We start from the raw sequence: 57,671 nt of genomic DNA on the forward strand, positions 1-57,671 counted from the left end.
CGTTCACCACACATGTTTGTTGTCCTTTTACCATTTCGTAAGAAATGTCAGATGTGATTAAATTTGGCTCTATGATTCGTAGTAATTTTTTGATATCATTAGACATGAGCATATCGCCTCCCGTTTGGTTTTTTGTCGTAAATTAATCATATAGGAGAACGGTATGCTTTTTAATACCTAAAATTAAAAAAATTAAAAAAAGGGCTGATGAATCATTTATTTGATTCATCAGTCCTTTAAATTATAGAGCCGATTAAAAAAAGCTGACCTATATAGGTCAGCTTTTTATGATAGTAACGATTTAACGATTTGATTGACTTGATTGCCATCCGCTTTACCTTTGACTTTGGGCATTAGAATTCCCATCAATTTTCCAAACTCTTTCATTGATGTGATATTCGCTTCCTTCATCGTTTTCTCAATCATCTCAGTTAATTCTTCCTCAGATAATTGTTCTGGTAAGTAACGTTCGACAATGGAAAGCTCATGATGACCTTTTTCTACTAAATCATCTCTTCCCGCTGCTTCAAATTCTTTTAAAGAATCGCGACGTTGTTTCGCTTCTTTAATGACAATTGCAAGTTCTTCCTCTTCCGTTAATTCACGTCCAGATTCAATCCCTGCATTTTGAATAGCAGCTTTCATTAAGCGTAACACGCCTAATGTCTCTTTATCTTTCTCACGCATCGCTTGTTTAATATCATTATTTAAAATGGCTAATAAAGTCATCTTAATCAGCTCCGTTTTGGAAAATTAGAATTTCTTACGTTTTCTAGCTGCTTCTGATTTCTTTTTACGCTTTACGCTTGGCTTTTCGTAATATTCACGTTTACGGTATTCTTGCAATGTACCAGTTTTTGAAACGGAACGTTTGAAGCGACGAAGAGCGTCATCAAGAGATTCATTTTTCTTAACTACTGTTTTTGACATGTAAATTCCCTCCCCCCGAGCTTAAAAAGTAACCGTTTTTCAATAACATCCAAAAGACACTAAAAAACTGTCCTTCTGATATTATAACGAATGACAATTTTTTCGTCAACTTTTTCTCTAAATTTTCTCTTTTTTCATACAATTCGCACATTTCCCAAATATCTCAAAACGATGCCCTTCAATTTCAACATCTTTTAATTGCTCTTCGAAAAAAGTCATGGGACACATCTCGAGCGCTTGTGTGGCACCGCAATAAGTACAGATGAAATGATGATGATGAACGTGACCGTGTCCGCAGTGAAAGCGATATTTTTTCTCACCATCAAACTCTGTTTCTTCTAAAATATTCAATTCACTAAAATCGCTTAAGTTACGATAAATGGTATCATAACTAATTCCTGCATACTTCGCAGACATAAAATCATAGACTTCTTTTGGTGCAATATACTTATCTTCTTTTTCTAAAAAAGATAAAATTTCTTCTCGTCTTTTCGTATATTTATAGCCAGATTCTTTTAAAATCTCTAACGCTTGATTAATTCTTTTTTCACTCATTTTTATCAGTCCTTTACTTTTCAAATATATGCTATAATAATCTATAAGGAAAATCAAGAAGGGACGTCCTATATGACAGATAAATGTTATTATATTTATATTATTTCAGACTCTGCCGGTGAAACGGCCTCTAAACTCGCTCAAGCTGCCATGTCACAATATGCTACTGTCAATGTCGCATTAGTAAGAAAAACCTTTGTATCTGAAAAGAAAGATTTAGTCGAGGCGTTAGAACGAGCAAAAGCTTGCAACGCGATTATCATTCACACGATGATTTCCCCTGAGTTTGTGCAATTTGCCAATCAGTATTGTCAAGAAAATGACTTGTTTTGTATGGATATTTTATCACCCGTCGTTAACGAACTCTCTAAACGTTCTGGTATCGACCCAACTCGCTTACCTGGAGCCATGCATTCACTGAATCAAGAATATTTCAATCGTATTGCTGCAATGGAATTTGCGGTAAAATATGATGACGGAAAAGACCCGAAAGGCTTTTTGGAAGCGGATATTGTTTTACTTGGAGTCTCACGTACGTCAAAAACACCGCTCAGTTTATTTTTAGCAAATAAAAACCTTAAAGTGGCGAACTTACCTTTAATTCCTCAAGCTCATATCCCAAAAGAGCTTTGGGAAGTCAACCCTAAAAAAATCGTTGGACTAACCAACAATCCGGAAATCTTAAATAAAATTAGACAGGAACGCATGAAAGCATACGGTTTAAATCCAAATACTGCCTACTCTGATATTAATAAGATTAATGAAGAACTTGCTTTCGCCAACAAACTTTATGAAAAACTAGGCTGTTTAGTGATTAATGTCGCAGATTTATCTATTGAAGAAACAGCTTCTATTATTTTACAAGAGCTAAACTTAGAAGAATATACTTATCATGGTTAAAAATCAAAACGGTGCTGACACTTCTTTCCGATAGACGTCAGCACCGCTTTTTTTATTTTTTTAAAAGAAATTCAATAAATCTATTTTTGTTAAAGCAGCTTTTTCACTTTCATTAAAAAAGTATTTAATTCTTCCTTGCTCCAACACTAACAATTTATTACCGTAAGTTAACGCGTCTTCCATTTTGTGCGTAATCATTAAGGCGGTTAAGTTTTTTTCTTTTACTTTTTCTGCTGTTAAATGCATCAGACGGTCCGCTGTTTTAGGGTCCAGCGCCGCTGTATGCTCATCTAGTAGCAATAAAGACGGATTGCCTAATGTCGCCATAATTAAGCTCAGTGACTGTCTCTGACCGCCTGACAAGGCTCCTGTTGGCTGTAAAAGATGCTTTTCTAGTCCATTACCCAATTCCTTCGTTAAGTCTTCAAAATAAGGAAGAGAGGCCTCTAATCGACGAGGTAATAATCGTCGTTTCTCGCCACGTTTCATTGCTAGTAATAGATTTTCAGCGACGGTCATTCTTGGGGCTGTTCCTAACTTCGGATCTTGAAACACTCGTGCAATCACACGTGCACGTCGTTCTTCTTTCATCATAGTGACATCGGTTCCGTTCACTTCTATATAACCAGATGAAGGAAGCATCGTCCCTGATATAAGATTAAATAACGTCGACTTACCCGCGCCATTCCCTCCGAGTACGGTCACAAAATCGCCTTGATTAAGTGATAAATCTAACTGTTTGATTAACTCTCGCTCTTCTTGATTGCCTGTGATTATTTTTTTTGATAATTGTTCAATACGCAGTACTTCCTTCATGATACTCGCTCCTTTTTAGGCATTTTCATTTGACCTTTTAATCTCGGTAAAATTAGACATCCTGCTAAAATGAGAGATGAAAATATTTTCAAGTAACTGGTGTCGACACCCAACTTTATGACAACTAAAATTAATAATTGATAGACGACACTTCCAACGACGATGGCAATTAATCGCTCGAGTAGTAGCAATTCACCAAAAAGAACCTCCCCTATAATAATCGAGGATAATCCTATAACAATAATACCTATCCCTTTGTTAATATCTGCATTGCCGTCATTTTGAGCAACTAAGGAACCGGACAATGCGATAATCCCGTTTGATACCGACAGCCCTAATAACTTCATGCGGTCAGTCGAAATCCCTAAAGAACGTGCCATGACCTCATTATCACCTGTTGCAATATAACTCTGCCCTAACGACGTATGTAAAAAATAGATTAAACCCACAACTAACAACACACACGTTAGGATTCCGATAATTAACGTATCGTAATGCGCTGGCAACCAAGAAAACGTCACATAAGCATTCAAACGCTTTTGATTTAATAACGTTAAATTCGACCGCTTCATCACATATAACATAACCGAGTTCAATCCTGTCATCACTAAAATTCCCGATAAAACAACAGGTATTTTCCCTTTCGTATAAAGTAGACCCGTCACTAACCCTGCCAGCATACCAGCTAACATCCCCGCGATGGTTGCCAATATAGGTGAAACTTGATGAGTTAAAAGCGTCACTGTGACCGCCCCGCCTAATGGAAAAGAACCTTCCGCCGTCATATCGGGGAAATTTAAAATTCGATATGTCATAAAAATACCTAAACCTAGAATCCCTAGCAAAAATCCTTGTCCTAATGTGACTGTTAACATCATTTCATCATCATCTCCACTTCTTTTGGTACAGTGATTCCTAAACTGTCCAGTTGTTCTTCATTCACAATTAAATCGCCTTCTGAAAAGACATAGATTGGCATATCACCTGGGTTTTTGTTTTTCAAGATGATATCAGCCGCCATGCGTCCCGTTTGTACGCCTAAATCTGTTTGATTAATACCAATTGTGGCCACGCCACCTTCTTCTACCATCGAAGCAACAGAAGGGATAATCGGAACGTGCGCTTGGGTCGCAATTTGAGCGACCGCGGACATGTTATTAGCAATAGTATTATCTGTAGGAATATACAATGTATCGATTTCTCGCACCATATTTGAAACGATGCTATTGATTTCATTACTAGAAGGAACGACATAGCGTTTCGTTGTCAAACCTCGCTCTTTAGCGGCTGCTTCCGCACGCTCTGCTTGGACGATGGCATTGTCTTCTGCCGACGAAATCAGTATCCCTACGCGTTGAGTCGCGGGTAATAATAACTTTAACAAATCAAACTGTGCTTCTATGGGAGACTGATCACTTACACCTGTAATATTGCCGCCAGGATGTTCATTACTTGAGACTAAGCCTGCATTTTCAGGGTCGGTAATCGCTCCAAGTACAATGGGAATCTCTTGCGTTGCATTCGCCAACGCTTGAGCAGCAGGTGTCGCAATACCTATTAAAACATCTGGTTTTTCACTAATTAATTGTTGTGACATCATATTTAACTTGCTTTGATCTCCTTGACCATTTTGGAAAACAACCTTTAAATTCTTCCCTTCCTCTAATCCCTGTTCTTTTAAACCAGTTAAAATCCCTTGATAGATTTCATCTAGCGAAGGATGACTAATATATTGCAAAACCCCGACTGTCATGCTGTTGCTACGATTTTCTTGTTGCTTCTCAACCGTCATCGTTATGATCGGATAAAGAATCATTAAACCAATTATCATTAAGCTTATTTTAAGTTTACGTGAATACATTATCTTACGTCCTCTCTTGGATTATGTTTTTTTGAATAAAAAAAGACAACTCCCCTATACAGGAAGTTGTCAAAAAGTGCGACAAAAAATCCTGCATAAACACTATGGTCTATGCAGGACTGCTCTTTTAAAACCCGCATAGATACAAATTAGAGAGCTCTCTAAAGTTGTATCTATGCTCCTATTTGGAAACATACATACAACTATCTACGCCAGTTTTGCCACGCCATATTCAATTCTGGTAACGCACGTGTCTTCGTTTGATAGTCTTTCATGTTGTCTCCTCCGTTCTTCTTATTTCATTAAGTGTATCACTATCTGATTATTTGTCAATATCCTTAAGGTCGATTGGTCAAACTTTCAAGATAATCTACAAAATACATCTCGATTTCTGTCTTATCCTTAAATTTAACTCGCTTTGTTTCTTTGTGATTCGTATATTGAATCAACGTAATATCCGCTTGTAACTGGTAATCTTTTTTTACTTCTTTTTTATCATAAAATATAGGATAAACATATAAAACCGTTGGAAAGAGCTTTAATTGATCTGGGTCAGTTAAAACAGATTCTAGCTCAGGAACAAACGGCGAGGCTGGATCATAAATGAGAACTGTCACCTCATTTTTCTCTTGAATGAGTGTGGCTAGACCATCTTGGGGGACTCGTTTTATCTCATCACCATTGTAGAAACTATTAGCGACAACCGAAGCAATTTGCTTTTCACGAATACGATGATTAATCTTCGGCAAGGTTAGTACACTTATTAGTAATAGTACAACTAGTGTCAACCCAGATAATATCATTAGTTTATGTGTTTTTGTTAAGCGACTTAATTGATGTTCGAGTTGCTCGATTCCAAACTTTTTTTGTTGTTTTTCTTCTTCCATAAATAGACTCCTTAACGTTTCTAATAATAGTATATCATTCTTAATCTAAAAAGAAATAGCTTTTATTGCCATTGGACATTTTAAGCTTTTCACGGTATATTAGACACAGTTTATAGCCCAAAAGGAGGGATTATATGTCATTTGACGGTTATTTTACACATGCTATGGTTATGGAACTTAACCAAGCTTTAAGTGGTGGTCGTTTATCTAAAATTCACCAACCTTATGATAATGAAGTCGTTTTAGTCATCCGACATCAAGGTAAAAATCATCGTCTACTATTATCTTCTCACCCCTCATACGGACGGATTCAGCTAACTGAGATACCTTACGAAAATCCGGCAACACCGCCTAACTTTTGTATGACATTACGTAAGCATTTAGAAAATGGGATTATTGAAAAAATAGAACAAATTCAAAATGACCGCATTGTCCAAATTAGCTTTACCAAACGTAATGAGTTAGGAGATTTAGAAGACTTACGACTCATAATAGAAATCATGGGTCGTCATAGTAATATTATTTTAATCAATCAAGAAAGTCAAAAAATTATCGATTGCATTAAGCATGTTGGCTCTTCTCAAAATAGCTATCGTTTGTTGTTGCCTGGAGCTCTTTATCGCCAACCGCCACAACAAGCGAAAAAAAATCCATGGGAAATTGACGATGTCTCTTTATTTCACCTGTTAAATGCTGAAGAACTTTCCGCTGTTTACTTGCAAGAAACGTTTCAAGGACTTAGCTTCTTAACAGCTCAAGAGCTCACCTATCGTTTGTCTTCAATGCCAAATGATAAGATGAAAGCATGGCATGACTTTTTTATCACGTCATTAGACGCTTACCAACCAGCTCACTATCTCATAGACAATAAAGAATACTTTACTGCCATTCGCTATTATTCTTTACAGAAAGAACCGACTATTTATGACACTTTAAGTGCTTTGTTAGACGTTTATTATCAGGATAAAGCAAACCGCGACCGCGTCAAACAACAATCACAAGCGTTAGAAAAAAGATTGACGAATGATATCAAACGATTACGTAAAAAGCTAAAAAGTCTAAATAAAGACATGCAAGCGACGCATAAAAAAGAAGAGATGCAGCGAAAAGGCGAGTTGTTGACCACTTATTTACACCTTGTTCAACCGGGAATGAGTGAACTTGAAGTCACTGACTACTACACAAACGAGCCACTCGTTATTTCACTCAATCCACAACGTACGCCGGCTGAAAATGCCCAGTCTTACTTTAAACGTTATAATAAGTATAAAACAGGGGCCGTCGAGATTGCTAAACAACTTGAAGCTACTCAACAAGAAATCGATTATATCGAAAGCGTTCTTTCTCAATTAGAACTCGCACAGCCGCAAGATGTCCCATTGATTAAAGAAGAGTTAATCGAAAGTGGCTATCTCAAACGAAAAAAAGAAAAAGGCAAGCCGAAAAAATTGCCACGTTTTATCGAATTAACTGCTACCGATGGCACGCCTATTTTAATCGGACGTAACAATCTACAAAATGATGAACTGACAACTAAGGTCGCTCATAAAAATCATATTTGGCTGCATGCTAAGGATATTCCCGGTTCGCATGTCATTATTAAAGACAGCAATCCAAGTGACCAGACGTTAAGTGAAGCTGCTTCTCTTGCCGCTTATCACTCTAAATACCGGCTTTCCAATAACGTTCCAGTCGACTATGTTCAAGTGAAACATGTCAAGAAACCCAAAGGCGCTAAACCCGGTTTTGTCATATATGAAAATCAAAAAACACTTTATGTCACACCGAAAAGTCATATTTAAATAAAAAAGCTCTTGCAGATGCAAGAGCTTTTAATAATATTTTTCAACTTTTTTATTCACAAAAATCGCATTGACTAATGACATAATTAAAGCAATGAGAAACGCTGCACCAAAACTTGAAAAAGCAAAATGCTGTTTTCCTATCAAGGCGGATGTCATAGTTAGCATCATCCCATTTATAACTAAGCTAAATAATCCAAATGTTAAAATCGTAATTGGTAGGCTGAAAAAATGTAGCACAGGCTTCACTAATGTATTCAAAATAGATAGAACGAAACTAGCCATTAGTGCCACAAAAACACTGTCAACATACATCATATTTGGAAACATATAAGCTAATGCTACTAGCGTTAATGTATTAATCAATAAACGCTGCCAATAAGTCATTAAAAATCACTCCACTCATCTTCGTCATCATCTACTTTTGTTGCTTGCTTACGCTCATTACCCGGTCTGCGATTCATCCCGTCACCGTAGTAATTACCATAATAATTTTTTCTTGTTTGATGTTGGGCAGGTTGAGATGGAACAATAATCGCCAATAAGATGTATAAAAAGAAGCCAGGAAATCCTGCAGTAAAGAAACTTAATGCGAGATACACAATACGGACAATCGTTGGATCAATTCCGAAAAACTCACCAATTCCCCCTAAAACACCACTCACAACAATATTTGAATTTGACTTTGTTAATTTTTTCTTCATACGACTCTCCTCCTATATTAACGTATATCCGCTACGCTTGTCTACTCTTTACTAGTCGGCATCCTTTAGTAAAACATTACCTGTCGTTGTTGATAATTTGATGTAGACCGTATCTTCCGGATGATATCTTCTAAATTGTAACATACGATTCGTTTTTTCAGTTTTTTCACGAATCACTTCAAACTCTGATAAACGATTTTTAATGGCACCTAGACTTGTTTTAGCTAAGCCTTCTATGCCTTGCGTTTGAGGTAAAGCCACTTTGATATCACCATTGACCACTTTTGCATCTAAGTTTTTCATTGAATCATCCACCGCCGTCACGCGAATATCGCCGTTAACATTTCCAACAGAAATATTTTGTAACGCGGCTTTTAGAATAAAATCCCCATTCACTGATGTGCCAATAAAATCTAACACAGAGGCATTTTTAACAGTAACATCGCCATTGACACCTTCTGCTTCTAACATCGTAGCCGTAAACCCATCAATCATTAAATCACCGTTTGTACTCTTTAGGTACGTGTCTTTAGCCTCTAAATCAAACACATTAATATCGCCATTTAAGATTTTAGCTGACACATGATCGTAACTACGTGCTGGTAAATAAAAGATTAACTCCGCTTTAATCCGCTTATTAGGAATTTGAAAAGAAATACGCTCTTCATCTACTTCAATTTCACTTCTTTCAAGAAATGCTTCAAATGGCGTATCTGCTTCCATTTTACCATATAGTTTAATCTGACTGACAACTTTTATATCCTCTGAATCCCATTGACGAAACTCAATAAGACCGTTAGCAACTTTTACATCAATAATACTTGCCGAACATGCTGGATAATAAAACTCATGCTCAAATGTACTCATCGCCATGCCGGGCACTTTAATATTAACATCTTTCCAGTCAACATGATCATTAACCGTATTCGTTACCGTCTTCATTGTTTCTTTCATTAATTTGCTAAATTGATTGCCTGCTTGGTTCATTTTCTTACCGAACTTTTCGCCTGCTTTTTCCATTTTATCACCTAAATCGGTCAGCGTTTGTTCCCAGTCGTCTGGTAATTGAAAACGCATGTCCTCTTCTTCGTGTAGTTCACGTTTAGATGTTTTGACTTCTTTTAGACGCGCCTCTAACTCTAGGACTTCTTCTTCCATAGCGACACGTTGTTTCTTCAACTCGCCTAGCTTCGTTTCATAATGAACGCGCTCTTCTCTTTTTTCAGGCGCTAACTCATCTAATTCTTCTAAAGTGTTGATAATCATTATTTGTTCTTCCAACATATTGATTTCACTTGTCACATCTTCTATCTCAGCATTTACCACATCAAGCTTTGAAGAGGTTTGATTTAACTCCGTTGCTAAATCGTCTAACAATTGCTCTAGCTTTGCTTGCTCTTCATTTTCTTCTTTGCTAACTTCATCGGACTCTTCTGTTTGCTTATTCAAATGATGTTGTTTGACATCTGACGCTTCCTGTTCAATAATACTTTCATCTTTTGCAATAGCCATATTTTCAAGTAATACTAATGCTTCATCTGTTGTAATTACACCTTTTTTGACTAATTCTAATACGCGATCTCGTTCTTTCATCTTGATAGCCTCCTTAGCTAAACTTTCCTTCGATCAGCTTGTATCTCTATTATGCCTTTTTTTATCACACCTGTCATAGGTCTTGAGATGGATTTCTCTATCAATGCCAAGTCGCAATTCTAATTAAAAAAGCGAACCGTAATATACGGCTCGCTTTTCATACTATTTTTCTAAATCGATTCACGATTAGAGTTTAATTCATATATTTTTCCAGTTTTTAAGTAAACAATCCATTCACAGATATTGGTTACATAGTCACCAATACGCTCTAGATAACCTGCTACTTGCAAATAGTCGGTGCCTCCAATAACTGTTTGAGGGTTCTCTTGCATTTCCTTAATTGACATGTCATAAATCTCATGGAAGTAGCGATTAACAACGTTATCTCGATTCGCAATTTCTTTCGCTTTTTCAGCATCTTCTTCTATATAAGCCTTCAAGACATCATCCATCATCTCTTTGACAGCGTCACTCATCTCAGATATTTTTTCCTCTACTTCTAAAATACGTGCATTTCCTTTTACCCTAATAGTAGATTTAGAAATCGAAACCGCATGGTCGCCAATACGTTCTAAATCAGAGATAGCTTTCATGACCGTGACGATAATCCGTAGGTCAGTGGTAACAGGTTGTTGTAAAGCAATCATTTCCAAGCTTTTCTTTTCTAGTTTTAATTCTAATTCATTAATATCGCTATCTTCTTCAATCACAGATACAGCCATTTCTTTATCATGCTTGATAAAAGCCTTCACTGACTTATAGACAGCGGCACTGACCATTTTCCCCATTTCATGAAATTGTAAATGGAGCTTGTGTAAATCCTCTTCAAATTGTGAACGTAACATCGCATTCAACCCTTTCTAGTCTTTATTAACCAAACTTTCCACTAATATAATCTTCTGTTTCTTGACGATCTGGCGTTAAGAATATTTTCTTCGTTTTGTTATATTCAATTAAATCGCCATTTAAGAAAAATGCTGTTTTATCTGATATTCTGGAAGCCTGTTGCATATTATGGGTGACCATAATCATCGTGTACTTATCTTTTAATTCAAATAACATATTCTCAATTTTACCACTTGATACTGGGTCTAGCGCACTGGTTGGCTCATCTAGTAATATCACTTCTGGTTTTACCGCTAGAACGCGCGCGATACAGACACGCTGTTGTTGTCCACCAGAAAGCGCCAAAGCACTTTTATCCAGTTTATCTTTTACATCATCCCAGACTGCCGCTGCTCGTAAACTTTCCTCGACAATTTGGTCTAGCTCTTGTTTCGGGGGTGTGTTTTCTAAACGTAAACCATAAACGACATTCTCATAGACGGAAAAAGGAAAAGGATTCGGTTGTTGAAAAACCATTCCGATTTTTTTTCTCAAGTTAACAGTATCCGTCTTGGGACTGTATATATTTTCTCCTTTAAACATGACGTTTCCAGTAATCGTGACATCTGGTATCAAGTCATTCATGCGGTTAAGCGTCCGTAAAAAAGTGGACTTGCCACAACCAGAAGGACCAATTAACGCCGTGATTTCACCTTGCGTAAAGGACATATTGATTCCTTTTAGTGCTTCTTTTTTACCATAATACAAATGCAAATCTTTCGACTCTAACATGTCTTTCCTCCTTAACCGAAGTGTCCTGATACATAATCTTCTGTCGCTTTAATCTTCGGACGGGTAAAGATTTTCTTCGTCCGATCATATTCAATAACATTTCCTAAATAGAAGAAAGCCGTATAATCACTAATACGTGCCGCCTGTTGCATGTTATGGGTCACAATAATAATCGTATAATCTTCTTTTAAGTTAATCAGTGTTTCTTCCACTTTACTTGTCGAAATGGGGTCTAATGCACTTGCCGGTTCATCTAGTAATAGAATATCTGGTTTCATTGCAATCGCACGTGCGATACATAGACGTTGTTGTTGCCCGCCTGATAAGGCATGCGCACTTTTATTTAAGTTATCTTTTACTTGATCCCACAAAGCTGCTTGTTTTAGACTTGTTTCAACAATTTCATCGAGATAGTGTTTATCTTTTTCACCATGTTGTTTTAAAGCAAATGTAATATTGTCATAGATAGACTTACTAAACGGATTTGGTCGCTGAAAAACCATCCCGATATGTTTTCTCATTTCATAAACGTCGACTTTCGATGAGTTAATATCTGTATGTTGATACATAATTTTACCCGTTACTTTAGTATTGGCAATTTCATCGTTCATTCGATTTAACGAACGTAGATATGTTGATTTTCCACAACCTGAAGGGCCGATAAGTGACGTAATTTTGTTTTTTTCAAATTCAAGGGAGACCCCTTTTATCGCTTCATTCTGACCATACCAGACATGAATATCATCTGTACTAATCGCGATTTCTTTATCTTGTAAGGACACCACATGACGCGATGTCAAATCATAATTTTCCATGAATTTACTCCTTTATGCCGATGTTATCCGTTTATGGATTCGTTTTCCAATGAAGCGTGCCAAAATATTAAATAGTAAGACGGCGATAATTAAGACTGCTGACGCACCGGCAGATACTTGTGGTCCGTCGGGCATATTCCCTTCACTGTTGACTTTCCAGATATGTACCGCTAACGTTTCTGCTTGGCGGAAGATATTGAGCGGACTTGAAATGCTTAATGGATTCCAATTAGTAAAATCTAAGGCTGGAGCACTTTGACCGGCTGTATAGATTAAAGCAGCTGCTTCCCCGAAAATACGTCCTGCACCTAAAATTACCCCTGTTAAAATGCCGGGTAAAGCTTCAGGAACAACAACACGTAATACCGTCTCCCAACGTGATAACCCTAATGCAAGACCAGCTTCACGTTGCGTAAAGTGAACGGCGTTTAGTGATTCTTCTACATTTCGTGTTAGCAAAGGTAAGTTGAAAAACGTTAAGGCTAATGCACCTGAAATAATCGAAAAGCCCATCTCTGCTTTCACAACAAATACTAGAAAGCCGAATAAACCAACGACAACTGACGGAAGTGAGCTTAAAATTTCAATGGACGTACGAATGACATCCGTAAACCAATTTTTACGGGCATATTCAGCCAAATAGATACCTGCCCCTAATGAAATAGGGATACTAATTAACATGGTAATAATCAACAGATAGAACGAGTTAAATAACTGAATCCCAATACCACCACCTGCTTGAAACGATTTAGCTGGCGTTGTTAAAAATTCCCATGAAATATGAGGAACTCCTCTAAATAAAATATATCCGATTAAACTGGCAAGAATCAGCACTATCAAACCGGAAACGGCATATAAAATACCTGTCCAAATTTTATCGACTTTTTTTGGATTCATTATTTGAAGGCTCCTTTCTTACCAATCAATCGAATGACAATATTAAAGAATAATGACATCAGTAATAATAACAAAGCTAGCGACCACAGTACGTTATTTTCCAACGTTCCCATAATCGTATTACCAATTCCCATTGTTAAAATACTTGTCAAAGTTGAAGCCGGACTTGTTAAATCTTGAGGCATGATTGCCGCATTACCAATAACCATTTGTACTGCTAGTGCTTCACCAAAAGCACGCGCCATTCCAAATACAACAGCTGTTAAGACCCCTGGAACAGCCGATCTTAAGACTACTTTATAAATCGTTTGCCATCTCGTTGCACCAAGTGCTAAAGAGGCTTCGCGATAATGTCTAGGAACAGCATTTAACGCATCAACTGTCATAGACGTAACGGTTGGTAAAATCATAACAAACAGAACAAAAGTCCCAGCTAAGATACCAAAACCACTACCGCCAAATGTATTACGTACAGCTGGCACGATAACAGTTAAGCCTACGAAACCATAGACAACTGAAGGTATCCCTACTAATAACTCGATAACAGGTTGCAAGATTTTCTTTCCTAATGTAGGAGAAATCTCGGTCATAAAGACAGCCGCTCCTATAGCAAACGGAGTCGCGACAATTGCGGATAGCAAGGTAACTAAAAATGACCCCATTATCATCGGCAGTGCGCCAACGAGTGGCTCCCCATTTTCCCCGACATTTCCAGGACTCCATGTTGTACCAAACAAAAAGTCAAACAGGTTGACGCCATCTTTAAAGAAAGTAGCTAGACCTTTACTGGCGACAAAATAAAAAATAGCGGCAACGACAACGACTATAAATAAAATACAAAGAAAACTAATGAATTTACCAATCTGCTCTAATTTGGCCTTTTTAGATTTTTTTTGTAACTGTTGCTGGATGTTCTCCAAAACAACTCCTCCTCATCTACATACATTTTAACGCGCATTAATCTCTGTGATGTTCCCCGCTGCATCACGTTCCACTTTCATCTCGGTCACTGGAATGTAGCCTAACTGTGGCACCATCTCTTTTTGAATATGATCCGACAACATATAATCTAGATATTCTTTTGTTAAGCCTTTTGGCTCGCCTAATGTGTACATGTGTTCATACGACCAAATTTTCCACTTGTTCGTCTTCACATGTTTGTCAAGCGGCTCTACACCGTCGACCTTTAACGCTTTGACCTCATCCGTCACATAAGAAAAAGCAACGTAGCTAATAGCGCCCGGTGTTGTCGCAACAATTTGTCGAACCATCCCAGTAGATTCTTGCTCTTGAGCAAGTTTTGATACTTCCCCATCTAAAACCCACTGTTCAAACGTATGTCGCGTACCACTTCCGCTTGCACGGTTGATTAAAACGATTGGCAAATCAGCCCCACCTAATTCTGACCAATTCGTAATTTTTCCTGTAAAGATATTTTTTAACTCCGTCATTGAAAGATTACTTAAGGATACTTCTTTATTAACAATCGGTGTAATGCCGACGACTGCTACTTTGTGATCGACCAGTTCGTCTGTTTTTAATCCTGATTTTTCTTCCGCAAACAAATCTGAATTCCCTATTTCAACCGCACCAGCTTGGACTTGACTCAGACCGGTACCACTTCCGCCACCTTGGACGTTGATAAATTTCCCTACATGTTCACTACTAAATTCTTCGCCTGCAGCAGCAGCTAAAGGTTGCATTGCTGAAGACCCAACGGCAGTGATTGATTCCCCATTATCGACTAAATCCCCACATCCAGTTAATAATGTTGACATGAGTATTACACTTGCCATACTTAAGATTTTTTTCACCGAAAAATCCTCCCTTATTTTCACAAGAATTACGTCTAAAAAAACCTAATTCTCTTTATTAAACATATAGGTTAGACTCAAAAAAATCAAGTCTTTTTCCTTGAATTTACAGTTTTTCAACTCTATTTACAGAAATCACTCTTTCATTCTTTTTTCACAAAAAAAACAGCCTATAAAAAACGGATTTTCTCCTCTTTTTATAGACTGCAAAACAAAGCATATTAAATTTTTAAGAAACGACGCATAGACATGATAGACCCGATTGAGCCAATTACCACTCCAATGACTCCCATTAAGATATTCATTCCTAAAACTAAGTCCTGAGCGGGTATCAGTGAAAACGATTGACTGAGTAAAATTTTACTTACAATCGAACTGACTTCTGGATAACCAAACGTCATCATAAGCATAGGAATAACAGCTCCTAAAAGGCCAATCCAAGCACCTTCTAAGAAGAATGGCCAACGAATAAATCCGTTCTTTGCTCCAACTAATTTCATAATCTGAATTTCGCGTTTTCTTGAAATGATAGTAATTCTGATTGTATTTGAGATTAGGAAAATAGCGACAAATATTAGCAAGGCTGTCGCAACAAGTCCCCATGTACGGATCCCTTTTGAGATTTTAAAAATCTTATCAGATGAAAGTCCGCCATAGTCGGCTTTATAAACGGCTGGTAACTTTTCAGCAATTTTTTGAACTTTTTTCGTGTCTTCTGGTTCTTTGGTACTGACAATAAACACGTCGTACAATGGATTGTCATCTTCATCAAATAATTTCCAAGAATCTCCATACTTTTCAATCAAGTTATTCAACTGCTCTTCTCGACCGGAAAATTTAACTTTTTCCACACTTGGAATTTTTTCTAATTCCGTTTTAAGTTGATCCATTTCCTCTTTTTCAGTGCCGTAATCAATGAATACTGAGATATCCACGGTTGATTCGATATCTTTAGCTATCTTTGCTACGTTTAAAATCACTGAAAGGAAAATACCAACTAAAATCAACGTCACCGTCACGGCACTCACAGAGGCTAACGTCATCCAACCATTACGTTTTAAACTTTTTAGGCTTTCACCTAGATGGCGGAAAAATGTTTTAATCATTATATCCATACTCTCCTTCCGCTTGGTCTCGAATAATTCGTCCATGCTCAATCGCAATCACGCGATGACGGATAGTATTCACAATCGTACTATTATGTGTGGCCATTACAACAGTTGTCCCTTGTGTATTGATTTTATCTAACAATTTCATAATTTCCCATGAGTTTTCTGGGTCTAAGTTTCCAGTTGGCTCATCTGCAATCAAAACTTTGGGCGTGTTAACGATAGCACGGGCAATTGCCACACGTTGCTGCTCTCCACCAGATAATTCGGCTGGGAAAACACGGACTTTGTGTTTTAAGCCAACAAGCTCTAATACTTCCATAACTCGACGTTTGATTTCACGTGGTCGTTTACCGATAACTTCCATCGCATACGCTACATTTTCATAAACTGTTTTTTGATATAAAAGTTTATAGTCTTGGAACACAATCCCTACTTCTCTTCTTAAAAGAGGGGTTTGTTTATTTTTAATTTTTAGCAAGTCATAGCCGCAAACATTTAAATAACCTTTTGTTGCTTTTTCTTCACGATACATCAATTTTATAAAGGTTGACTTCCCTGCACCACTTGGGCCAACAACGTAGACAAACTCGCCTTGGTCAATCGTGATACTAATATTACGAAGAGCCGTTGTGCCATTTGGATACTTCTTCGTAACGTTTTCCATTTCTATCATTAAGCATTCTCCTACCTTTTTTTGCAATACGCTACGCCTTATTATAACATTAGATGTGCGAAATATATCTTACATTACATTACAATTATATTTCAAAGATTATGATAATTGTTGACGTAGGTAGGCATCCATAAATTTATCTAAATCTCCATCCATAACAGATTGAACGTCACCGACTTCATAGTTTGTCCGGTGATCTTTAACCATAGAGTAAGGATGAAACACGTAAGAACGAATTTGTGAACTCCAACCAATCTCTTTTGTTTCACCACGAATTTCTGATGCTATCTCCGCCTTCTTATCCATTTCTAATTGATACAATTTCGCTTTTAACGTCGCCATCGCTTGTTCTCTATTTTGTAACTGAGAACGCTGAGCTTGACTAGCAACGACAATTCCGGTTGGTAAATGGGTAATCCGTACGGCAGATTCTGTTTTATTGACGTGCTGACCACCAGCACCACTCGCGCGATAGGTATCCACCTTTAAATCATCTGGTTTAATTTCTACCTCTACATCGTCCGTCAACTCTGGCATAACATTGATTGAACAAAAGGACGTATGGCGACGATTAGCTGTATCAAAAGGAGAAAGTCTGACGAGACGATGTACACCCGTCTCTGATTTTAAATAACCATACGCATTGTGTCCTTTAATTTGCAGCGTCACACTTTTTATGCCTGCTTCTTCTCCATCGTGATAATCTAAGTAGGTCACATCAAATCCTTTACTCGCACACCAACGCGTATACATTCTAAGTAACATCGAACCCCAGTCTTGAGATTCCGTTCCACCTGCCCCTGGATGTATTTCCATAATGGCATTGTTAGCGTCATAAGGTTCACTTAACAATTGTTCCAATTCGTACTGATTCATTTCCTCTTGATAAGTGGCTAAAGATTCTGTCAACTCTTTTTCAAGTTCCTCGTCAGGCTCTTCCACTACCATTTCATAAAGAACCATTAGCTCTTCCAAGTCTGTCGCAATCTTTTGAAATGATTGGAAACGAGCTTTAACATCGTTTAATTCTGATATAACCGTTTGTGCTTTTTGATTGTCATCCCAAAAATCCGCTTCGGTCATTTGATATTCTAAATTTGCAATGCGCTCTTCCATCTCTTCTAAGTCAAAGAGACCCCCTAAAGTCACTCACTTGTTGTTGATTTCTTTCTAATTGTTGTCTGATTTCACTTAATTCCATTTTTTCACTCCTAAAAATAAGCAAGGACTGGATTACTCCAGCCCTCGCTCGATTTGTTTTAGACTGGCTTACCATGACAGTTTTTATATTTCTTACCACTGCCACATGGACATAAGTCATTACGACCAACTTTTTCAACTCGAATAGGTTGTTGTTTTTCTGACCCTTTTACACCGTCAGCTGATTGCTCAGTCAGGTGAACGGCATCGCCTTGTGCGACTTGTTCACGTTGCACGTTTTGACGAATCTGAGCCTTCATGAATAGACGTGTTACGTCATAGTCAATCATAGCAACCATCGCATTAAACATTTCATATCCTTCTTGTTGATATTCAACAAGTGGGTTATTTTGTCCGTATGCTCGTAAACCAATAGATTCACGTAATTGATCCATCGCATCAATATGGTCAGTCCATTTTGTATCTACCACACGTAAGATTACAACTTTTTGAAATTCTAAGAGTTGCTCTGGTCCATTTAAATGTGTGATTTTCTCTTGATACAATTCTTTTGTTTTATCCATTAATAAGGTTTCGATTTCTTCACGTGTCTTACCTGTTAACTCTTCAACAGATAACGCATTTTCGGGTAATAAACAAGCATGAGCAAAATCGACTATACCTTCTAAATTCCAATCTTTTGTTTCTTCTAATTGTGTATGGTCTGCAACATTACGATGAATTGTGCGTTCCATCATACTCATTAACACTGGGGTTAAATCTTCTTCGGCACTAATGATTTGGTAACGTTGACCGTATATCACTTCACGTTGTTCACGCATAACGTCATCGTACTGTAAGATGTTTTTACGTGTATCATAGTTATTCCCTTCGACACGACGCTGTGCCCCTTCGACTTGTTTCGATAACATCTTACTTTGAATGACTGCATCTTCTTCTTCAACTTTCATCTTCTCTAACAACGCTTTAACACGATCAGAACCAAAACGACGCATTAAATCATCTTCTAATGATAAGTAGAATTGCGTGACACCTGGGTCTCCTTGACGACCTGAACGTCCACGTAACTGGTTGTCAATACGACGAGACTCATGACGCTCTGTACCAATTACAGCAAGTCCGCCTAATTCAACAACACCAAAGCCTAGTTTAATATCGGTACCACGACCAGCCATGTTAGTCGCAATCGTAACCGCTCCCTTTTGACCAGCGTTCAAAATAATTTCTGCCTCTTTAAAGTGATTTTTAGCGTTCAACACTTCATGTGGGATTTTTTCTTTATTTAATAGTTGTGACAAGTATTCCGATGTTTCAACAGCTACTGTCCCGACTAACACTGGTTGACCTTTACGGTGACGTTCTTTAATATCCGCCACTACTGCTTTAAATTTGCTTTCCATTGTTGGATATAATAAATCCGGTCGGTCATCACGTTGGATTGGACGGTTGGTAGGAATCTGAATAACTTCCATGTTGTAGATTTCACGAAACTCTTCTTCTTCTGTTTTCGCTGTCCCCGTCATCCCCGCTAACTTTTTATACATTCTAAAGTAGTTCTGGAATGTGATATTAGCCATTGTTTTTGTTTCATCTTCAATTTCTACGCCTTCTTTGGCTTCAATCGCTTGATGTAAGCCGTCAGAATAACGTCGCCCATCCATAATACGACCAGTAAATTGGTCAACAATCATGACTTTTCCTTCTTGAACAACATAGTCAATGTCGCGCAGCATGATATAGTTGGCACGCAACGCATTGTCTAAATGGTGTGTTAAAGCTGTGTTATCCACATCATACAAGTTTTCTAAACCAAATGTTTCTTCAGCTTTTGAAATACCTTGCTCGGTAAGGGCAATTGTTTTTGATTGGACATCAATTTTATAGTCCTCTTCTTCAGTTAGACGTTTAATAAACGAATCAGCGCGGTTATACAACGCTGTCGATTTTTCAGCCTGACCTGAAATAATCAACGGTGTTCTCGCTTCATCAATTAAAATCGAGTCAACTTCATCGACTACCGCAAAGTTTAACGGGCGTTGAACCATTTGTTCTTTATAAACAACCATGTTATCACGGAGATAGTCGAACCCTAGTTCATTATTCGTGCTGTATGTGATATCACAAGCATAAGCTGCTCGTTTTTCATCTGTTGAACGTGAGTTTAAGTTTAATCCTACGCTTAAGCCTAAGAAGTTATACAGCTCTCCCATCTCGCTAGCATCACGAGTTGCCAAATATTCGTTTACTGTGACAACGTGAACGCCTTCGCCACTAATCGCATTTAAATAAACGGGCATCGTCGCTGTCAATGTTTTACCTTCACCCGTTTTCATTTCTGAGATATTTCCGTCGTGTAAAACAACGCCCCCCATCATTTGGACGCGATATGGGTATAATCCTAAAACTCGACGTGCTGCTTCTCTAACCGTCGCAAATGCTTCTGGTAAAAGCTCGTCTAGTGTTTCCCCTTTTTGATATCTTTCTTTAAATTCATTAGTTTTATCTTTTAATTGATCATCAGTTAATTGTTCCATTGCGGTTGCGTATGATTCAATTTGATCCGCTATTTTTTCCAAACGTTTTAATTCACGCTTGTCGCTTTCGATGATTTTCTTTAGAAAATTCATGTTCACAGTCTTTCCTTTCTATTTAACTTAGCTAAAATAATTATTTTATCTAATTGGTATAATACATTCTCTGGCAGAATGCTCTATCTGTTTTATTCTAGCATTTTTAAACTTAAAATGGAATAGTTTTATATTTATCATAGCTGTATCATAACAAAAGAGAAGCAAAATGAATGAGCCCATCCATTTTGCTTCTCTTTTATGTATCATGCAGAATCTTAATCTGTTTCAATTAAACCATATTTACCATCTTTACGTGCGTACACAATGCTAATGCCATTTGTTTCCGCATCTTCAAAGATAAAGAAATTATGTCCTAACATGTTCATCTGTAAAACAGCTTCTTCACTGTCCATTGGTTTTAAAGAAAGTCGTTTAGTACGAACAATTTCCAATTCATTTTCTTTTTCAGCTGGTTCTTCTTTAGGCTCTAAGAATAGATTAGCAACCTCTTCTTTTGAAACCTCACGCTGTTTACGATTAATTCTTGTTTTAAATTTTCTAATTTGTCGTTCTAGTTTATCTACGACAAGGTCAATACTTGCATATAAATCATGAGATGTTTCTTCTGCTCTCAATACTAAATAGGGTAATGGAATAGTCACTTCCACCTTAGCATTTTTATCTGAGTATACTTTTAAGTTGACGTGAGCTGTTGCATCTCCTGCACGCTCGTCATCGAAAAATCGTTCTAACTTTGAAACTCTTTTTTCAACGTAATTTCGAATCGCCTCTGTAACCTCAATGTTCTCTCCACGGATATTAAATCTTAGCATAGCATATTACCCCTTTCGTCTACCAATTGAAGAAACCGTAAAACCACTTAGTGTTTCTTCTTACTTCTATTATATCAAAAATAGAAAAAAATACAATTTTTCACGTCTATTTATCGAAATTTATAATAAGACTATCTAAAAATAGTAAACCCTTCCAACTTTGTAATACCAACTTGTGAAAAAACATCCAAGGCATGGTACATCGTACTACCTGTTGTATAAATATCATCGACTATCATCAATTTATTTGTTTTTATACATACCTCTTTGTTCAACTGAAAGGGCTGTACCATTTCAATACGCTCCGTCCGTTTTCTTTGAGACTGACGAAGTGTGTCTTGACTTTTTGTCAAAGCGACGTGATAAGGTATCAAGGCTGACTCTAACATGGCGGTCACTTGATTAAATCCTCTTTCTTCTAAACGTTTAGTCGAGACGGGAATGGGCACAAATATATAATCGGAATGTTTTGTATAAAATGCGTGTAACATTTTAGAAAATGTCGTTCGAAAACGATAGTCACGTAAAAATTTATAACGATGCAACCACTCCTTAGCGATTTGATTATAATAAAATAACGCGTGATGTTGGTAAGTTATATTAGGATATTTTGCTGCCCACTGTTGACACTCTCCACATACATCTAATTCATGAGATGTGAGTTTTTTTAAACATGTTTGACAATGAGCAGTCTTTACATCGCTTATTGATTCAAATTGCAAGTAACAGTTTGGACAGATTGTTTCTTTGAATAGTGGCTGAAATGACAACAGTGACGTTAAAGAAAGAGCAGGCTGATAGTCACGCTGACATAATAAACACTTCATTTATTTAATTCTTCCCATCGGTTCATTTTTTTAATCTCTTGTCGAGCCTTTCTTATAGCTCTAGTTTGTTGGTCGTGAAAAAAATAGACATTTCCAGTTGGATAGTCAGCATGGCGTCCCACTCTCCCTGCTATCTGAACTAATGATGCTGTGTTAAAGACCGAATGATTAGCCCCAACCACCAAAACGTCTATATCACGAAAGGTCACACCTCTTTCTAAAATAGTAGTCGTAATCAACCAATCACAACGCGCTTCACGCATTGCCATGGTCTTATCATACCGTTCTGGGTCACGCGAATGTGCTACCATAATACGCACTTGCTTAAAGTATTTAATTAAAAGTTGGTATAACTTTTCAGCTAACAAAACACTTGGCATAAAAATTAACATACGTCGTTGATTACTCATAGCTTTTTGCAAAATAACATACAAATTGGTGGGCATTTTCCCATCATTAAGACGCTCTGACCACTTCCAAGACCAAACTAACTGAGGCTCTGGCAATGGATTACCATGATATCGTTTTGACAAAACTAGACGTTCTATTTTCCCTGTCTTCTCGGCTAGTAATAATTGACGGCTAGGTGTCGCTGTTAAAATAACATATACACCTCCCTTTGCTAAAGCCTGCTTAGCCCCATAAGCTAACATCTTATTTCCTTTAAATGGGAAAGCGTCAACTTCGTCTATAATTAATAAATCAAAATGATGATAAAATCGTAACAATTGATGCGTCGTACAAATAACAAATGATGTATAATAATCAGGCTTTTCAGCTTTTCCATATAATAACGTCAATTCTTTTTTAGGAAAAGCTTGCTGAAGTCGTGGATGTAACTCCAAACAGACATCTACTCTTGGACTAGCCAAACCAATTCGCCACCCTTTTTCCAAAGCATAGGCCAATGCTTCAAATAACATTTCCGTCTTACCAGCTCCTGTTACAGCATGGATTAACGTGTGCTTTTTTACTTCAACATTGTCACGTAATTTTTTTGATACAATTGCTTGACGGGAAGATAACTGGCCGTTCCATTGTAAGGCATTCTTTAACGGTTTAACCATTTGAGTAGGTAAGTAATAAAATTGCTCATGACTTGTCACACAACCGAGCGTTAAACAGGCTGAGCAGTAATAATAAGTAAATAACTCATTCTGTACTTCTACCTCTTTTTTATTAAAACAACTACCGCAGCGCAAACATTGTATCTTATCTTTTGATAATTCTCTCATACAAGGTAGACGTTGTACTTCTTCCGTGACGTCACATTTTCCCTTAGGTAATTCCGATGCTAGCAATCTTCTACCACGCAATATTTCCATATCATCACCTCTCTATTAATAGATACGCTTTTATGAAAGCGTCGTTTGGCTATTTTGATAAAATAAACTATAATAGAGTGAAAGAAAGGATGACTAACATGAAGGAGAATTTTTCATTTCAATCCCACAGCGAAAACACACGTATTCAAGGTTATAAATGGCTTCCTACTGATAAAAAACCCAAACTTGTCGTTCAATTAATTCACGGTATGGCTGAATATGCGGAAAGGTATGAACCGTTCGCTCAATTTCTAACAGAAAATCATATGGCTCTTTATGCACATGATCATCTCGGACACGGTCGTTCCGTCAATAGCATGGACGAATTGGTTTTTTTCCATGAAAAAAAAGCAAAAGATATTTTAATAGAAGACGCACATCTTGTGACAAAACATGTTAAACACGACTACCCTGAAATTCCTGTCGTCGTACTTGGTCACAGCATGGGATCATTTGTCTTACGCAATTACCTGAAAAAATATTCAACTGAAATTGACGGCGCTATTATAATGGGAACAGCTGGCTACAAAAGTGAGCTAGGGGTGGGGTTGAAATTAGCCCAATTACTCGCGCGTCTATTCCCTAAAAAACGCAATAAACAACTCGATGATTTGGCATTTGGGTCATTTAGCGACTATTTTTCCGACCATTACTCATCCTTCGATTGGCTTAGTAAAAACCAAGAAAATGTCAAAAAATATTTACAAGATGACTACACAGGGTTTACTTTTACCAACAATGGTTTTCATACCCTGTTTGATTTAATGAATGACGCGACTCAAACAGATTGGGCAAAAACGCTTCATCCAGATCTAAGTGTACTTGTTATTAGTGGCGAGCAGGACCCTGTCGGTGATTTTGGTAAAGGGCCACGTTCTGTTGCTAAAGAATTATCACATGCTGGTATAAAAGACGTTACCTTACATCTCTATGCGAACTTACGACACGAGATTCTCAACGAAAAAGAAAATCAAATGGTCATGGATGATATTTACGAATGGCTTTACGTCCGTTTTTTACACGATACTCACCATGAACATCATCACCACACATAAAAACACCTCGCCCATGAGTTAAAAGTCTCATGGACGAGGTGTTTTTATGATTATATCATAGCTGAAACTACTGATATTTTTAGTTTTTTCATGACGTTTAAAAGTTCTGAAGGGCGGTCAAAAAATTCTACGAGAGCTACATCTGCTTCGCGATGGACTAGACGTGTCATACGGTCTTGTTTATTTAAACAATTCCCCTCGCCTAAAACTTCATGTTGCATGCCGTCATGCAATAAAATACGTAATTTTCGTGAGGCTAGTAGTTTTACTTTATGAACGTGTTTTAAATCTAATTCACGTTTAACAGTCCCATCCTCTTTTAAATAATGAACGGACCGCGTACTGCGGACTTGCCCTTGCATAATTCCCTCTCGGGTCGCTTCTATTTCACCAGTGTGAGCATAAACAATTTGACTCGCTGTACGCTCTTCTCCATCTTCTGTTTTTATCATAACAGGAAAAAGTAAGTAAGGATCCATTTCAATCTTCACTTGTTTCACATCTTTTTCATCAATAATAGTCCCATCATTTAAGATAAATTGACCATTTTCATAAACATTATAATTATTCATTTTCACACCTCTTTCAATAATTAGTCATTTTACTCTCTTAACCGTCAACAGACAATCTAATCATAAAAAAACTTACCTTTTTTAATCATTTTTTAAATATTTTTTAATGTGAACTAAATAACAATATTGTCTACTATTTCATTATCTCATATCGAGTAAATATTGCAATCGTATTCATGACTTGCCAGCTTCCTGATAAACAAGCTATACTAAAAGAAAGGAGTGAGTCATCATCGATCAAACATATTTAACTGTCAAAGAAAATGGCACACACGAAATTGAAATAAAAAAATCCCGTTTTATTGCAACTGTGGCACGTATTTCTTCCGAAGATGAAGCAAAAGAAATCATACAAGCCGTTCGCAAAGAGCATTGGAAAGCGACTCACAACTGCGTCGCTTATACGCTAGGCAATCATCAAGAAATCCAACGAAGTCAAGACGACGGCGAACCAAGCGGAACCGCTGGTGTCCCAATGTTAGAAGTGTTAAAACAACGTGAACTAATTAACACACTTGTCGTTGTCACACGCTACTTTGGTGGCACGAAGCTCGGTGCTGGCGGATTGATTCGTGCTTATAGCAGTGCTGTGAGCGAAGCGATTGATGCTATCGGCATGGTGAAAGGTGTTTTACAACAAGCACTTTTTGTTACGGTGGATTATGCAAGCCACGGTAAGCTCGAGCACTTTCTCTCACTACATCCTGAATACTATTTAGCCGACACACAGTTTACAGACACTGTAACGCTTCAATTAATGATTGATGAACCAGATGTCGAACAAGCCATTGAGGATTTAAATAATTTATTAAATGGTACGGCTACTTTTAAAAAAGGGGAGACATCTTACGTCGAACTTCCCTATACCTTACCTAAATAAAAAAACTTCCCAAATAAATTGGGAAGTTTTTTATTGACTGAGCACAAACTCAAAGCGGTCGCCTACGTAAAACGAGCGAACTAACTCAAACGGTTGCTCATTATCAAAATAACTGATTTGTCTTAATTGCAACATGGCTTCACCACGTTTTATCGATAGGTGTTCCGCCATTTTTTCATTGGCTAATGTCGCAGAAATCGTTTGTTGCGAGTGCGCAATTGTATAGCCACCTTTTTGTTTCAAAGTTTGATATAGGGCTTGAGTAATTTCTTCTTTGTCAAACGGTGCGACTAATTTTTGTGGAATACTGGTAATTTCAAAACAAATAGGTACGCCGTCTGCAAAACGAACGCGCTCCATGCGTAAAATACGGTCGCCTTTTTCTAATTGTAATTTTTCACTTTCAATAGAGTTTGGCGTCGTCACAAAGTAAGCAATCGCACGGCTCGAAGGTGTCTTACCTTGCGCACGGATGATTTCCGAAAAACTCGTCGTCCCCACTAAAGTCTCACTGACTTTTTTGGGTGCCACATATGTCCCCGAACCAATCTTACGTTCTAAAATTCCTTCATCTGCTAACGTCTGCACTGCTTGACGTAACGTCATACGACTCACATTAAAATGCAATGCCAACTCACGTTCAGCTGGCAATTTATCGCCAACTTCCCATTTACCTTCTTCTATCTCTTGACGTAACTGATTATGAATTTGTAAATATATCGGTAACGTTGATTTTTTCATTTTCTCGCTCCTTTCTATTGGTCTACTAATCAAAATGCTTTAAATAAGCGATTATCTCTCTTTCATTATAACTGGTATATACCATATTGACAATCTTTTTTTATCGTAAGTCTACCACGTGATTGATTGAAAGTAGCACTAGTTTTACAGCTTTGACTGGTTCTTTCAGTGCATGTTCTAACGCTTTTTGATATAGATACATCTGACCACGATACTTTTTCACTACGCGTTCAATTACTTCAGCTGAAGCATTTTCTGGTAGGTAATCTGTTTTAAAATCATAAAGCACGACACCTGTCTCAGTTTTAAAATAACCGTCGATAATCCCATGAATTAATAATTGACTGTCATCCGTCTGTGGATAGTCAGCAAATATATCATACGCTGGCATCATCATTGAAAATGGTTGCTCTCGTTTAACCACTTGATGATTAATAAGTAATTCTCGTCCAAACTCAGATTCAAAAAATGAAATAATTTGAGATAGTGGCATTTTTTTAGCGACCTGTGTATCAATGGCTCCCGTTAGAACAAGTTCTGACGTCAAGGCTTCAAGCGATGAAAGGGTCGGTTGATTTGCTAATGAAAGACGCTGTAAAAGTAAATGCATGGCCGTTCCAATTTCCGCCGCACTCACTGTTTGTTCCCGTTCAAAGAAACGAGGACGTGCTAACTCTTTATTCGTATAACGATAGCGGTGAACTGGCTGTTCTGCTAAATCTAACGTGAGCAAATCTCTATCGTCAGGGTCTTCAAAAACACGCTTAATTTCTGAAACAGACTGATAACTGGCTGTTTTAGTCGCTGCATTATAATCATAGCTAGCTTCGAGCTTATCAAGTATCACTTGCCAATCTGGCTGATTCTCCTCGCTCATAGAATCGCTATCACTAATAGTTGCATGAGCAGGCGTGGCTTGACGTGTGTCAGAAAGAAGTGTTCTTAGCGCATCATAATCATAGAATGAAACTGTAAATCTTGCGGGATGTTCCATTATCCATGTTACTTTTGCTGGTTCATTATCCTCGTTAAAGCTATCGGCATCTGGATGTCGCATTAGCCCCATCCCAATCCAGTCCATTAAGCTATTCGCCGATAAACGTGCGGTATCAGGTAAGACCAAGCGAGAACTTGTGACTGTCTGTCCCCACTTCTTAAGGGCTTGGTCTTTAGAGTCATACGATCCAACTAAAATCAATTTCTCTTCTGCACGGGTTAATGCAACGTAGAGTTTTCTCATTTCTTCAGCAAGTAATTTCCGTTCACGAACGGCAGAAATCAATTGATAGGGTAAACTTTCATACCGTATTCGCGTGAAAGAGTCCGTCCATTTAATCCCCATGCCCCATGTTTCATCAAAAATATAGTGGGTTCGTAAGTCCATTTTGTTAAATCGTTTATTTAAGTCCATGACAAAGACGACTGGAAATTCTAGGCCTTTTGAGCCATGAATGGTCATGACTTTCACCGCATCAGTTGGTACTTCGGTTGTAGCTTCTGCTAAGTCTTTGTCTTTTTCTTGCATTTTCTCGATAAAACGAACAAATTGGAAAAGACCTCGATAACTCATTTTTTCATAAGCTTCAGCTCGTTCGTATAAGGCATGCAAGTTCGCTTGTCGTTGTTTAGCTGACGGTAACCCCCCAACATAATCAAGCAAGTGTGTTTCTTGATAGATTTGCCAGATTAAATCAGATAACATTCCCCGTCGTGCCTGCACACGCCATTCTACCAGCCTTTGCTGAAAAGTTTTTAATTTTTCTTGTAGCACATGTTCTTCTTCTGTTAAATCCTCAGCTCTGATATATGCTTGCAATGCGTCATAATAATAACCAAACGGACGTTTCAAGCGGATTGTGCTCAGTTCATTTTCTTTTAGTCCCACAATCGGTGACCGTAAAACTGAAACTAACGGAATATCTTGATAAGGGTTATCAATAATAGTCAGTAGACTCATCATAATGCGAACTTCTGTCGCTTGGAAATAGTTTTGAGCATCGTTAACATAAATTGGGATACCTTCCTCAGCAAAACGGTCGACTAGCAGTAAATTATTCTTCTTAGTAGGGGATAAAATGACAATATCAGAATATTCGATTGGACGAGAGCTTTTCTTTTTCTTGTCATAAATTAACATGCCTTCCTGCTTCATCTGTTTAATCTTACTTGCTATTAAAAGAATCTCGCCTTCAATCCCACTATCAATAGTAAAGTCGACTTCTTCCCCTTCCTCAACCTCAGTCTTTGTCTCCGATTTGTTTTCAAAAATCAATACTTCTGTTTGACAAGCAGGATTTTCAGGAAAGTCTTTAAAGCCATTTTGAAGCTCTGCTGCACTATCGTACTCTAGTTGTCCGACTTCTCGGTTCATTAACTGTTTGAAAATCAAATTGGTAAAATCAATAACCTCTGCTCGCGAGCGGAAGTTTTCTGCCAGTATGATTCGACGTCCACTTTTTTCATTAGCAAACGCTTCATACTTTTCGATGAAAAGTGTCGGGTCAGCAAGACGGAAACCATATATCGATTGCTTCACGTCGCCAACCATAAAGAGATTGCCATTTTCAACCTCTTCACTGGTAACCCGTGTCAATATCGCCTCTTGTAAGCGATTGACGTCTTGATACTCATCGACCATGACTTCTTTAAATTGTTGACGATAAAAACGTGATGCTTCTGCCACACCGTTTTCGTCTTCTTTTTGCAATATCGCTAACGTCATATGTTCTAAATCATTAAAGTCCACGAGTTTTTTCTCTGCCTTTTTTTGACGATAAGAATCAGCAAAAGCGTTTGTCAGTGAGGCAACTTTTCTAACATAGACTTGAGCTTCTTTCATGACATAGCTAATTTGTTCTGGTTCATGTGCGAAAACACCTTTTTTTAACTCTTCTAACCTTTCTTTGACAGTATCTCGCAACGCTTTAGCTTCCTGATTGACTTCCTTCACTGCCTCTTCTGCTTTTCTTGGACTCGACCATCGTGCAAAAGTAAACGATGCGAGTAATTGATAGACAGTATTTATATCGTTCCCTCTCAAACTATTCATCAATGATTCAACCAGTGCATATTCCTGACGAACCAAGTCAAGCGGCTTCGCTAACGTTTCTTCTCCTTCTAAAAGAATCATCGCGTCTTTTAACGCAATCAAACTTTCTTCAAACATTTGACTTAAAAGTGGATAAAATAACTCTCGGTACATCTTACTAGAAGTAAATGGCTGAGTCGTATCATAATGTGTCGCAAGAGAAGCTAGCCACTCATCTGGATTCGGATGCGAGCGAGAAAAATGATATAAAGCAATAATCAGCGTGGTCAAACCATCATCATTTCGGTCACTAGAGAAATTTTCAACCAATTCATAAAACCAATCGGCTTCTTCTTCATACAACGACTCTCTTAAGTCGTTCCAAGCATCTTCTTTTAGTAAAATCGTCTCTGTTTCATCTGTTAAAGGACGGAAAACAGGATCAATCTCAATTAAATAATAATATTTACGAATCACTCTCAAACAAAATGCGTGCAAAGTACTGATATTAGCCATCGGTAGTAAACTCAACTGTTCGACAAAGTGATGTTTCTGTGCAGCCAACTCTTCATCATTAATGGCCTCTTGAATCGCCACTTCAATCCGCTCTTTCATTTCACGTGCTGCTGCTTCTGTAAACGTCACAATTAACAACTCATCTACGTTCACACCACTTTTTATTTTTTCAATCACACGTTTCACTAAAACGGTTGTTTTACCTGAGCCTGCTGAGGCTGAAATCAGGAGATTACTGCCACTATCATAGATACTTTGCCACTGTTTATCAGTAAACCGACTGTTAGCCGGACGAATAGGTAATGTCTGCATTATGACGGTTCTCCTTTCTTCACTTGCTGTGCCATTCTCTCCAACGCTTCTTCTTTACTTAAAGAAGCTAAACGATGATAATGATTTTCTTTTAAGAGTGGATCGAACTGACACACGCTCTTAAATGGACAAAAACGACATGCTACACGTTCTTTTCCTTCATATGCAGGGTTTAATCTGACACTTCCTGAATAGATTTGGTTACCCGCATGTTCAAATTTTTTCCGTGTAAACTCACGCATGACACTAATCTCATCTTCACTCACAAATTGATTAGAGCGGTAATTTTCATTTTTTAGCTGACGATAATTAAAGACTGGCGAAGAGGTTTGCGGTGCTACTTCTCGGTCAAGTTCTGCTAAAACATCTTCATCATTTAGTATGATTCCTTGATATTTATACTGTTCTAGCATTAAGTCTAATGCTTTATCTTCCGACGTGTCATGTGCCAAAGTAGGGTTTTTCACGTGCATATAAAATGCTCCGGCTGGTTTTACATCTTTCACCCCAACAAGCTGTACCGCATTTAATAACGCCACATCTAAATACGTCATAAGCTGCAACGCTAGTCCATAGTAAATATCTTGAAAGTTTAAATCACGATAACTAGATTTATAATCGATAACCCCAATAAACGTCTGCTGACCATGCTTAATCGCGTCTAAACGGTCAATTTTACCATTTATCTTCAGTTGTTTTCGTTCATCTAAATCAATCACAATGCTGTCTAAACCACGCGACATGACAAGTTCACCAAATAATACTTCTGTTTGAATTGGCGTTAAACCTGAGCGTGTTTGTTGTTGTTTTAATGCCCAACTTGTTCGTCGAATCGTTTGGGCTAATTGATAGCGGATATACGCCATACGATGAGTCGTGGTAAAGACTAAGTATTTAGAGCGGTCAACCATTTCTTCCATCATCGCATCGACCAACTCATTTAACTGGCTTTCCGTCAATTCTAATAAGGATAACTTATGTTGGATAAGGTAAGTAAACAGTCCATCTAACGCGTCGTGGAAAAATTCTCCCGTCATTGCAGGTGTCAATTCAAATTTTTCACGCTCTCGCAATTTTAAGCCGTGCGTCAAGAAGTACTTGTATTCACACTCATAGTAGCGTTCAATTTTAGAAACAGAGGCATACAGTGTATCACCATATAAATCATCCACTATCTCAGGGACCAGGGTTTCCGGAATATTTTGTGCGGATAGGCTTGAAAATACTAGTTCAGCTGTTCCGCTCGTAACATCGTTTGTTTCCAAAAGATACGCTTTTAGTTTTTGCCATAACGGATGTAACGTCCTCTTTTCATCTACAGCTCGTCTTTCTAGGCGAATTAAATCGGAAATCAACACGCGTGGCGTTGAAATATTCTCTAACGACACTTTTTCTGGTGATAAATCAGCCTGATAACTGATAATCGGCGTTTTCAATCCTGTTGCTAATCGCCGCATATACGGTGACGTGCCTAACTCACGATCTGAATTTAAAAATCGCGGACTCGTCATATATAACCAATCTGTTGCTGAAAGAAAAGAAAGATACGCAATAAAAGGTTCCTCATTAATTGCTTTATATGTGTCGTGCATTAAATATTGGTCTTCATCTAAAAATGAGGCCATTTGTTGACGGTCATCGTCCGTCAACAATGTCGTATTTTCAACTTTGCGCGGCAAGTTCTGTTCATTCGCCCCTATAATAAAGGTTATTTTATTTTTAGTCGCATGAACTAAATCAAGAGAAGAAATCATGACTTGGTCGAGTGTCGTAGGAACTTTACTGTATTCAAATCCTTCTAAACCACTTAATAAAATTTCTTCAAACAATTCAAACGTAACAGGACGTTCCCCGAATACTAAAACAAACTCATCTAGGACATCAACAAAAGCCTGCCATGTTTGCTCGTGATTTTTAGCGGCATCTTGATTTCCTAATGCGATTTCTTCATCACGCCAATATACAAGCTGTCGTTCGACACCACAGGAGACTAACAGTTCAAACCAAAGTCTCGCTATTTCTTTACCCGTCTGAGCTTTTTTCATTGCTTCAATGTATGGCATGACATGTCTGCGCACATCTTGGCGAATTTCATTCGACCATTGTTCTACCCGTTGATCTTCTGTCATCTCCGTTTGTTCTTCATCAAAGTACGTCACATATTGCCAATTTTCTTCCCTTGTCCAATAAAAGCCTTCATAACCGTAAGCCAACATGACATTTTCAGTTAAATCGACTTTTTGACGGTAATCACGAATAGCTTCTTCATAGTCTGAGATAGCTGTTTCTTCATCAATCGTCGCAATGAATAATTCTGTTCTTAAAAATCGCATGATATCCTCATAGCGGTAATATCGCTTCCCCATTCCAAATAACGCATGGAATAGTTCAATCAGCGGATGATGTTCCATACTCAAGGTGTCATTAAAACTAAAAGGAATCTCGTGGTCATCAAAATAAGGCGTCAGCATCGGACGGTAGCTACTTAAATCTCGTGTTAATATCTCAATATCGCGATAACGATAGCCTTTCTGATGCACGAGATGATTAATCTCTTTTGCCACAAACGATAATTCATCTTGAGCCGTTTCCATTTCATATAGTTTTAAAGGCTGGCTGTCACGCTTTAAAGAGAAAGTCTGTTTTAAATTTTGAGTGGCTTGCCAGTATTCATCCACCTCTTCAAAGCGACTAACAACTTGCTCTTTCCCTAATAATTGATCATGCAATATTGGCACCTTTAAAGCACGCGCTGCTTGATACAATTCAAAGTAAAGTGTGCCACTATGATAAAATAAATCATTCTTAGTCGGAGGAGCCTCCACGTAGGCACGCGGTAAAACTAAGTGACAAGTCACTTGTGCCCCACATTCAATCAAGGCAAGGACTAACTCTTTTTCTTGTGCGGTTAGACGTGAAAAACCTGTCATGATAAATTGAACGTGCGATAAATCTAATGTTTTAACGTGTTCCGTTAGTAAGGATAAAATCAGCGGTTGAAAGAGCTGTTCTTGATTTAAAAATTCAAGATATTCTGTATATACTAATTGAATGTCTTTTAGTTTTTGCTGCGTATCAGACAGTGTATGAGTTGCCATTTGTTCAATCATTTTTTCTAAATCATCAGTACCTATTTTTCCTTTAATCAACTCATCTAAAATCTGAGCGAGTTGTTCGATAAACCCCGTCTGATTGACTTCTCCCCGGAAGACTGTCAGTCGGTCTTTTTGGTCAATTAAAATTTTGCGAATCACCATATGCGTGCCGGCTTCCGTTAAAGAAGTCGCTTGATAATAATCTGTATGTTGTAAAAAATACCAGGCTAAACGACTCATACTAAAGACTTGCAGACGAATTGAAGCAGTCGTCGCTTGTTCTTCCATCTCTGACAGCTGCTTTAAAACTGCCACCTCTGTTTCAAACTTAATGTGGTTAGGAACTAAATAAAAAACTTGATGTTCCTCTGCCTGTTGCAACCAATTTTGTGCTTGCTTTAATAGGAAAGGCGCACTATCACAAGAAGCCGGACCATAAACAAATTGTAAACTCATCACACTTCAACTCCTTTTAATGTGAAAAAACTGGAACATCGAGATGTTCCAGCTCTCTTATTTTATCATACCAAATTTACTTAGCGGCCAAAAACTAAACTTCAACTCGCCTGAAATATCTTTCATATCGATTAAGCCAATGTAGCGACCGTCTTTAGAAACTGGACGATTGTCCCCTAATACTAAAACTTTACCTTCTGGAATGACGGCTTCATTTATTCCATTTAAATCCGTTAGTTCAAAAGAGGTTACCCAACGATCATCTTTCGTCGGGGTGATTGGTTTGTCTAACAAGTAAGTATCCAACGTGGTAAAGACTTCTCCTTCAGCAAGCGACTGCTTATACTCATCCAAGTATGGTTCAGCTACTTCTTTTCCATTAATCAAAAGCTTATCATTGTCATAGGCAACCGTATCTCCAGGCATGCCGATAATTCGCTTAACATAGTTATCTCCAGGCTTATCTGGTGCCGGGAATGTGACAATATCAAACCGCTCGATTTTTGATAGTTTCACGGCCATAATTCGTTCCCTATCTTGTAAAGTTGGATCCATCGAATGTCCTGATACTGCCACAGGAAACATGATATATTTTTTCACGATTAGCATGATAGCTAATAATCCCAAAAACCATATAATTTCTTTTACCCATTCCTTCGCGCTCATAGTCACTCTCCTATCAGGTGATAGATGCATCACCGTTTACTCGTCTTCTATTTTATCATTAAATGGGTCATAAAAAAAGCAAGCTTAGCTTATCTTTCAAGATAAGGCTAAACTTGCTCGTTATCATAAGGTTTCGTTAAACGTTTCTTAGATGCTTAAGTAATTTGCTACGACATTTTCAGTAGTAAATCCATACTCTTCAATAACAGTGTTACCAGGCGCACTTGCACCAAAACGGTCAATCCCCATTACTTTTCCTTCAAAGCCAACGAAACGTTCCCAACCAAATGTTGCACCCATTTCGATTGCTACACGTTTTGTAACAGCTTTAGGTAAGACACTTTCGCGGTACTCTTCTGATTGTTCTTCAAAAAGATTCATACTTGGCATTGAAACGACGGAAACATCGTGACCTTGTGCTTGTAATTCTTTTTGAGCTGCCACAGCTAATGCTACTTCTGAACCTGTTGCGATTAAAATACCCTCTGGCGTTTCACCTTTTGCTGGAGATAAAACATATGCACCTTTTGCAACGCCTTCTTCAGCTAATGTATCAGTTCCTTCTAAAACAGGTAAGTTTTGACGTGTTAGAGCAAGCACTGTCGGACGATCATTAGAACGCATTGCTACTTGCCAAGCTGCACGAACTTCGTTTCCATCTGCTGGACGGACAACGTTTAAGTTTGGCATACCACGTAAACTAGAAAGCTGTTCGATAGGCTCGTGTGTTGGCCCATCTTCTCCAACAGCAATAGAATCGTGTGTTAATACATATGTGACAGGTGCTGATTGAATCGCTGCTAGTCTAACTGCTGGACGTAAGTAGTCGACAAAGACGAAGAAAGTTCCGCCATATACGCGAGTTCCACCATGTAAAGCAATCCCGTTCATCGCTGCTGCCATTGCAAACTCACGCACACCAAACCAAATGTTACGCCCTTCATATTGTCCCGGTTCAAAGTCTTTTTCATCTTTCATCATGGTGTTGTTAGATGAAGATAAATCGGCCGACCCTCCCCAAAGCGTAGGAACTGTTTTAGAAAGAGCTTGAATCATTTCGCTACTTGTCACACGACTCGCTTTCGCATCATCAGATACATTATAAACAGGCATTTCACTTGCCCAGTTTTCTGGTAATTTATTATCAAAAGCGTCTTGCAACTGTTTCGCTAATTCAGGATAAGCTTCAGCGTAAGCATCAAAGCGTGCTTGCCAATCTTTTTCCATTTCCTCACCGCGGTCAATCATCGCTTCTTTAAAACGAGATGTCACGTCAGCAGGCACTTCAAAAGCTTCATATTCCCAACCATAGGCTGCTTTAGCGGCTGCGATACCTTCTGCTCCTAATGGGGCACCATGTACCTTATTGGTACCAGCATTTGGTGCGCCAAATCCAATAACTGTTTTAATTTCAATCATGGTTGGTTTTTCAGTTTCAGCTTTCGCTGCTTCAATCGCATCTGAAATAGCTTGTAAGTCATTACCGTCTTCTACTAAGATATGGTGCCAACCTGTTGCTTCAACACGACCTTTAACATCTTCTGAGAAAGAACGATCTAAATCACCATCTAGTGAAATATCATTTGAATCGTACAGCACGATTAATTTATTTAATTTTAAATGACCTGCTAAACTCATCGCTTCTTGTGAGATACCTTCCATTAAATCGCCATCTCCACATAATGCATATGTATAGTGGTCGATAATATCATGATCAGGACGATTGTACGTTGCTGCTAAATGCGCTTCTGCCATAGCAAAACCAACACTCATCGCAATCCCTTGACCCAAAGGCCCTGTTGTCGCTTCAACACCATCTGTATGATGTACTTCTGGATGTCCAGGTGTACGACTTTCCCATTGACGGAACGCTTTCAAATCTTCTGTCGTCACATCATATCCTGCTAAATGCAACAAGCTATATTGCAATGCTGACCCATGTCCAGCTGATAAAATAAAACGGTCACGGTCTAACCACTCACGAGATGTTTTAGGGTTAACCTTTAAATGTTTCGTCCATAACGCATACGCCATTGGTGCTGCACCTAACGGTAATCCCGGATGTCCAGAATTTGCTTTCTGAATCATATCCATACTCAATGTTCGGAGTGTATTCACACCTAATTCATCAATTTTATCAAACACACGCTCATCCCCTTATTTTAGGTTTTTTTTACCTTTATTAATGAATTGTACTCTGATTAGTAAAAAAAAGCAACTGATATCGTTTTATTCTTTATGTCTATTATGCAGTTTTTTCTCTTTTTGAATAGCTTTTAACTTCTCAGGTGTCACGTCAGTCCCTTCTTGATCGACCACTTTCATCCCTTCAATATGATGACGCATGCCCCCTCTAAATTTTTCTAAGTATTCTTCTCTAAGTGCTTTTTGTTCTTTCTTTTCCGCTTCTGTTAACGGCTCTTTTTTTGATTTATTGGCTAACTCATTAATTCTAGCTAATTTTTCTTTTGATAACATTTTATATCTCCTCCATATCACTCTTATCTTAACGAATAATAGCCTAAAAAACAATGAAAAAAGAATACGAACAAACGTTTGATAACTCAACTATTATATGGTACACTTTATTTAATAAGGAATTAACCTAGGGGGAGCATTATGGGCAAAAAAGAAAATCGACAATTAGAGATTTTACGCTACATCTATGAAGAAGTAGAAAAAAGAGGCTATCCACCTACAGTCAGAGAAATAGGGGAAGCTGTTTCACTTTCGTCCACTTCTACTGTACACGGTCATCTATCACGTCTAGAAAAAAAAGGACTGATTCAACGCGACCCTGCAAAACCACGTGCGATTGAAATTACAAAAACGGCTCTTCATTTACTAGGAATCCAGTCAGATGTTATACCAATGCTTGGGACTGTTACAGCAGGTGAACCTATTTTAGCTATAGAAGAAGCACAAGACTTCTTCCCTATTCCACCTGACGTCAAACATTACGACTCTCCTTTATTCATGTTGACAATCAAAGGAGATAGTATGATACAGGCTGGGATATTAGATGGCGATTATGTCATTGTTAAACAGCAAGCCACCGCAAACAATGGAGAAATTGTCATCGCCATGACTGATGAAAACGAAGCAACCTGTAAGAGGTTTTACAAAGAACATCAGCATTTCCGTTTACAACCAGAAAATGATCAATACGAGCCTATTATTCTTTCAAATGTAACGATTTTAGGTGTCGTTGTTGGCTTATATCGGAGTCAATTTTAAATGCTCGCAAAGCGCGAGTATTTTTTTCTTTACAAAGAGAACAAATGTTTGTATAATAGAAATATAAATAAGGGAACAAACGTTCTGTATAGGAGTGGTCAATATGACGAGTGTAAGAAGATTAGGTTTATTGATGGTCATTTTGTTGATTGGAATGTATATAGGGTCACTAGGTTTAAAGGCTATCGTAGCCATCTCTGCGCCGCTTGTCATCTTGTGGCTTTTAATATGGGATGACAGATCCTACCAGACCTACCGAAAAAAAGAATCTTATCAAAATGATTTTGGAAATCATCGTTCTATATAAAAAAACAGCCAATTGGCTGTTTTTTTTTAAAACTCTTTTTCACTTTTACGGTCGCGAATCATAATATCTTGAATGGCTTCTTTTACATCTTTATCTTGATAAAGTACGGCGTAAATAGTTTCAGTAATCGGCATCTCAACGTTTAGCGTTTCAGATAATTCATACGCTGATTTGGTAGTGGCGACCCCCTCTACAATCATCCCCATACTTTCTAAAATATCATCTAGTTTTTTCCCTTTTCCAAGTAAATTACCCGTTCGCCAGTTACGAGAATGAACACTAGTACATGTTACAACTAAGTCTCCAAAACCACTAAGTCCGATAAAGGTTAAGGGATCAGCCCCCATCGCAACACCTAAGCGTGTAATTTCTGCTAATCCACGTGTCATTATCGCGGCTTTTGCGTTATCACCAAACCCTAACCCATGAATAGCACCTGAACCTAGAGCAATAATATTTTTCAATGCCGCTCCTGTTTCAACACCGATGACATCGGTATTCGTATAAATTCTAAAATATTGATTCATAAATAATTTTTGGACGTATTCTGCTGCTTTGATATCCTCACAAGCAGCTGTAATCGTTGTAATATCACGCACAGCTAATTCTTCCGCGTGACTTGGACCAGATAATACGACGATTGCTTGACGATGCTCTAACGCAATTTCTTCCGCTAAAATTTCTGAAATACGCAAGTGTGTACCTTGTTCAATCCCTTTACTCGCATGTATAATCATTGGTTGATGCTCAACAAGCTTATCAAATTGACGAGCGACATCGCGCATCGCGTAAGTAGGAACAACAAACAGTACCGCATCTGCATCGGCAATCGCTTCTTTCATATCCGTTGTAGCTTGTAAAGCTTCTGGAAACACGATGTCTGGTAAATAACGTTTGTTTGTATGAGCTGTTTGGATTTCGCTTACTTGCTCTGAATCTCTCCCCCACATTACAACTTGGTGGCCGTTTTCCACGAGTGTTTTCCCTAAAGCTAATCCCCACGATCCGGTTCCTAGAACCGCAATTTTTTGTACCATTTCATCCTTCACTCCTTAATTGATAATCGTTTGTACTAAATCCTTCATATCTTTTACGACAATATCTGGCTCATGTGGGGAAAGATCGGTTACTTTTTTCTCAGACCAAGAAACAAACATACTTGTAACCCCTGCTTGATTGGCTGATGCGATATCTTGCCAATTGTCCCCAATCATAACCGTACTCGTAAACTCACCCTTTAATCGTTCGAGTCCTATTAACACGGGTTCAGGATGCGGCTTGGCACGCTCATAATCATCGCCACCCAATACCACATCAAAATATTTTTCGATACCTAAGCGGTTAAGGCCACGATAAAGCGTCTTATTTTGCTTTGTTGATACCACTCCAATATTTTTACCCGCTTCTTTTAAACGGATTAACCCTTGTTCAACACCCGGAAACAAACGGATATAAGCGTCGTGTTGCGCTAAATTAAACTCACGGTACATCGCAACCATCTCTGTCGCTTTTTCTGGATATAACTGATGAAATACGTCATAGAGTGGTGGACCATTAAATGAGATAACATCCTTTTTAGAATAGCGTCCCGGAAAATAATGGTCTAACACATACAAGTAAGAATCACTAATCAAATCATTCGTATCTGCTAGTGTGCCATCAAAATCAAATAAAACTGTTTGAAAAGACATTAACGTACACCTCGCTTATTGTATAACGGCGGCATAACTTTTTTACGACGATAGACAAATAAAATTAATGCGGTCACAAATAAAACAGCTGAAAGTAATTGTGATACTCGAATCGCATTAAACAGATACAAACTGTCCGTTCGCATCCCTTCAATAAAGAATCGTCCAAACGAATACCATAAGACATACGTCAAGAAAACTTCCCCTTGTCTAAATAAATCTTTTTTGCTACGTAGATACAATATCACAGCAAAGCCAATCACATTCCAAATACTTTCATACAAGAATGTAGGATGATGAAACGCTCCATCAATATACATATTTTCAATAATAAAGTTCGGTAAATGCAGGCTTTCTAGAAACTGACGGCTTGTCTCTGGCCCGTAAGCTTCATGGTTCATAAAGTTGCCCCATCTACCAATCGCCTGTGCAATAATCACACTGGGAGCGGCCACATCTAAAAACTTCCAAAAAGAGTAATAACGATGTTGCGTAAATAAGTAAACAACAATGCCCCCCGCAATTAAGCCGCCATATATGGCAAGCCCGCCATTACGAATATTAAAAATTTGTAAGGGATGCTCGATATACGTTCGCCACTCAAATATAACGTAGTACAGACGGGCACCAATAATAGACATTGGCAGTGCCCATAACATGAAGTCAATGATATCATCTTCTTCAAAACCTACTCGAACGGCTTCACGACTCGCCATCCAAACACCTAATACAATACCCGATACGATAATTAACGCGTACCAATGAATGGGAATACCAAACAACTTAAAAGCGATGGGATCGACCTGTGCTAAAATCATATAACTCTCCTTCTATCCTTGTTTTGAATTTTCTTCGATAAGTGCAGACAAATTCGCCTCGAATGTTTTCGTAGCATCAAAGCCCATACGCTTCGCACGAAAATTCATGGCCGCTACTTCTACAATAATCGCCACGTTACGTCCTGTTTTGACTGGAATCGATATTTTCGGAATGTCGACATTGGCAATTTGAACAGATTCATCCGCACCACCTAATCGGTCAAACTTCTTATCTTGCGTCCAATGTTCTAAATTAACGACTAACTGGATTTCCACGTTGTTACGCACCGCACTGGCACCAAATAAATTCATAATATCAATAATACCGATACCTCGAATTTCAATAAGGTTTTCCAATATCCGTGCGGGTTCACCAATAACCGTTCGCTCATCTTGTTGATAAACGTCGACGCGATCGTCCGCGACTAAACGGTGCCCTTTTTTAATCAACTCAAGACCTGTTTCACTTTTCCCAATACCACTATCCCCTTGGATTAAAACACCTAGACCATATATTTCCATCAAAACACCATGGATAGACGTACGTTTCGCTAGCTTACTTTCTAAGAAGTTTGACATCACTCCTGAGATGCGAGAAGTGGTTAAATCCGATATCAATAGTGGAATACCATTTTCTTCTGCTGCTTGAATCATTTCACTTGGTGGTTTAATGCCGCGCGCAAAAACCACTGCTGGCGTTTCCTTATGACAAATCTTTCTCATCACTAATAAACGTTCATCGGCCGTCATTTTTTCCGAGAAAGTCGCTTCCTTACGACCAAATAATTGAATACGGTCATAAGGGTAGTAGTTAAAGTAACCCGTTAATTCTAATCCTGGTCTTGAAATATCACTTGTTAAAATTCTATTTTCGAGAAATGCTTCTCCCGCGATAATATCTAATTGAAGTTCATTCACAAGTTCCTGAACTGTTACAAATTCATTCATATGCTTTCTTCCTTCCATCCATAATCTTCTTTATTTTATCATTATAAGAGCGCTTTAGCTATGATAAGGACACAAAAAAAGAATCAGTTTACAACTGATTCTTTTTTAATAACCTTTTGAACGCCATTTAATGCGTTGTTGCGTCGTTAATTCATAGCTGTCTTCATCATATGAAGTTACAGATGACATTTCGCTCGCTTCTTGATTTAATAACTCGGGCTTGACAATTTCTTCATAACCTTTTTTTAAATTCACATACTGACGATAAATATTACGTTTGACTTGTTGAATGTCCATCTCTTCTCTTCCCTTCTTTTCACTTATTATAAAAAGAAAAGACTACTTTTATAAAAAAGTAGTCTTGACAAACTGGGCTAGCTGGATTCGAACCAACGAATGACGGAGTCAAAGTCCGTTGCCTTACCGCTTGGCTATAGCCCAATAATATGGAGGGGGGCAGATTCGAACTGCCGAACCCGAAGGAGCGGATTTACAGTCCGCCGCGTTTAGCCACTTCGCTACCCCTCCAAAAAAATCAAGTAATAAACTCGACTTTTATATCATACTGAATTTCTAAAAAAAATGCAAGACCTTTTTTGTTTTTTTATTGAAACAAATTCCAATGACGAATGACTACTTCATATCCTTCGTCAAAACTCTTAACTGGAAAACTTTCTTGGTCATTAATGACAGCTACAAACTTTTGATTTCCTTGCTCTTCAATCGTCCCTATCACTTTTTTACCAATCATTAATTCATGATGAATATGCGTCTCGCCAGCTGTTTGCACTTGCTTTTCATTAATCGTTACTTCGATATCTTTATTCTTAGCCATGTCATTACTCCTTTTGGGCATTTCTTTAGATACCATACCATAAATTTACTAGATTGTTAACTCCTAACCTTGCAATCCGATAAATTTAAGGGATAATAGAAGTAAAAAAGGAGTTTCCTATGGGAGCAATTTTATTTCAAGCTGTTGGTTTATTTATGATTATTTTACTAGGTTATTTTTTGAAAAGAAAAGGACTTTTCAAAAAGGAAGACGGTACGATTTTATCAAGAATTATTATGACGATTACTCTACCAGCTGCGATTATGGTTGGCTTACAAAACGTGCACGTGACAACTGAGTTTATCTTTTTAATGGTTACGGCTATGATGATGAACACTGTTCTTCTGATAATCGCGAGTTATCTATGGCGTGACCACTCTACATTAGAACGCTCGTTTTTTATGTTTTCGATTACGGGGTATAACGTTGGTAACTTTACACTGCCATTTATTCAAGGTTTTTTACCGCAAGCGGTACCTTACCTGTTTATGTTTGACGTCGGAAATTCTATCATGCTTGGTGGTATCACGATGTTGCTCGTCCAAAAATTTGGTTTGCGAAAAGACGCTGCATTTCGCATAGAAAATTTAACTCGCACACTACTTTCTTCTGTACCCTTTGTAACCTATCTCATGATGCTAAGTTTAAGAGTGATGAATAAACAACTCCCATTTGCTATCATGCCAACTATTGAACTCGTTGCCAAAGCGAATGGGTTTTTATCTCTCTTTATGATTGGGCTTTATCTCGAACTCTCACTCCCTGATAAAGCACACGCATTAATTATTAAAATACTCGGATGGCGCTATTTATTTTCAGCCATGTTAGCCGCGCTCTTCTTTTTCGTTATCCCTATCCAAAATCAACTCGTGCGTGTCGTCTTAACCGTTTTAAGTTTCGCGCCTATTCCTACATTTTCTGTTGTCAACAGTGTTAAAATAGGCATTGATGAAGAGTCAACTGGCTTTATTTCATCAGCTAGTATCTTAATCAGCTTAATCTGTATGACCTTCATTATGTTGCTCATTGCCACTTAAAAAAAAGCTTTATCTCTAAAAGAGATAAAGCTTTTTAAGTTTCTATTAATTGATTGATTTCAAACCGACTATGACGGAACACACTCATGACTTCTTCTTTAGAAATATCAGATAATTGAAAAACAATTTCCGGTTTACCCGTTTCACGATAAACGACAACTTGAACAATATTAACGTGATGTTTTGCTAACAGATTGGTGATTTCTGCTAAAACTCCTTGATGATCTTCATTCACACGAATGACCATTCGCACTCCCTTTTGTAAAAATCCTGTCATATCTAAATAACTATCAAAAACATCACTCGTCGTCAAAATTCCAACAAGTCGATGGTCATCACAAACAGGTAAGACGCCAATATGCTCTTGCCGCATTTTTAGAATAGCTTCTTCAATTAAACTCTCACCAGAGATTGTTGTAACATGTTTAATCATGACATCTTTTACTCGTGTTTTTGTCAGTAAATAATTCACTTCATAGACACTTAAACTGGTCGCTTTCGACGGTAAAGCTGCTTGAATAGTCCCTTCTGTTAAAAGTCCAACTAATTGATCATTGGACACAACTGGCAAACGATGAATAGCATGACGCTTCATCAATTCGATACTTTCACTTACTGTCGTTTCTGGTGAAACAGTCACCAAGTCATCTGACATAAAATATTTAACCAGCATTTGACGACCCTCCTAAATACGCTTTTTTCACTTCTTCACTCTCTAACAACTCTTGACCATTTCCTTTTAAAACAATATTTCCTGTTTCTAGAACATAGGCTCGGTCAGCAATCGAAAGCGCCATTTTGGCATTTTGTTCTACTAATAAAACAGTCGTGCCGAGTTGATTAATCTCCTGAATGATATTAAATATCTCTTTAATAAACAGTGGCGCTAAGCCCATAGAAGGCTCATCTAATAATAATAATTTCGGTTGCGACATTAACGCTCGCCCCATCGCTAACATTTGCTGCTCGCCACCAGATAAAGTAGCGGCATCTTGATGTTGACGTTCTTTTAAAATGGGAAAACGCTCGAAAATTTCCCCGATTAGTTCTTTATTTTTTTGTTGGTTTTTTTGTAAAAAGGCACCTAATTGTAGATTTTCTTTCACAGTTAACCCTGCGAAAACATGACGACCTTCAGGTACTTGTGATAAACCTTTTTTAACAATTTTTTGTGCGGGAAGTGACGTTATCACTTCCTGTTCAAAAATAATGTCGCCACCACTTGTTTCTTTTAATCCAGAAATGGCACGCAGTAAGCTAGTTTTTCCAGCACCGTTAGCTCCGACTAAAGATACAATCTCCCCTTGATTAATCGTCAGATTAATTCCATGCAAACTTTCAATAACGCCATAATTAACTCTTAAATCTTTCACTTCTAACATCCTATTCCCCTCCCAGATACGCTTCAATCACACGCGGATTCGTTTGAATTTCTTGTGGCGTGCCAGAGGCAATTAGCTGACCGTACTCTAATACATATAGACGCTCACAAATGCGCATCACAAGGGACATATCATGTTCGATTAAAACAACACTTAGTTGAAACTCGGTTTTTATCTGATAAATTAATTCTGTCAAGGCTTCGGTTTCTTTTGGATTCATCCCCGCAGCCGGTTCATCTAAAAATAAGATACGAGGTTTTGTCGCTAAAGCCCTAACTATCTCTAGTCGACGTTGGTCCCCATATGAGAGCTGACTCGCTTTATAGTTAGCTTTCTCTTCTAAATGAAATAGCGAGAGCAATTCCAATGCATCTGCTTCATGTTGACGTAACTTACGATAATAACTTGGCAAACGTAATAAACTTTCAAAAAAACCAGCTCGACTTTTAGCATAAAAGCCTGCCATGACATTTTCTAATACCGTCATCTGCGAAAAAAGACGAATATTTTGAAACGTCCGTCCGATTCCTTTATCAGATACCTTAGCCGGCGATAAACCAGAAATAACACTTGGTTGATTATCTACTTGAAACGTAATCGTGCCTTCAGACGGCGGATAAACGCCTGTAATCAAATTAAACAAGGTTGTTTTCCCAGCGCCATTGGGGCCAATTATCCCTAGAAGTTCACCTTCTTCTACATTTAAGGAAACATTTGAGACTGCCGTCAAACCGCCAAAGTGTTTCGTTAATTGATTGACCTTTAACAGTGTCATAGTGATGCCTCCTTCTTATTCATGTTTCTTTTTAGCAAACGTTTTAAGGAAAATTCTTTTTCTCCCATCAAGCCACTTGGTTTATATAGCATCATCAAGATTAACGCAAGAGAATAGATAATCATGCGGTAGTCACTGACACCTGATACATTTCTCAAAAAGTGATTTAAAATACCTAGCAGTACGCCTGCAACAATGCTACCCGTTAAACTACCAATTCCACCAAATACCACAATGATGAGAATATCTATCGACTTCATAAAGCCAAAATCATTCGGAACGATTGTTTGCACATAACTCGCATGTAAAGAACCCGCGACGCTGGCGATGGTCGCACCAATGACAAAGGCTAACACTTTAATCGAAGTTGGTTGAATCCCAATCGATTCTGCAGCAATTTCATCTTCTCGTACGGCTAACATCATCCGACCTAAATCACTGTGAATAAAGTGACTGATAATTAAAATACTAAGCACCATCAAAATATAAATGACTTCCCAATTCGCATAGTTCACCACGCCAAAAATCCCAGCTGCTCCTCCTGTTGCAAAAAAATGTTCACTTGGATCATCTTGACCGTTCACAATCACAATGCGAATAATTTCAGCAATCCCAAGCGTTGCGATGGCTAGATAATCTCCTTTTAAGCGTAATGTTGGAAGTCCTACTAACAAAGCTAACAGTGCCGTAATCATCGCACCTAACACGATACTTAAAAGAAAACCAAGATAAGTAGGATAATGCATCGTAAAAATAGCTGTTGTATAAGCACCTACCGCCATAAACCCTGCATGACCTAGTGAGAATTGACCTGAAAATCCAATAATCAAGTTCAAGCTCACAGCTAAAATGATATTGATACCAATCATTGAAAGAGAATCAATCACCATATCACTCATAAGCATTGATTGACGTAAGGCAAAAATAATCCCATATCCCAATACAATCAATACAAACCAAATGATACTTAATCGCTTAGTTGATTTCATATTGCTACACCTTCTCTTTCACATTTTTACCTAATAACCCTGCCGGTTTCATCAGCAAGACTAAAATTAAAACAAAATACACAATCGCATCTTTATACGCTGACAAACCGTCGATAGATGATGCACTGACAAAAGTTTCTAATAAACCTATGGCAAATCCACCAATAGCAGCACCTGGTATAATGCCAATTCCACCGAAAACGGCTGCGACGAACGCTTTTAATCCGGGTGTTACCCCCATCATCGGGTCGATACTATTATAATAAAGCCCTATCAACACACCCGCAGCAGCAGCCAATGAAGACCCTAAAATAAAAGTAAAGGATATCGTCTGGTTGACATTAATCCCCATTAACTGAGCTGCATCGGGGTCCACACTAACCGCCCGCATAGCTTTGCCCATTCGCGTATATTTTACAATTACTTGTAACGCAACCATCAATAGACAAGCTGTTAACAAAATAAAAACTTGAATATTAGAAATCGAAATACCACCAAACTGATAAGTTTTTTGTGCAATCACTTGGGGAAAAGCACGCGTATCGGGTCCGCCAAATACTTTTAACTTCATCACATTTTGAATGAAAAAAGAAACGCCTAGTGCTGTAATTAAAGAAGCAATGCGCGGCGCTTTTCGTAATGGACGATAAGCTAAAAACTCTATTAAAACACCTAAAATGGCACTACCAACCATGGCGACAATCAGTGCTAAAAAGAAGGGAAACTGCCAATATTGAATCAAATAATAGCCAATAAACGCGCCCACCATATAAATCTCACCATGAGCAAAATTAATTAATTTTATAATCCCGTATACCATGGTATAGCCTAGCGCAATCAAAGCATAGATACTTCCAAGCGATAGACCATTCACAATTTGTTGCAATACGTTTTCCATCTTCCTATCCCTTCCAATCTATTAAACCAGGAGCGAAAGCCCCTGGCTTATCCTTCTAAAAGCTTTATTTAGGTTCGACAACTTCTGCACTGGCTTCTTGTCCTTTTTCTAAACCAATTACAACTGCTGCTTTTTCTGGGTTATGATTTTCATCAATCGACATAACCCCTGTTACCCCTACAAAATCTTTTGTTTCACTTAAAGCTTTTTCAACTGCAGCGTGATCTGTACTATCCGCACGTTCAATCGCATCTTTCAACAAATATAGAGAATCATAGCCAAGTGCATTGAAAGAACTTGGGGTTAAATCATAACGTTTCTTAAAGTTTGCTACGAAATCACTGACTTTATCTGTTGCGGGTGCTGTTTCCGAGAAATGTGATGTATAGAAAACATTCGTCACATTATCTTTTCCGGCAATATCCACTAATTTAGGATCTGAGAAACCGTCAGCTCCTAAAATTGGCTGTTCAATTCCCATTTCGCGCGCTTGCTTGATAATGGCACCGGCTTCTTCGTAATAGCCAGGAAGATAGATAAAATCAAACTCTTTATTTTTAACTTTTGTTAACATTGCTTTAAAATCTTTCTCTTTTGCGACAAAGTTTTCTTCACCCACGACCTCTCCTTCAAAGGTTTCTTTAAATGATTTTGTTAACCCTTTTGCATAGTCGCTTGAATTATCACCGATAATCAACGCTCGATTTGCTTTTAAATTATGACTAGCATATTGAGCCAAGATAACCCCTTGAAAAGAATCTTGGAAACACGTTCTAAAGATATTTTCATAGACGCCATTTTTATCCTTAGTAATACTATCATCAGTTCCAGACGGAGTAATGGCAGGAATTCCAGCTTTTTTCATATTGGGAATAGTTGCTTTAAAAGCACCAGATGTCGCTGGCCCAATCACCGCCACTAAATCTTTTTCATTGGCTAAACTTGCCGCTACAGAAGCTGCCTCTGCTGTTTCTGATTTATTATCTTTAATAACAAACTCAACTTTTTTCCCTAAAATACCTCCTGCTTCGTTGATTTCATCTTTCGCCATTTCCAACGCATCTTTTTGTTGCTGCGCATAGGCCGAAACCGCTCCTGATAACTCGTAGTTTAAACCGACTTTTACCGTGTCACTATTAGTCGATTGTTTCTCATTTTTTGCCTGACTCCCAGAATTTGCTGAGGTACATCCCGTCAGTAGTGCGACGCTTGCAAACGCCAATCCAAGTTTCATCCATTTTTTCATTAAAAACCCCTCCGTATTTCTCATCTTTTTCTCATTTAATAGATAAATTATAATATAGCGAACTATTTTATCATTGTCAAGAATTTTCAGACAATTCTGACAAATAAAAAAATAGCAAAGTGATTTAACTTTGCTATGACTGATAAATTAAAATATATTGGTCCGTCGCTTGCTGCCCATTTTCAAATATGGGTTCTTCATAATGCGTTAGAAAATAATTCTCCACGATATCTGACAAAACAAAGCCTTGACGCTCGTAAAGTGCTAAAGCAGGATAGGAGGTATTAGCCGTTTTGACATAAATCATACAATCAGGTGTTTCTTGCTTCACTTTATTTTTAATAGAGGTAAGTAAATGAGAAGCCACCCCTCTTCTACGATATAACTTATTAACTGCAAGATTTTTTACTTCCACAATATCCTTACCTATTAATTCGATGACAATGACACCTAAAATCTCATTTTTTTCTGTTGCAACATATACCTCCCCTGAATCGAGGTACCCCTTCACTTTTTCTATATCTGGGTCAGCTTCCAATAGTAACTCCCATATCGCGTCAGTCTGACGAGCCGCTCTAACCTTCATCACGTTTATCACGCTCGTAGGGACCAGGATATGTTTCATCAGGGTTTCGACGCAATGTAAACTTTAACGGCACATAATCAATGCCTCCCTTTACAAACGGATGACACCGCAAGATGCGAGCGGTTCCCATTATAAGGCCTTTCAAGGCACCATGATACGTTAAAGAATCCGCCATATATTGTGAACATGTCGGATGATAACGACACGTGCGACCACGTGCGACCGAAATATGCTTCTGATAAAAACGGACTAGTTTTAACAAGATGTTCTTCATCTATATTCTCACCTTCTACTTTAAAAACGCTAAGCCATGAATGACTTAGCGTTAACCTAACTATTTAAAGAATTGGAAAATATGCTCCCATGTACCAGATTTTAGTACATCTAGAGGCTTTCCATCTCCAATAATCCCATAGCCTATCACTAATCCAACCAAAAATAAGAGCAAGATAAGCAAAATAAACACGGCTACTTTTATTAATTGTCTTAAAATATGTTTCGTACTATCCGTCATATCTTGCACCTTCTTCCTAGAGTTGAAGTGATGAAAGCTGACTAACTGTGTCTTCTACGACATTTCCTTCATGATCATAGCGTTCAATCTTCGCGCCTAGCTTTTGCAATTTTTTATGGAATTGATAGTAACCACGGTCTAAATATTTTAATTGATTGACTTGTGTCCGACCAGTTGCCACTAACCCAGCCAAAACAAGTGCTGCTGCTGCACGTAAATCAGTCGCTGCCACTTCAGCTCCAGATAATTCTTCAACACAATCAATATACGCAATGTTACTATCCAGACGGAATTTCGCTCCCATACGCTCCATTTCAAGTAAATGCTGGAATCGATTTTCAAAAACCGTTTCAGTCACCACGCTCGTTCCCTCCGCAATGACTTGCAAAGCACTCATCTGAGCTTGCATATCGGTTGGGAAACCAGGGTGTGGTAACGTCTTAATGTCCGTTGATTTCAATTTAGCCGGTCCAATTACACGAATACCTTCTGCTTCCTCAGTGATTTGAACACCCATCTCACGTAATTTAGAAATCAATGGACGATTGTGCTCAACAATCGCTTCTTCAATCAAAATATTTCCCTGAGTCATCGCAGCTGCTACCATAAACGTTCCCGCTTCAATACGATCTTGAACAATGCGGTGTGTTACACCATGAAGATGTTCAACCCCTTCAATCTTAATCGTTTCCGTTCCAGCACCGATAACCTGTGCTCCCATTTTATTTAAAATGTTCGCCAAGTCAACAATCTCTGGTTCACGCGCCACGTTTTCAATCGTTGTCGTGCCTTTCGCTTTAACCGCAGCCATCATAATATTTTGCGTTGCTCCAACACTTGGGAAATCAAGATAAATTCTAGCACCTTTTAAACCATTTGGTGCTGTTGCTTCAATATACCCATCTTCCTGTGTAATCTCAGCACCTAGTGCTTCAAAACCTTTAAGATGTAGGTCAATTGGACGCTTGCCAATAGCACAACCACCCGGCATCGCTACTCTAGCGTGTCCTGAACGAGCTAATAATGGCCCCATGACGACAATCGACGCACGCATTTGGCTTACATACTCATAAGGCGCTTCCGTTTCCAACGTCTCCGTTGCGTCGATTTCTACCGTATTCGTTTCTAAATCAAATGTTACCTGTGTATTTAAATGTTTAATCACTTCATTCATCATAAACACGTCCGATAAAATCGGCACATTGTGTAAAATCGTTTTACCTTCTTCAGCTAACATCGCCGCACCTAAGATAGGTAAGACCGCATTTTTAGCTCCTTCAATAATAACAGAGCCATTTAACTGGCGACCTCCTTGAACAATGATATGTTCCATTGTGTTCCCTCCAAAAATTATTCGTCAAACTCGATTAAGTATAACACATTTCTCTGATTATAAAAGAATAATGTTTCACTCTTTTTAGAAAAAGAGAAGTAAAAAATTAGCCATTAACTTCATCGTCTCTAAAAAAAACGAACTTGCAGTATAGCCAATCGCAATCGCTACTAACGTCAAGATTAATCTGATTTTCGTCACATTTGTCTGTTTAAACCACTGTTCATAGCGAATAGCTTGTAGTGACCAAAATGCTAAATAAACAAAACTAAAATGACTAATAACGCGAATTAACGCTTCAAAACCATATACTTGCATAACTAGCCTCTTTTCTCATTGCTTCTTACATTTTATCACATCATCATAACAAAAAAAAGAAAGAGCCATGGCTCTTTCTTTATCTTTTAGAAACATTAATTCGGTTCAAGGCACGACTTAATGCCACTTCTGCGCGTCGCTGACTGTCAACATTATGCGTTTCTTTAGCACGTTGTAAATGTCCTTCTGCCCGTGACTTAGCACGTTCAGCTCGTTCGATATCAATCTCACTTGGCAATTCAGCACTGTTGGCTAATATGCTAACTTGATTGTCACGAACTTCCATTACACCGCCATTTACCGCTATGACATCTTCATTTTTATCATCACGTTTCACACGAAATTTATCAATTTCTAGAGGAACAATGATAGGTAAATGATTTGGTAATATTCCAATATCACCATCAGCAGATCTACCCACGACAAAATCTGCATCAGATTCGTAAACCATGCCTTGCGGGGTCACTATTTGCACATGTAATTTTGTCATAGAATCCCTCTATTCTAATAACCTAATTGGTTCGCTTTTTCAACGACCTCTTCGATGCTTCCGACACTACGGAAAGCTTCTTCAGGTAAATCGTCATATTTTCCTGCTAAGATTTCTTTAAATCCACGAACAGTTTCTTTAACTGGAACATATGAACCGGGTTGTCCGGTAAATTGTTCTGCAACGTGGAAGTTTTGTGATAAGAAGAACTGAACACGACGTGCACGTCCTACTAACACTTTCTCTTCCTCGGACAACTCATCCATCCCCAAGATGGCAATGATATCTTGCAACTCACGATAGCGTTGTAAAATAAATTGCACTTCAGTCGCTACTTTATAGTGCTCTTCGCCTACGATTTCTGGCTCCAATGCACTTGAAGTCGACGCTAATGGGTCAACCGCAGGGTAAATACCCATCTCAGTTAAACGACGTTCTAAGTTAGTTGTTGCATCTAAGTGAGCAAACGCTGTCGCTGGTGCCGGGTCGGTATAGTCATCCGCAGGCACATAAACAGCTTGGATTGATGTAATGGATCCTTTTTGTGTAGACGTAATACGCTCTTGTAATTGTCCCATCTCGGTCGCTAGCGTTGGCTGATATCCTACAGCTGACGGCATACGCCCTAAAAGAGCTGATACTTCAGATCCCGCTTGTGTAAAACGGAAAATATTATCAATAAAGAGTAGCACGTCTTGACCTTCTACATCACGGAAATATTCAGCGATAGTTAAGCCTGTTAAAGCCACACGCATACGTGCGCCTGGTGGCTCATTCATCTGACCAAATACCATGGCTGTTTTCTCGATAACACCTGACTCTTTCATTTCATAGTATAAGTCGTTACCTTCACGTGTACGTTCACCAACACCGGTAAACACAGAAATACCACCATGTTCTTGGGCAATATTATTGATTAATTCTTGAATTAAAACTGTTTTACCTACACCAGCTCCTCCGAACAAACCAACTTTACCGCCTCGTAAATAAGGGGCTAACAGGTCAATAACTTTAATCCCTGTTTCCAATATTTGGTTAGTGGTTGCTAATTGGTCAAAGGTTGGTGCTTTTTTATGAATACTACTTTTTTCAACATCTTCTTCAAATGGGGCATCTTTATCAATTGTTTCACCTAGCACGTTGAATACACGTCCTAGTGTTTCTTTCCCCACTGGTACCGAAATCGGGGCACCTGTATCAAGCACTTCCATGCCGCGTTGTAAACCGTCTGTTGATTCCATTGCGATGGAACGAATGACGCCATCTCCTAATTCTAAAGCTACCTCTAAAATAACTTTTTGTTTAGAATCTGTTTTATAAACAACTAAGGCATTATTAATATCAGGTAATGCTTGATCTACTGGAAACTCCACATCGACAACGGGACCGATAACTTGTACTATTTTACCAGAATTCACTCTATTTTCCTCCCGTCATTACTCTAATGCTGCCGCTCCACCTACGATTTCTGTTATTTCCTGTGTTATGGCTGCTTGACGTGCATGGTTATATTTGAGTGTTAACTCATCTATAATATTAGACGCATTATCAGTGGCACTTTTCATAGCTGTCATACGTGCAGCATGTTCCGCTGTTTTCGCATCTAAAATGGCACCGTAAATTAAACTCGCAGCATATTGTGGCAATAACTGATCCAAGATAGCTTCTTCAGAAGGTTCCAAGATATACTCTTGTTCATAAGATTTCGCTTCTGCGGCATCAAGGTCTGTAATAGGCAGCATTTTTTCTGCACGATATTGTGATGAAAGAGAGTTGATATGATGGTTATAGCACACGTATAATTCATCATAAACATTCTCTTGGTACATCTCAATTGCCGTATGTATAATCGAACGAATTTCATCATATACTGGTTGATCACTCAACCCAACTTGTTCATACGCAATTGGCGCACCACGTTTTTTAAAAAACTCTGTTCCTGTTCGACCAATTGTCATTAAGACGTACTCATCATGACTTTTATGGTCATTTTGTAACATCTGAATCGTCTGTTTAATAATCGAACTGTTATAACCACCTGCTAGTCCTTTATCAGAAGTAATGACAATATAGCCTGTGCGTTTTACAGGACGAGTTTGAAGCATCACATGATAAGCTTCTTCATCTGTAATTTCTTCGTCAAAAGAATCTGCTTCCATATCAGGATCAATGGACTTTAACTGAGAAGCTGCAAGATGTGTGACCACTTCACGTACTTTTTTAGCATAAAGTTGGTAATTTTTCGATGCAGATTCAGAGCGATTTAATTTTGCTCCTGACACCATTTGCATGGCGCTCGTAATATGACTTGTCTTTTTCGTTGACGTCATTTTTCGCTTTATTTCAATCAATGATTCAGCCATACAAGATCACCATCCTTTACGATTCTTGTTGTGTGGTCGTTTGATTGTCTTGAGTTACTGAGAATAACTCTTTAAATTCATTTAAGACACTCTCAATCTCTTCTTGCTCAGGTAGTTCTTTCGTACGTTGAATACTTAAGAAAAGGTCGGGATGTGTATTCTCGATAAACTCAAATAATTCTCGTTCAAATCTTAAAACATCTGGAACAGGGATATCGTCAATAAATCCATGCGTTAACGCATATAAAATAACGACCTGTTGCGCCATAGATAATGGCTGATGTATCGGTTGTTTTAGAATTTCTACTGTACGACGTCCACGACTTAATTTTGCTTGTGTTGCTGCATCAAGGTCAGAACCAAATTGCGTAAAGGCTTCTAACTCACGATAGCTCGCTAAATCAAGACGTAACGTCCCTGCTACTTTCTTCATAGCTTTCGTTTGGGCTGAACCACCAACACGTGATACAGACAAACCAGCATCAACCGCTGGGCGAACCCCTGAGTAGAACAAGTCACTTTGGAGATAAATCTGTCCGTCAGTAATGGAAATAACGTTTGTTGGAATATAAGCAGAAATATCTCCTGCCTGTGTTTCAACGAAAGGTAAGGCCGTCATCGACCCTCCACCCAACTCATCACTTAATTTTGCAGCACGTTCAAGTAAACGTGAATGTAAGTAGAAAACATCTCCTGGATAAGCTTCACGACCTGGCGGGCGTCTTAATAGTAATGAAATTTCACGATAAGCAGCCGCTTGTTTTGACAAATCATCATAAACAATCAACACATGCTTTCCGTTATACATAAACTCTTCACCCATCGCTGCTCCTGCGTATGGTGCTAAGTAAAGTAAAGGAGCAGGTTGTGACGCACTAGCAGTCACAACAATCGTATAATCCATTGCACCATGTTTTCTCAATGTTTCAACATGAGAACGAACGGTTGATTCTTTTTGACCAATCGCAACATAAATACAAATCATGTCTTCATTTTTTTGATTAATAATCGTATCAATTGCGATAGTCGTTTTACCTGTTTTACGGTCTCCAATAACTAATTCACGTTGTCCCCGACCAATCGGCACTAAGGCGTCAATCGCTTTTAAACCAGTTTGTAGTGGCTCAGATACAGATTGACGTGCCATAACACCTGGTGCAGCCGCTTCAATAGGACGTGTTTTTTTCGTCAAAATGTCCCCTTCTCCATCGACTGGTACACCTAACGGATTCACGACACGACCAATTAGTTCTTCACCGACAGGAACTTCCATAATGCGCCCTGTGCGTTTTACTTGATCGCCTTCTCGAATGGTTTCAAACTCACCTAAAACAATAATACCGACATCTTGTTCTTCTAAGTTTTGAGCCATTCCGTATGAGCCATTAGCAAACTCTAGTAATTCTCCGGACATGGCGTTTTCTAGCCCATACGCTCTAGCGATTCCGTCCCCAACATACGTGACAACACCGACTTCTTCTACTTGTAAGGCGTCTGAATAGTTCGCAATTTGTTGTTTAATTAGGGCACTTATTTCTTTAGCTTTCGTGCTCAATTGCTTTCACCTCTTCTTTAGCGTACTAAGCCAATAATTCTTTATGCATTTCTTTTAATTGTTTTTTGACACTGTTATCAATCATTTTATGATCTACTTGAACAATTAATCCTCCTAGAATACTAGGATCAAGTTTCTCACGAATAATAACTTTTTCAGCGTCAGTAATTGCTTTTACTTCTGCTTTTAATCGGGTAATTTCATCTTCTGATAGCGACACAACAGAGGTGACGTCAGCGACTAAAATCCCTTTGTCTTCATAATAAAAGAATTCAAATTCATCGATGATTTCTGGAATCTCATTCATACGACCGTACTCGTAGATTACGCGTAAAAATTTAGAAATGGTTTCACCAAATTCTCGGTCTAACTCATGCAAAATATCTGCTTTTTCAAAAGCAGCTAGACGATCATCAGTTAGGATTTGACCAATTTCTGGGACTTCTTTATAAATATCACGCAACACGAGTAACTCATCATGAATCGCTTCAATTTGATTTTCTTTTTTAGCAATTTCATATAGTATTTTCCCGTATTTACGGTCCACTACGATATTTTCAGTCTTCATCTCGAGCTCCCAACCCTTCAATATAAGAATCTATTAGCTCTCTATGCGTAGCATCGTCCAACTCTTTTTTCAAAATCTTCTCAGCAATAGAAATAGATAAATCCGCTACTTCTTTACGGGCTGATTCGATGAGTTTAGTACGTTCTAGTTCTAACTCTTTTTTACCTTGTTCACGATAACGTTTCATGTCTTCGTGTGCTTCTTTAATGATCGCATCGGCATTTAATTCTGCTGTTTCTTTCGCATTTTTGACAATCGCTGCTGCTTCAGCACGTGATTTCGCTAGTGTTTCTTCATGCTCTTTTACTAACTCAGCTGCACGTTTTCTAGATGCTTCAGCGTTATCTATATCATTGGCGATTTTAGTTTCACGTTCATGCAACATATCTGTGATAGGACCCCAGGCGAACTTCTTAATTAACAACATTAAGATGATAAAAGATAGTGTGACAAAGGCCATGGTCGTAATCGTTGTATTAGCTGCACTCGCAATTACTAAATAATCCGTCATTATCGCTTACACTTCCCTTCTCTGACATCAATATAGAAAGAAAGCAGTGACATTTCGTCCTGCCTTCTGTTATTACCCTAAGAATACTAATAGTAAGGCAACAACGACGCCCAAAATAGGAACAGCCTCGATTAAACCTGCCCCAATAAACATGGTACTACGTAATTCACCTGACATTTCTGGTTGACGCGCCATACATTCTAAAGTTTTAGAAATAACCTTTCCGTTACCGTATGCAGCAGCAATAGCTGATCCAA

General features: G+C 38.2%; 61 protein-coding genes and 2 tRNA genes (1 of these 63 running past the window's edge). 7 read left to right on the forward strand and 56 right to left on the reverse strand.

Translation table 11 applies throughout. From position 1 onward, the window contains the following. Positions 1 to 285: 285 nt before the first annotated feature. From CBF33_RS08165 to CBF33_RS08175, 3 genes are all read right to left on the reverse strand, one after another. Positions 286 to 729 carry a GatB/YqeY domain-containing protein gene (locus CBF33_RS08165; protein ID WP_126763264.1) on the reverse strand — a complete coding sequence of 148 codons (444 nt, stop codon included), beginning with the start codon at positions 727 to 729 and terminating at the stop codon, positions 286 to 288. Positions 730 to 753: 24 nt separating this feature from the next. After that, positions 754 to 930 carry a 30S ribosomal protein S21 gene (gene rpsU / locus CBF33_RS08170; RefSeq protein WP_023605663.1) on the reverse strand — a complete coding sequence of 59 codons (177 nt, stop codon included), beginning with the start codon at positions 928 to 930 and terminating at the stop codon, positions 754 to 756. Positions 931 to 1,047: 117 nt separating this feature from the next. Beyond that, positions 1,048 to 1,485: a Fur family transcriptional regulator gene (locus CBF33_RS08175; RefSeq protein ID WP_126763266.1), complete on the reverse strand. Its 438-nt coding sequence runs from the start codon at positions 1,483 to 1,485 to the stop codon at positions 1,048 to 1,050. 72 nt (positions 1,486 to 1,557) lie between these two features. Between CBF33_RS08175 and CBF33_RS08180 the strand changes: the two genes are divergently transcribed. Further along, on the forward strand, positions 1,558 to 2,385 hold the full coding sequence (locus CBF33_RS08180; protein ID WP_126763268.1) for a pyruvate, water dikinase regulatory protein: 828 nt from the start codon (positions 1,558 to 1,560) through the stop codon (positions 2,383 to 2,385). Positions 2,386 to 2,445: 60 nt separating this feature from the next. Here the strand turns inward: CBF33_RS08180 and CBF33_RS08185 are convergent, their stop codons facing one another. From CBF33_RS08185 to CBF33_RS08200, 4 genes are all read right to left on the reverse strand, one after another. Beyond that, a complete protein-coding gene (locus tag CBF33_RS08185; RefSeq protein WP_126763270.1) occupies positions 2,446 to 3,201 on the reverse strand; it encodes an ABC transporter ATP-binding protein in 756 nt (251 codons plus the stop codon). Next, positions 3,198 to 4,076, reverse strand: coding sequence for an ABC transporter permease (locus tag CBF33_RS08190; protein WP_126763396.1), 879 nt, complete (start codon positions 4,074 to 4,076; stop codon positions 3,198 to 3,200). Before CBF33_RS08190 ends, CBF33_RS08185 begins: the two co-directional genes overlap by 4 nt. Further along, positions 4,076 to 5,062: a tryptophan ABC transporter substrate-binding protein gene (gene trpX, locus CBF33_RS08195; protein ID WP_126763272.1), complete on the reverse strand. Its 987-nt coding sequence runs from the start codon at positions 5,060 to 5,062 to the stop codon at positions 4,076 to 4,078. Before trpX ends, CBF33_RS08190 begins: the two co-directional genes overlap by 1 nt. 338 nt (positions 5,063 to 5,400) lie before the next feature. Continuing rightward, positions 5,401 to 5,949, reverse strand: coding sequence for a hypothetical protein (locus CBF33_RS08200; protein WP_126763274.1), 549 nt, complete (start codon positions 5,947 to 5,949; stop codon positions 5,401 to 5,403). 134 nt (positions 5,950 to 6,083) lie between these two features. Between CBF33_RS08200 and CBF33_RS08205 the strand changes: the two genes are divergently transcribed. After that, positions 6,084 to 7,751 carry an NFACT RNA binding domain-containing protein gene (locus CBF33_RS08205; protein WP_126763276.1) on the forward strand — a complete coding sequence of 556 codons (1,668 nt, stop codon included), beginning with the start codon at positions 6,084 to 6,086 and terminating at the stop codon, positions 7,749 to 7,751. A gap of 30 nt (positions 7,752 to 7,781) precedes the next feature. Here the strand turns inward: CBF33_RS08205 and CBF33_RS08210 are convergent, their stop codons facing one another. The 16 genes from CBF33_RS08210 to CBF33_RS08285 form a co-directional block, all read right to left on the reverse strand. Then, a complete protein-coding gene (locus CBF33_RS08210) occupies positions 7,782 to 8,138 on the reverse strand; it encodes a phage holin family protein (protein ID WP_023605671.1) in 357 nt (118 codons plus the stop codon). Beyond that, complete coding sequence (locus CBF33_RS08215; RefSeq protein ID WP_023605672.1) at positions 8,138 to 8,455, reverse strand: PspC domain-containing protein; 318 nt, start codon at positions 8,453 to 8,455, stop codon at positions 8,138 to 8,140. The genes CBF33_RS08210 and CBF33_RS08215 overlap by 1 nt, the downstream gene beginning before the upstream one ends. A 51-nt stretch (positions 8,456 to 8,506) precedes the next feature. Next, on the reverse strand, positions 8,507 to 10,048 hold the full coding sequence (liaX, locus tag CBF33_RS08220) for a daptomycin-sensing surface protein LiaX (protein ID WP_126763279.1): 1,542 nt from the start codon (positions 10,046 to 10,048) through the stop codon (positions 8,507 to 8,509). Positions 10,049 to 10,218: 170 nt separating this feature from the next. Continuing rightward, positions 10,219 to 10,893, reverse strand: a complete 675-nt coding sequence (gene phoU, locus CBF33_RS08225; protein WP_126763281.1) for a phosphate signaling complex protein PhoU — start codon at positions 10,891 to 10,893, stop codon at positions 10,219 to 10,221. Positions 10,894 to 10,918: 25 nt separating this feature from the next. Further along, positions 10,919 to 11,665: a phosphate ABC transporter ATP-binding protein PstB gene (pstB, locus tag CBF33_RS08230; RefSeq protein WP_126763283.1), complete on the reverse strand. Its 747-nt coding sequence runs from the start codon at positions 11,663 to 11,665 to the stop codon at positions 10,919 to 10,921. An 11-nt stretch (positions 11,666 to 11,676) separates the two neighbouring features. Beyond that, on the reverse strand, positions 11,677 to 12,480 hold the full coding sequence (pstB, locus tag CBF33_RS08235; protein WP_023605676.1) for a phosphate ABC transporter ATP-binding protein PstB: 804 nt from the start codon (positions 12,478 to 12,480) through the stop codon (positions 11,677 to 11,679). Positions 12,481 to 12,492: 12 nt separating this feature from the next. After that, on the reverse strand, positions 12,493 to 13,377 hold the full coding sequence (gene pstA / locus CBF33_RS08240) for a phosphate ABC transporter permease PstA (RefSeq protein ID WP_126763285.1): 885 nt from the start codon (positions 13,375 to 13,377) through the stop codon (positions 12,493 to 12,495). Beyond that, on the reverse strand, positions 13,377 to 14,297 hold the full coding sequence (gene pstC / locus CBF33_RS08245) for a phosphate ABC transporter permease subunit PstC (RefSeq protein ID WP_126763287.1): 921 nt from the start codon (positions 14,295 to 14,297) through the stop codon (positions 13,377 to 13,379). The genes pstA and pstC overlap by 1 nt, the downstream gene beginning before the upstream one ends. A gap of 27 nt (positions 14,298 to 14,324) precedes the next feature. Next, positions 14,325 to 15,191 carry a phosphate ABC transporter substrate-binding protein PstS family protein gene (locus CBF33_RS08250; RefSeq protein WP_371871928.1) on the reverse strand — a complete coding sequence of 289 codons (867 nt, stop codon included), beginning with the start codon at positions 15,189 to 15,191 and terminating at the stop codon, positions 14,325 to 14,327. A 221-nt stretch (positions 15,192 to 15,412) separates the two neighbouring features. Next, positions 15,413 to 16,297: a permease-like cell division protein FtsX gene (ftsX, locus tag CBF33_RS08255; RefSeq protein WP_280530236.1), complete on the reverse strand. Its 885-nt coding sequence runs from the start codon at positions 16,295 to 16,297 to the stop codon at positions 15,413 to 15,415. Then, a complete protein-coding gene (ftsE, locus tag CBF33_RS08260) occupies positions 16,290 to 16,976 on the reverse strand; it encodes a cell division ATP-binding protein FtsE (protein WP_126763291.1) in 687 nt (228 codons plus the stop codon). The genes ftsX and ftsE overlap by 8 nt, the downstream gene beginning before the upstream one ends. 99 nt (positions 16,977 to 17,075) lie before the next feature. Beyond that, a protein-coding gene (prfB, locus tag CBF33_RS08265; RefSeq protein ID WP_126763293.1) for a peptide chain release factor 2 occupies positions 17,076 to 18,177 on the reverse strand; the annotation gives its coding sequence in 2 pieces (ribosomal slippage) (positions 17,076 to 18,104 and positions 18,106 to 18,177; 1,101 coding nt in all). 58 nt (positions 18,178 to 18,235) lie between these two features. Continuing rightward, a complete protein-coding gene (gene secA / locus CBF33_RS08270) occupies positions 18,236 to 20,764 on the reverse strand; it encodes a preprotein translocase subunit SecA (RefSeq protein WP_126763295.1) in 2,529 nt (842 codons plus the stop codon). Positions 20,765 to 20,982: 218 nt separating this feature from the next. Then, positions 20,983 to 21,540 carry a ribosome hibernation-promoting factor, HPF/YfiA family gene (hpf, locus tag CBF33_RS08275; RefSeq protein WP_126763298.1) on the reverse strand — a complete coding sequence of 186 codons (558 nt, stop codon included), beginning with the start codon at positions 21,538 to 21,540 and terminating at the stop codon, positions 20,983 to 20,985. Positions 21,541 to 21,671: 131 nt separating this feature from the next. Continuing rightward, positions 21,672 to 22,367, reverse strand: a complete 696-nt coding sequence (locus CBF33_RS08280; protein WP_126763300.1) for a ComF family protein — start codon at positions 22,365 to 22,367, stop codon at positions 21,672 to 21,674. Further along, positions 22,364 to 23,692: an ATP-dependent helicase ComFA gene (locus CBF33_RS08285; RefSeq protein WP_126763302.1), complete on the reverse strand. Its 1,329-nt coding sequence runs from the start codon at positions 23,690 to 23,692 to the stop codon at positions 22,364 to 22,366. Before CBF33_RS08285 ends, CBF33_RS08280 begins: the two co-directional genes overlap by 4 nt. Positions 23,693 to 23,790: 98 nt before the next feature. Between CBF33_RS08285 and CBF33_RS08290 the strand changes: the two genes are divergently transcribed. Beyond that, complete coding sequence (locus CBF33_RS08290) at positions 23,791 to 24,747, forward strand: alpha/beta fold hydrolase (RefSeq protein WP_170167776.1); 957 nt, start codon at positions 23,791 to 23,793, stop codon at positions 24,745 to 24,747. Between the two features lie 50 nt (positions 24,748 to 24,797). Here CBF33_RS08290 and CBF33_RS08295 read toward each other — a convergent pair whose 3' ends face one another. Then, the gene (locus tag CBF33_RS08295) at positions 24,798 to 25,319 is read right to left on the reverse strand and encodes a hypothetical protein (protein WP_126763313.1); all 522 of its coding nucleotides are present in this window, start codon (positions 25,317 to 25,319) and stop codon (positions 24,798 to 24,800) included. 232 nt (positions 25,320 to 25,551) lie between these two features. Between CBF33_RS08295 and CBF33_RS08300 the strand changes: the two genes are divergently transcribed. Then, positions 25,552 to 26,199 carry a YigZ family protein gene (locus CBF33_RS08300; protein WP_126763315.1) on the forward strand — a complete coding sequence of 216 codons (648 nt, stop codon included), beginning with the start codon at positions 25,552 to 25,554 and terminating at the stop codon, positions 26,197 to 26,199. Positions 26,200 to 26,229: 30 nt separating this feature from the next. On the opposite strand, the gene CBF33_RS08305 is transcribed toward CBF33_RS08300, so the two are convergent. The 6 genes from CBF33_RS08305 to CBF33_RS08330 all read right to left on the reverse strand — a co-directional run bounded on the left by CBF33_RS08305 (position 26,230) and on the right by CBF33_RS08330 (position 37,491). Then, entirely contained in the window at positions 26,230 to 26,940 is a 711-nt protein-coding gene (locus CBF33_RS08305; protein ID WP_126763317.1) for a GntR family transcriptional regulator, read from the reverse strand. A gap of 100 nt (positions 26,941 to 27,040) precedes the next feature. Beyond that, positions 27,041 to 30,796, reverse strand: coding sequence for a helicase-exonuclease AddAB subunit AddA (addA, locus tag CBF33_RS08310; protein WP_126763319.1), 3,756 nt, complete (start codon positions 30,794 to 30,796; stop codon positions 27,041 to 27,043). After that, positions 30,796 to 34,347 carry a PD-(D/E)XK nuclease family protein gene (locus CBF33_RS08315; protein WP_126763321.1) on the reverse strand — a complete coding sequence of 1,184 codons (3,552 nt, stop codon included), beginning with the start codon at positions 34,345 to 34,347 and terminating at the stop codon, positions 30,796 to 30,798. Before CBF33_RS08315 ends, addA begins: the two co-directional genes overlap by 1 nt. Before the next feature lie 57 nt (positions 34,348 to 34,404). Continuing rightward, entirely contained in the window at positions 34,405 to 35,013 is a 609-nt protein-coding gene (gene lepB, locus CBF33_RS08320) for a signal peptidase I (RefSeq protein ID WP_126763323.1), read from the reverse strand. Between the two features lie 147 nt (positions 35,014 to 35,160). Continuing rightward, positions 35,161 to 37,158, reverse strand: coding sequence for a transketolase (tkt, locus tag CBF33_RS08325; protein ID WP_126763326.1), 1,998 nt, complete (start codon positions 37,156 to 37,158; stop codon positions 35,161 to 35,163). An 84-nt stretch (positions 37,159 to 37,242) separates the two neighbouring features. Next, the gene (locus tag CBF33_RS08330) at positions 37,243 to 37,491 is read right to left on the reverse strand and encodes a DUF896 family protein (protein WP_126763328.1); all 249 of its coding nucleotides are present in this window, start codon (positions 37,489 to 37,491) and stop codon (positions 37,243 to 37,245) included. 138 nt (positions 37,492 to 37,629) lie between these two features. Here CBF33_RS08330 and lexA point away from each other — a divergent pair, with 138 nt between their 5' ends. Beyond that, positions 37,630 to 38,250 (forward strand): transcriptional repressor LexA, encoded by a 621-nt coding sequence (gene lexA, locus CBF33_RS08335; protein ID WP_371871972.1) that lies wholly within the window; start codon positions 37,630 to 37,632, stop codon positions 38,248 to 38,250. Between the two features lie 103 nt (positions 38,251 to 38,353). Beyond that, positions 38,354 to 38,557, forward strand: coding sequence for a hypothetical protein (locus CBF33_RS08340; protein ID WP_023605697.1), 204 nt, complete (start codon positions 38,354 to 38,356; stop codon positions 38,555 to 38,557). 26 nt (positions 38,558 to 38,583) lie between these two features. Here the strand turns inward: CBF33_RS08340 and CBF33_RS08345 are convergent, their stop codons facing one another. The 8 genes from CBF33_RS08345 to CBF33_RS08380 form a co-directional block, all read right to left on the reverse strand. Then, complete coding sequence (locus CBF33_RS08345; RefSeq protein ID WP_023605698.1) at positions 38,584 to 39,594, reverse strand: NAD(P)H-dependent glycerol-3-phosphate dehydrogenase; 1,011 nt, start codon at positions 39,592 to 39,594, stop codon at positions 38,584 to 38,586. 15 nt (positions 39,595 to 39,609) lie between these two features. After that, positions 39,610 to 40,248, reverse strand: a complete 639-nt coding sequence (ppaX, locus tag CBF33_RS08350) for a pyrophosphatase PpaX (RefSeq protein ID WP_126763330.1) — start codon at positions 40,246 to 40,248, stop codon at positions 39,610 to 39,612. Further along, complete coding sequence (gene lgt / locus CBF33_RS08355; RefSeq protein WP_237662207.1) at positions 40,248 to 41,063, reverse strand: prolipoprotein diacylglyceryl transferase; 816 nt, start codon at positions 41,061 to 41,063, stop codon at positions 40,248 to 40,250. The genes ppaX and lgt overlap by 1 nt, the downstream gene beginning before the upstream one ends. Before the next feature lie 15 nt (positions 41,064 to 41,078). Then, positions 41,079 to 42,014 (reverse strand): HPr(Ser) kinase/phosphatase, encoded by a 936-nt coding sequence (hprK, locus tag CBF33_RS08360; RefSeq protein ID WP_126763334.1) that lies wholly within the window; start codon positions 42,012 to 42,014, stop codon positions 41,079 to 41,081. A gap of 105 nt (positions 42,015 to 42,119) precedes the next feature. After that, complete coding sequence (locus CBF33_RS08365) at positions 42,120 to 42,311, reverse strand: hypothetical protein (protein WP_126763336.1); 192 nt, start codon at positions 42,309 to 42,311, stop codon at positions 42,120 to 42,122. Positions 42,312 to 42,383: 72 nt separating this feature from the next. After that, positions 42,384 to 42,455 (reverse strand) — tRNA-Gln (locus CBF33_RS08370). Positions 42,456 to 42,461: 6 nt separating this feature from the next. After that, positions 42,462 to 42,542: transfer RNA gene (locus CBF33_RS08375), tRNA-Tyr, on the reverse strand. A 76-nt stretch (positions 42,543 to 42,618) separates the two neighbouring features. Then, a complete protein-coding gene (locus CBF33_RS08380) occupies positions 42,619 to 42,849 on the reverse strand; it encodes a DUF2969 domain-containing protein (RefSeq protein ID WP_023605703.1) in 231 nt (76 codons plus the stop codon). 119 nt (positions 42,850 to 42,968) lie between these two features. Between CBF33_RS08380 and CBF33_RS08385 the strand changes: the two genes are divergently transcribed. Continuing rightward, positions 42,969 to 43,886 (forward strand): AEC family transporter, encoded by a 918-nt coding sequence (locus CBF33_RS08385; RefSeq protein WP_126763338.1) that lies wholly within the window; start codon positions 42,969 to 42,971, stop codon positions 43,884 to 43,886. 34 nt (positions 43,887 to 43,920) lie between these two features. Here the strand turns inward: CBF33_RS08385 and CBF33_RS08390 are convergent, their stop codons facing one another. The 18 genes from CBF33_RS08390 to atpE all read right to left on the reverse strand — a co-directional run. Then, the gene (locus CBF33_RS08390; protein WP_126763340.1) at positions 43,921 to 44,559 is read right to left on the reverse strand and encodes a CBS and ACT domain-containing protein; all 639 of its coding nucleotides are present in this window, start codon (positions 44,557 to 44,559) and stop codon (positions 43,921 to 43,923) included. Next, positions 44,549 to 45,268, reverse strand: coding sequence for an ABC transporter ATP-binding protein (locus CBF33_RS08395; RefSeq protein ID WP_126763342.1), 720 nt, complete (start codon positions 45,266 to 45,268; stop codon positions 44,549 to 44,551). The genes CBF33_RS08390 and CBF33_RS08395 overlap by 11 nt, the downstream gene beginning before the upstream one ends. Before the next feature lies 1 nt (position 45,269). Continuing rightward, positions 45,270 to 46,043 (reverse strand): ABC transporter ATP-binding protein, encoded by a 774-nt coding sequence (locus CBF33_RS08400; protein WP_126763344.1) that lies wholly within the window; start codon positions 46,041 to 46,043, stop codon positions 45,270 to 45,272. After that, positions 46,040 to 47,032, reverse strand: coding sequence for a branched-chain amino acid ABC transporter permease (locus CBF33_RS08405; protein WP_126763346.1), 993 nt, complete (start codon positions 47,030 to 47,032; stop codon positions 46,040 to 46,042). Before CBF33_RS08405 ends, CBF33_RS08400 begins: the two co-directional genes overlap by 4 nt. Positions 47,033 to 47,036: 4 nt before the next feature. Then, a complete protein-coding gene (locus CBF33_RS08410) occupies positions 47,037 to 47,930 on the reverse strand; it encodes a branched-chain amino acid ABC transporter permease (RefSeq protein WP_126763348.1) in 894 nt (297 codons plus the stop codon). Positions 47,931 to 47,994: 64 nt separating this feature from the next. Further along, a complete protein-coding gene (locus CBF33_RS08415) occupies positions 47,995 to 49,176 on the reverse strand; it encodes an ABC transporter substrate-binding protein (RefSeq protein ID WP_126763350.1) in 1,182 nt (393 codons plus the stop codon). A 133-nt stretch (positions 49,177 to 49,309) separates the two neighbouring features. After that, positions 49,310 to 49,762 (reverse strand): GNAT family N-acetyltransferase, encoded by a 453-nt coding sequence (locus CBF33_RS08420; RefSeq protein ID WP_244919701.1) that lies wholly within the window; start codon positions 49,760 to 49,762, stop codon positions 49,310 to 49,312. Continuing rightward, complete coding sequence (gene yidD / locus CBF33_RS08425; protein ID WP_126763354.1) at positions 49,752 to 50,036, reverse strand: membrane protein insertion efficiency factor YidD; 285 nt, start codon at positions 50,034 to 50,036, stop codon at positions 49,752 to 49,754. The genes CBF33_RS08420 and yidD overlap by 11 nt, the downstream gene beginning before the upstream one ends. A 60-nt stretch (positions 50,037 to 50,096) precedes the next feature. After that, positions 50,097 to 50,276 carry a DNA-directed RNA polymerase subunit beta gene (locus tag CBF33_RS08430; RefSeq protein ID WP_023605713.1) on the reverse strand — a complete coding sequence of 60 codons (180 nt, stop codon included), beginning with the start codon at positions 50,274 to 50,276 and terminating at the stop codon, positions 50,097 to 50,099. Between the two features lie 16 nt (positions 50,277 to 50,292). After that, positions 50,293 to 51,609 (reverse strand): UDP-N-acetylglucosamine 1-carboxyvinyltransferase, encoded by a 1,317-nt coding sequence (gene murA / locus CBF33_RS08435; RefSeq protein WP_126763356.1) that lies wholly within the window; start codon positions 51,607 to 51,609, stop codon positions 50,293 to 50,295. An 84-nt stretch (positions 51,610 to 51,693) separates the two neighbouring features. Beyond that, positions 51,694 to 51,927, reverse strand: a complete 234-nt coding sequence (locus CBF33_RS08440) for a DUF1146 family protein (RefSeq protein WP_126763358.1) — start codon at positions 51,925 to 51,927, stop codon at positions 51,694 to 51,696. A gap of 79 nt (positions 51,928 to 52,006) precedes the next feature. Next, on the reverse strand, positions 52,007 to 52,417 hold the full coding sequence (locus CBF33_RS08445) for a F0F1 ATP synthase subunit epsilon (RefSeq protein WP_023605716.1): 411 nt from the start codon (positions 52,415 to 52,417) through the stop codon (positions 52,007 to 52,009). 14 nt (positions 52,418 to 52,431) lie between these two features. After that, positions 52,432 to 53,835 carry a F0F1 ATP synthase subunit beta gene (gene atpD / locus CBF33_RS08450; protein WP_126763360.1) on the reverse strand — a complete coding sequence of 468 codons (1,404 nt, stop codon included), beginning with the start codon at positions 53,833 to 53,835 and terminating at the stop codon, positions 52,432 to 52,434. A gap of 18 nt (positions 53,836 to 53,853) precedes the next feature. Continuing rightward, on the reverse strand, positions 53,854 to 54,780 hold the full coding sequence (locus CBF33_RS08455) for a F0F1 ATP synthase subunit gamma (RefSeq protein WP_126763363.1): 927 nt from the start codon (positions 54,778 to 54,780) through the stop codon (positions 53,854 to 53,856). Positions 54,781 to 54,796: 16 nt separating this feature from the next. Further along, a complete protein-coding gene (gene atpA, locus CBF33_RS08460; RefSeq protein WP_126763365.1) occupies positions 54,797 to 56,335 on the reverse strand; it encodes a F0F1 ATP synthase subunit alpha in 1,539 nt (512 codons plus the stop codon). Positions 56,336 to 56,360: 25 nt separating this feature from the next. Next, positions 56,361 to 56,903 carry an ATP synthase F1 subunit delta gene (gene atpH, locus CBF33_RS08465; protein WP_126763367.1) on the reverse strand — a complete coding sequence of 181 codons (543 nt, stop codon included), beginning with the start codon at positions 56,901 to 56,903 and terminating at the stop codon, positions 56,361 to 56,363. Beyond that, positions 56,893 to 57,414, reverse strand: coding sequence for a F0F1 ATP synthase subunit B (gene atpF / locus CBF33_RS08470; RefSeq protein WP_126763370.1), 522 nt, complete (start codon positions 57,412 to 57,414; stop codon positions 56,893 to 56,895). The genes atpH and atpF overlap by 11 nt, the downstream gene beginning before the upstream one ends. Before the next feature lie 72 nt (positions 57,415 to 57,486). Further along, positions 57,487 to 57,671, reverse strand: partial view of a F0F1 ATP synthase subunit C gene (gene atpE / locus CBF33_RS08475; protein ID WP_023605722.1) — the 3' portion only. The gene runs 40 nt beyond the window's last position; the window shows 185 of its 225 coding nt (coding positions 41–225); its start codon lies beyond the right edge, outside the window; the stop codon is at positions 57,487 to 57,489.

It is taken from the genome of Vagococcus lutrae (assembly GCF_003987555.1).
GTDB classification, from domain to species: domain Bacteria; phylum Bacillota; class Bacilli; order Lactobacillales; family Vagococcaceae; genus Vagococcus_A; species Vagococcus_A lutrae.

Bases quoted from the DNA above. Each gene is read 5' to 3' on its own strand.
- CBF33_RS08165 (WP_126763264.1), bottom strand. From the start codon at position 729: ATGACTTTATTAGCCATTTTAAATAATGATATTAAACAAGCGATGCGT.
- rpsU (WP_023605663.1), bottom strand. From the start codon at position 930: ATGTCAAAAACAGTAGTTAAGAAAAATGAATCTCTTGATGACGCTCTT.
- CBF33_RS08175 (WP_126763266.1), bottom strand. From the start codon at position 1,485: ATGAGTGAAAAAAGAATTAATCAAGCGTTAGAGATTTTAAAAGAATCT.
- CBF33_RS08180 (WP_126763268.1), top strand. From the start codon at position 1,558: ATGACAGATAAATGTTATTATATTTATATTATTTCAGACTCTGCCGGT.
- CBF33_RS08185 (WP_126763270.1), bottom strand. From the start codon at position 3,201: ATGAAGGAAGTACTGCGTATTGAACAATTATCAAAAAAAATAATCACA.
- CBF33_RS08190 (WP_126763396.1), bottom strand. From the start codon at position 4,076: ATGTTAACAGTCACATTAGGACAAGGATTTTTGCTAGGGATTCTAGGT.
- trpX (WP_126763272.1), bottom strand. From the start codon at position 5,062: ATGTATTCACGTAAACTTAAAATAAGCTTAATGATAATTGGTTTAATG.
- CBF33_RS08200 (WP_126763274.1), bottom strand. From the start codon at position 5,949: ATGGAAGAAGAAAAACAACAAAAAAAGTTTGGAATCGAGCAACTCGAA.
- CBF33_RS08205 (WP_126763276.1), top strand. From the start codon at position 6,084: ATGTCATTTGACGGTTATTTTACACATGCTATGGTTATGGAACTTAAC.
- CBF33_RS08210 (WP_023605671.1), bottom strand. From the start codon at position 8,138: ATGACTTATTGGCAGCGTTTATTGATTAATACATTAACGCTAGTAGCA.
- CBF33_RS08215 (WP_023605672.1), bottom strand. From the start codon at position 8,455: ATGAAGAAAAAATTAACAAAGTCAAATTCAAATATTGTTGTGAGTGGT.
- liaX (WP_126763279.1), bottom strand. From the start codon at position 10,048: ATGAAAGAACGAGATCGCGTATTAGAATTAGTCAAAAAAGGTGTAATT.
- phoU (WP_126763281.1), bottom strand. From the start codon at position 10,893: ATGTTACGTTCACAATTTGAAGAGGATTTACACAAGCTCCATTTACAA.
- pstB (WP_126763283.1), bottom strand. From the start codon at position 11,665: ATGTTAGAGTCGAAAGATTTGCATTTGTATTATGGTAAAAAAGAAGCA.
- pstB (WP_023605676.1), bottom strand. From the start codon at position 12,480: ATGGAAAATTATGATTTGACATCGCGTCATGTGGTGTCCTTACAAGAT.
- pstA (WP_126763285.1), bottom strand. From the start codon at position 13,377: ATGAATCCAAAAAAAGTCGATAAAATTTGGACAGGTATTTTATATGCC.
- ftsX (WP_280530236.1), bottom strand. From the start codon at position 16,297: ATGATTAAAACATTTTTCCGCCATCTAGGTGAAAGCCTAAAAAGTTTA.
- ftsE (WP_126763291.1), bottom strand. From the start codon at position 16,976: ATGATAGAAATGGAAAACGTTACGAAGAAGTATCCAAATGGCACAACG.
- secA (WP_126763295.1), bottom strand. From the start codon at position 20,764: ATGAATTTTCTAAAGAAAATCATCGAAAGCGACAAGCGTGAATTAAAA.
- hpf (WP_126763298.1), bottom strand. From the start codon at position 21,540: ATGCTAAGATTTAATATCCGTGGAGAGAACATTGAGGTTACAGAGGCG.
- CBF33_RS08280 (WP_126763300.1), bottom strand. From the start codon at position 22,367: ATGAAGTGTTTATTATGTCAGCGTGACTATCAGCCTGCTCTTTCTTTA.
- CBF33_RS08285 (WP_126763302.1), bottom strand. From the start codon at position 23,692: ATGGAAATATTGCGTGGTAGAAGATTGCTAGCATCGGAATTACCTAAG.
- CBF33_RS08290 (WP_170167776.1), top strand. From the start codon at position 23,791: ATGAAGGAGAATTTTTCATTTCAATCCCACAGCGAAAACACACGTATT.
- CBF33_RS08295 (WP_126763313.1), bottom strand. From the start codon at position 25,319: ATGAATAATTATAATGTTTATGAAAATGGTCAATTTATCTTAAATGAT.
- CBF33_RS08305 (WP_126763317.1), bottom strand. From the start codon at position 26,940: ATGAAAAAATCAACGTTACCGATATATTTACAAATTCATAATCAGTTA.
- addA (WP_126763319.1), bottom strand. From the start codon at position 30,796: ATGCAGACATTACCTATTCGTCCGGCTAACAGTCGGTTTACTGATAAA.
- CBF33_RS08315 (WP_126763321.1), bottom strand. From the start codon at position 34,347: ATGAGTTTACAATTTGTTTATGGTCCGGCTTCTTGTGATAGTGCGCCT.
- lepB (WP_126763323.1), bottom strand. From the start codon at position 35,013: ATGAGCGCGAAGGAATGGGTAAAAGAAATTATATGGTTTTTGGGATTA.
- CBF33_RS08330 (WP_126763328.1), bottom strand. From the start codon at position 37,491: ATGTTATCAAAAGAAAAATTAGCTAGAATTAATGAGTTAGCCAATAAA.
- CBF33_RS08340 (WP_023605697.1), top strand. From the start codon at position 38,354: ATGACGAGTGTAAGAAGATTAGGTTTATTGATGGTCATTTTGTTGATT.
- CBF33_RS08345 (WP_023605698.1), bottom strand. From the start codon at position 39,594: ATGGTACAAAAAATTGCGGTTCTAGGAACCGGATCGTGGGGATTAGCT.
- ppaX (WP_126763330.1), bottom strand. From the start codon at position 40,248: ATGTCTTTTCAAACAGTTTTATTTGATTTTGATGGCACACTAGCAGAT.
- hprK (WP_126763334.1), bottom strand. From the start codon at position 42,014: ATGAATGAATTTGTAACAGTTCAGGAACTTGTGAATGAACTTCAATTA.
- CBF33_RS08365 (WP_126763336.1), bottom strand. From the start codon at position 42,311: ATGGACATTCAACAAGTCAAACGTAATATTTATCGTCAGTATGTGAAT.
- CBF33_RS08380 (WP_023605703.1), bottom strand. From the start codon at position 42,849: ATGGCTAAGAATAAAGATATCGAAGTAACGATTAATGAAAAGCAAGTG.
- CBF33_RS08385 (WP_126763338.1), top strand. From the start codon at position 42,969: ATGGGAGCAATTTTATTTCAAGCTGTTGGTTTATTTATGATTATTTTA.
- CBF33_RS08390 (WP_126763340.1), bottom strand. From the start codon at position 44,559: ATGCTGGTTAAATATTTTATGTCAGATGACTTGGTGACTGTTTCACCA.
- CBF33_RS08395 (WP_126763342.1), bottom strand. From the start codon at position 45,268: ATGTTAGAAGTGAAAGATTTAAGAGTTAATTATGGCGTTATTGAAAGT.
- CBF33_RS08400 (WP_126763344.1), bottom strand. From the start codon at position 46,043: ATGACACTGTTAAAGGTCAATCAATTAACGAAACACTTTGGCGGTTTG.
- CBF33_RS08405 (WP_126763346.1), bottom strand. From the start codon at position 47,032: ATGAAATCAACTAAGCGATTAAGTATCATTTGGTTTGTATTGATTGTA.
- CBF33_RS08410 (WP_126763348.1), bottom strand. From the start codon at position 47,930: ATGGAAAACGTATTGCAACAAATTGTGAATGGTCTATCGCTTGGAAGT.
- CBF33_RS08415 (WP_126763350.1), bottom strand. From the start codon at position 49,176: ATGAAAAAATGGATGAAACTTGGATTGGCGTTTGCAAGCGTCGCACTA.
- CBF33_RS08420 (WP_244919701.1), bottom strand. From the start codon at position 49,762: ATGAAGGTTAGAGCGGCTCGTCAGACTGACGCGATATGGGAGTTACTA.
- yidD (WP_126763354.1), bottom strand. From the start codon at position 50,036: ATGAAGAACATCTTGTTAAAACTAGTCCGTTTTTATCAGAAGCATATT.
- CBF33_RS08430 (WP_023605713.1), bottom strand. From the start codon at position 50,276: ATGACGGATAGTACGAAACATATTTTAAGACAATTAATAAAAGTAGCC.
- murA (WP_126763356.1), bottom strand. From the start codon at position 51,609: ATGGAACATATCATTGTTCAAGGAGGTCGCCAGTTAAATGGCTCTGTT.
- CBF33_RS08440 (WP_126763358.1), bottom strand. From the start codon at position 51,927: ATGCAAGTATATGGTTTTGAAGCGTTAATTCGCGTTATTAGTCATTTT.
- CBF33_RS08445 (WP_023605716.1), bottom strand. From the start codon at position 52,417: ATGACAAAATTACATGTGCAAATAGTGACCCCGCAAGGCATGGTTTAC.
- CBF33_RS08455 (WP_126763363.1), bottom strand. From the start codon at position 54,780: ATGGCTGAATCATTGATTGAAATAAAGCGAAAAATGACGTCAACGAAA.
- atpH (WP_126763367.1), bottom strand. From the start codon at position 56,903: ATGAAGACTGAAAATATCGTAGTGGACCGTAAATACGGGAAAATACTA.
- atpF (WP_126763370.1), bottom strand. From the start codon at position 57,414: ATGACGGATTATTTAGTAATTGCGAGTGCAGCTAATACAACGATTACG.